General features: G+C 68.1%; 52 protein-coding genes (1 of these 52 running past the window's edge). 35 read left to right on the forward strand and 17 right to left on the reverse strand.

Features of this window, described 5'->3' with window-relative positions; all coding sequences use genetic code 11:
• Positions 1–213 precede the first annotated feature (213 nt).
• From M8859_RS32525 to M8859_RS32575, 11 genes are all read left to right on the forward strand, one after another.
• The gene (locus M8859_RS32525) at positions 214–1,530 is read left to right on the forward strand and encodes a dihydroorotase (protein WP_159919267.1); all 1,317 of its coding nucleotides are present in this window, start codon (positions 214–216) and stop codon (positions 1,528–1,530) included.
• 33 nt (positions 1,531–1,563) lie between these two features.
• On the forward strand, positions 1,564–2,085 hold the full coding sequence (locus tag M8859_RS32530; RefSeq protein WP_159919265.1) for a PH-like domain-containing protein: 522 nt from the start codon (positions 1,564–1,566) through the stop codon (positions 2,083–2,085).
• A gap of 152 nt (positions 2,086–2,237) precedes the next feature.
• The gene (carA, locus tag M8859_RS32535) at positions 2,238–3,329 is read left to right on the forward strand and encodes a glutamine-hydrolyzing carbamoyl-phosphate synthase small subunit (RefSeq protein ID WP_236565227.1); all 1,092 of its coding nucleotides are present in this window, start codon (positions 2,238–2,240) and stop codon (positions 3,327–3,329) included.
• The gene (gene carB / locus M8859_RS32540; RefSeq protein ID WP_195071736.1) at positions 3,329–6,637 is read left to right on the forward strand and encodes a carbamoyl-phosphate synthase large subunit; all 3,309 of its coding nucleotides are present in this window, start codon (positions 3,329–3,331) and stop codon (positions 6,635–6,637) included. Before carA ends, carB begins: the two co-directional genes overlap by 1 nt.
• A gap of 25 nt (positions 6,638–6,662) precedes the next feature.
• Positions 6,663–7,487: an orotidine-5'-phosphate decarboxylase gene (pyrF, locus tag M8859_RS32545; RefSeq protein ID WP_195071757.1), complete on the forward strand. Its 825-nt coding sequence runs from the start codon at positions 6,663–6,665 to the stop codon at positions 7,485–7,487.
• Positions 7,488–8,057: 570 nt separating this feature from the next.
• Entirely contained in the window at positions 8,058–8,378 is a 321-nt protein-coding gene (gene mihF / locus M8859_RS32550) for an integration host factor, actinobacterial type (protein WP_028476708.1), read from the forward strand.
• 8 nt (positions 8,379–8,386) lie between these two features.
• Positions 8,387–8,971: a guanylate kinase gene (gene gmk, locus M8859_RS32555; RefSeq protein ID WP_159919250.1), complete on the forward strand. Its 585-nt coding sequence runs from the start codon at positions 8,387–8,389 to the stop codon at positions 8,969–8,971.
• Between the two features lie 140 nt (positions 8,972–9,111).
• A complete protein-coding gene (gene rpoZ, locus M8859_RS32560) occupies positions 9,112–9,423 on the forward strand; it encodes a DNA-directed RNA polymerase subunit omega (protein ID WP_159920201.1) in 312 nt (103 codons plus the stop codon).
• 42 nt (positions 9,424–9,465) lie between these two features.
• A complete protein-coding gene (gene coaBC / locus M8859_RS32565; RefSeq protein ID WP_159919248.1) occupies positions 9,466–10,689 on the forward strand; it encodes a bifunctional phosphopantothenoylcysteine decarboxylase/phosphopantothenate--cysteine ligase CoaBC in 1,224 nt (407 codons plus the stop codon).
• Between the two features lie 231 nt (positions 10,690–10,920).
• A complete protein-coding gene (metK, locus tag M8859_RS32570; RefSeq protein ID WP_249645389.1) occupies positions 10,921–12,132 on the forward strand; it encodes a methionine adenosyltransferase in 1,212 nt (403 codons plus the stop codon).
• Between the two features lie 88 nt (positions 12,133–12,220).
• Entirely contained in the window at positions 12,221–14,617 is a 2,397-nt protein-coding gene (locus M8859_RS32575; protein ID WP_249645423.1) for a primosomal protein N', read from the forward strand.
• Between the two features lie 121 nt (positions 14,618–14,738).
• Here the strand turns inward: M8859_RS32575 and M8859_RS32580 are convergent, their stop codons facing one another.
• Positions 14,739–15,581, reverse strand: a complete 843-nt coding sequence (locus M8859_RS32580) for an SDR family oxidoreductase (protein ID WP_159919244.1) — start codon at positions 15,579–15,581, stop codon at positions 14,739–14,741.
• 72 nt (positions 15,582–15,653) lie between these two features.
• Between M8859_RS32580 and M8859_RS32585 the strand changes: the two genes are divergently transcribed.
• From M8859_RS32585 to mbp1, 6 genes are all read left to right on the forward strand, one after another.
• Entirely contained in the window at positions 15,654–16,232 is a 579-nt protein-coding gene (locus M8859_RS32585; RefSeq protein ID WP_159919242.1) for a TetR/AcrR family transcriptional regulator, read from the forward strand.
• A 104-nt stretch (positions 16,233–16,336) separates the two neighbouring features.
• A complete protein-coding gene (locus M8859_RS32590; RefSeq protein ID WP_159919240.1) occupies positions 16,337–16,990 on the forward strand; it encodes a PadR family transcriptional regulator in 654 nt (217 codons plus the stop codon).
• 60 nt (positions 16,991–17,050) lie between these two features.
• Positions 17,051–18,058 carry an esterase/lipase family protein gene (locus tag M8859_RS32595; RefSeq protein ID WP_372492965.1) on the forward strand — a complete coding sequence of 336 codons (1,008 nt, stop codon included), beginning with the start codon at positions 17,051–17,053 and terminating at the stop codon, positions 18,056–18,058.
• 156 nt (positions 18,059–18,214) lie between these two features.
• Positions 18,215–18,793 carry a TetR/AcrR family transcriptional regulator gene (locus tag M8859_RS32600; RefSeq protein WP_159919236.1) on the forward strand — a complete coding sequence of 193 codons (579 nt, stop codon included), beginning with the start codon at positions 18,215–18,217 and terminating at the stop codon, positions 18,791–18,793.
• On the forward strand, positions 18,790–20,007 hold the full coding sequence (locus M8859_RS32605; RefSeq protein WP_195071739.1) for an NADH:flavin oxidoreductase: 1,218 nt from the start codon (positions 18,790–18,792) through the stop codon (positions 20,005–20,007). Before M8859_RS32600 ends, M8859_RS32605 begins: the two co-directional genes overlap by 4 nt.
• Positions 20,008–20,245: 238 nt before the next feature.
• Positions 20,246–20,491 carry a microaggregate-binding protein 1 gene (gene mbp1 / locus M8859_RS32610; protein ID WP_159919232.1) on the forward strand — a complete coding sequence of 82 codons (246 nt, stop codon included), beginning with the start codon at positions 20,246–20,248 and terminating at the stop codon, positions 20,489–20,491.
• Positions 20,492–20,593: 102 nt separating this feature from the next.
• On the opposite strand, the gene M8859_RS32615 is transcribed toward mbp1, so the two are convergent.
• Together M8859_RS32615 and M8859_RS32620 are read right to left on the reverse strand one after the other, a co-directional pair.
• Positions 20,594–20,821 carry a hypothetical protein gene (locus M8859_RS32615; RefSeq protein WP_159919230.1) on the reverse strand — a complete coding sequence of 76 codons (228 nt, stop codon included), beginning with the start codon at positions 20,819–20,821 and terminating at the stop codon, positions 20,594–20,596.
• Between the two features lie 302 nt (positions 20,822–21,123).
• Positions 21,124–22,332 carry an acyl-CoA dehydrogenase family protein gene (locus M8859_RS32620; protein ID WP_159919228.1) on the reverse strand — a complete coding sequence of 403 codons (1,209 nt, stop codon included), beginning with the start codon at positions 22,330–22,332 and terminating at the stop codon, positions 21,124–21,126.
• Positions 22,333–22,491: 159 nt separating this feature from the next.
• On the opposite strand from M8859_RS32620, the gene M8859_RS32625 reads away from it, so the two are divergent.
• Together M8859_RS32625 and M8859_RS32630 are read left to right on the forward strand one after the other, a co-directional pair.
• Complete coding sequence (locus M8859_RS32625) at positions 22,492–23,358, forward strand: TetR-type transcription factor C-terminal domain-containing protein (protein ID WP_249645405.1); 867 nt, start codon at positions 22,492–22,494, stop codon at positions 23,356–23,358.
• Positions 23,359–23,492: 134 nt separating this feature from the next.
• On the forward strand, positions 23,493–24,440 hold the full coding sequence (locus M8859_RS32630; RefSeq protein WP_159919224.1) for an alpha/beta fold hydrolase: 948 nt from the start codon (positions 23,493–23,495) through the stop codon (positions 24,438–24,440).
• 32 nt (positions 24,441–24,472) lie between these two features.
• Here M8859_RS32630 and M8859_RS32635 read toward each other — a convergent pair whose 3' ends face one another.
• Complete coding sequence (locus M8859_RS32635) at positions 24,473–24,631, reverse strand: hypothetical protein (RefSeq protein WP_249645425.1); 159 nt, start codon at positions 24,629–24,631, stop codon at positions 24,473–24,475.
• 307 nt (positions 24,632–24,938) lie between these two features.
• Here M8859_RS32635 and M8859_RS32640 point away from each other — a divergent pair, with 307 nt between their 5' ends.
• A complete protein-coding gene (locus M8859_RS32640) occupies positions 24,939–25,814 on the forward strand; it encodes an alpha/beta fold hydrolase (RefSeq protein WP_159919222.1) in 876 nt (291 codons plus the stop codon).
• Positions 25,815–25,849: 35 nt separating this feature from the next.
• Here M8859_RS32640 and M8859_RS32645 read toward each other — a convergent pair whose 3' ends face one another.
• Entirely contained in the window at positions 25,850–26,080 is a 231-nt protein-coding gene (locus tag M8859_RS32645; RefSeq protein ID WP_159919220.1) for a hypothetical protein, read from the reverse strand.
• 959 nt (positions 26,081–27,039) lie between these two features.
• Here M8859_RS32645 and M8859_RS32650 point away from each other — a divergent pair.
• Complete coding sequence (locus tag M8859_RS32650; RefSeq protein ID WP_159919218.1) at positions 27,040–27,639, forward strand: SLATT domain-containing protein; 600 nt, start codon at positions 27,040–27,042, stop codon at positions 27,637–27,639.
• Positions 27,640–27,817: 178 nt separating this feature from the next.
• Here the strand turns inward: M8859_RS32650 and M8859_RS32655 are convergent, their stop codons facing one another.
• The 8 genes from M8859_RS32655 to M8859_RS32690 all read right to left on the reverse strand — a co-directional run bounded on the left by M8859_RS32655 (position 27,818) and on the right by M8859_RS32690 (position 35,844).
• Positions 27,818–29,560 carry a GMC family oxidoreductase gene (locus M8859_RS32655; RefSeq protein WP_249645406.1) on the reverse strand — a complete coding sequence of 581 codons (1,743 nt, stop codon included), beginning with the start codon at positions 29,558–29,560 and terminating at the stop codon, positions 27,818–27,820.
• 49 nt (positions 29,561–29,609) lie between these two features.
• Positions 29,610–31,067 carry a flavin-containing monooxygenase gene (locus M8859_RS32660; RefSeq protein WP_249645407.1) on the reverse strand — a complete coding sequence of 486 codons (1,458 nt, stop codon included), beginning with the start codon at positions 31,065–31,067 and terminating at the stop codon, positions 29,610–29,612.
• 454 nt (positions 31,068–31,521) lie between these two features.
• Positions 31,522–32,745 (reverse strand): oxygenase MpaB family protein, encoded by a 1,224-nt coding sequence (locus M8859_RS32665; protein ID WP_195071742.1) that lies wholly within the window; start codon positions 32,743–32,745, stop codon positions 31,522–31,524.
• Positions 32,696–33,358, reverse strand: coding sequence for a TetR/AcrR family transcriptional regulator (locus M8859_RS32670; RefSeq protein ID WP_249645408.1), 663 nt, complete (start codon positions 33,356–33,358; stop codon positions 32,696–32,698). Before M8859_RS32670 ends, M8859_RS32665 begins: the two co-directional genes overlap by 50 nt.
• A 387-nt stretch (positions 33,359–33,745) precedes the next feature.
• Positions 33,746–34,441, reverse strand: a complete 696-nt coding sequence (locus M8859_RS32675) for a cupin domain-containing protein (RefSeq protein WP_159919208.1) — start codon at positions 34,439–34,441, stop codon at positions 33,746–33,748.
• Between the two features lie 108 nt (positions 34,442–34,549).
• On the reverse strand, positions 34,550–34,708 hold the full coding sequence (locus M8859_RS32680) for a hypothetical protein (RefSeq protein WP_159919206.1): 159 nt from the start codon (positions 34,706–34,708) through the stop codon (positions 34,550–34,552).
• 38 nt (positions 34,709–34,746) lie between these two features.
• Positions 34,747–35,373, reverse strand: coding sequence for a hypothetical protein (locus M8859_RS32685; RefSeq protein WP_249645409.1), 627 nt, complete (start codon positions 35,371–35,373; stop codon positions 34,747–34,749).
• 150 nt (positions 35,374–35,523) lie between these two features.
• Positions 35,524–35,844 carry a cupin domain-containing protein gene (locus tag M8859_RS32690; protein ID WP_159919202.1) on the reverse strand — a complete coding sequence of 107 codons (321 nt, stop codon included), beginning with the start codon at positions 35,842–35,844 and terminating at the stop codon, positions 35,524–35,526.
• Between the two features lie 63 nt (positions 35,845–35,907).
• Between M8859_RS32690 and M8859_RS32695 the strand changes: the two genes are divergently transcribed.
• Positions 35,908–37,317, forward strand: coding sequence for an aminotransferase-like domain-containing protein (locus M8859_RS32695; protein ID WP_249645410.1), 1,410 nt, complete (start codon positions 35,908–35,910; stop codon positions 37,315–37,317).
• A 103-nt stretch (positions 37,318–37,420) separates the two neighbouring features.
• On the opposite strand, the gene M8859_RS32700 is transcribed toward M8859_RS32695, so the two are convergent.
• Positions 37,421–38,263: an SDR family NAD(P)-dependent oxidoreductase gene (locus tag M8859_RS32700; RefSeq protein ID WP_159919198.1), complete on the reverse strand. Its 843-nt coding sequence runs from the start codon at positions 38,261–38,263 to the stop codon at positions 37,421–37,423.
• A gap of 120 nt (positions 38,264–38,383) precedes the next feature.
• On the opposite strand from M8859_RS32700, the gene M8859_RS32705 reads away from it, so the two are divergent.
• Positions 38,384–39,028, forward strand: a complete 645-nt coding sequence (locus tag M8859_RS32705; RefSeq protein ID WP_159919196.1) for a TetR/AcrR family transcriptional regulator — start codon at positions 38,384–38,386, stop codon at positions 39,026–39,028.
• Between the two features lie 225 nt (positions 39,029–39,253).
• Here M8859_RS32705 and M8859_RS32710 read toward each other — a convergent pair whose 3' ends face one another.
• Positions 39,254–39,586 carry an ANTAR domain-containing protein gene (locus M8859_RS32710; RefSeq protein WP_249645411.1) on the reverse strand — a complete coding sequence of 111 codons (333 nt, stop codon included), beginning with the start codon at positions 39,584–39,586 and terminating at the stop codon, positions 39,254–39,256.
• A gap of 434 nt (positions 39,587–40,020) precedes the next feature.
• Between M8859_RS32710 and M8859_RS32715 the strand changes: the two genes are divergently transcribed.
• From M8859_RS32715 to M8859_RS32770, 12 genes are all read left to right on the forward strand, one after another.
• Entirely contained in the window at positions 40,021–40,389 is a 369-nt protein-coding gene (locus tag M8859_RS32715; protein WP_249645412.1) for a MerR family transcriptional regulator, read from the forward strand.
• 461 nt (positions 40,390–40,850) lie between these two features.
• On the forward strand, positions 40,851–45,386 hold the full coding sequence (locus M8859_RS32720) for a HAMP domain-containing hybrid sensor histidine kinase/response regulator (RefSeq protein WP_249645413.1): 4,536 nt from the start codon (positions 40,851–40,853) through the stop codon (positions 45,384–45,386).
• Entirely contained in the window at positions 45,386–47,770 is a 2,385-nt protein-coding gene (locus tag M8859_RS32725; protein WP_249645414.1) for a SpoIIE family protein phosphatase, read from the forward strand. Before M8859_RS32720 ends, M8859_RS32725 begins: the two co-directional genes overlap by 1 nt.
• A gap of 183 nt (positions 47,771–47,953) precedes the next feature.
• Entirely contained in the window at positions 47,954–48,628 is a 675-nt protein-coding gene (locus tag M8859_RS32730; RefSeq protein WP_159919190.1) for a PAS and ANTAR domain-containing protein, read from the forward strand.
• Positions 48,629–48,742: 114 nt separating this feature from the next.
• Positions 48,743–49,840: a YihY/virulence factor BrkB family protein gene (locus M8859_RS32735; protein WP_249645415.1), complete on the forward strand. Its 1,098-nt coding sequence runs from the start codon at positions 48,743–48,745 to the stop codon at positions 49,838–49,840.
• Positions 49,841–50,072: 232 nt separating this feature from the next.
• Positions 50,073–51,422 carry a glycosyltransferase gene (locus M8859_RS32740; RefSeq protein WP_249645416.1) on the forward strand — a complete coding sequence of 450 codons (1,350 nt, stop codon included), beginning with the start codon at positions 50,073–50,075 and terminating at the stop codon, positions 51,420–51,422.
• A 9-nt stretch (positions 51,423–51,431) separates the two neighbouring features.
• The gene (locus M8859_RS32745) at positions 51,432–51,785 is read left to right on the forward strand and encodes a lycopene cyclase domain-containing protein (RefSeq protein WP_249645417.1); all 354 of its coding nucleotides are present in this window, start codon (positions 51,432–51,434) and stop codon (positions 51,783–51,785) included.
• Entirely contained in the window at positions 51,782–52,114 is a 333-nt protein-coding gene (locus tag M8859_RS32750; RefSeq protein ID WP_159919182.1) for a lycopene cyclase domain-containing protein, read from the forward strand. The genes M8859_RS32745 and M8859_RS32750 overlap by 4 nt, the downstream gene beginning before the upstream one ends.
• Complete coding sequence (locus M8859_RS32755) at positions 52,111–53,706, forward strand: FAD-dependent oxidoreductase (protein WP_195071748.1); 1,596 nt, start codon at positions 52,111–52,113, stop codon at positions 53,704–53,706. Before M8859_RS32750 ends, M8859_RS32755 begins: the two co-directional genes overlap by 4 nt.
• Positions 53,703–54,713 (forward strand): Rieske (2Fe-2S) protein, encoded by a 1,011-nt coding sequence (locus M8859_RS32760; protein WP_201295120.1) that lies wholly within the window; start codon positions 53,703–53,705, stop codon positions 54,711–54,713. Before M8859_RS32755 ends, M8859_RS32760 begins: the two co-directional genes overlap by 4 nt.
• 284 nt (positions 54,714–54,997) lie before the next feature.
• Positions 54,998–55,750 carry a GAF and ANTAR domain-containing protein gene (locus M8859_RS32765; protein WP_159919180.1) on the forward strand — a complete coding sequence of 251 codons (753 nt, stop codon included), beginning with the start codon at positions 54,998–55,000 and terminating at the stop codon, positions 55,748–55,750.
• 61 nt (positions 55,751–55,811) lie between these two features.
• Entirely contained in the window at positions 55,812–56,597 is a 786-nt protein-coding gene (locus M8859_RS32770; protein WP_249645418.1) for a PP2C family protein-serine/threonine phosphatase, read from the forward strand.
• A 49-nt stretch (positions 56,598–56,646) separates the two neighbouring features.
• Here M8859_RS32770 and M8859_RS32775 read toward each other — a convergent pair whose 3' ends face one another.
• A complete protein-coding gene (locus M8859_RS32775; protein WP_249645419.1) occupies positions 56,647–57,096 on the reverse strand; it encodes a DUF1360 domain-containing protein in 450 nt (149 codons plus the stop codon).
• Between the two features lie 229 nt (positions 57,097–57,325).
• Positions 57,326–57,671 carry the 3' portion of a hypothetical protein gene (locus tag M8859_RS32780; RefSeq protein ID WP_159919174.1) on the reverse strand. 71 nt of this gene lie beyond the right edge of the window, so only the last 346 of its 417 coding nucleotides appear in the window; its start codon lies beyond the right edge, outside the window — the gene reads right to left on this strand; the stop codon is at positions 57,326–57,328.

The following is a 57,671-nucleotide window of genomic DNA, read 5'->3' on the forward strand; positions in this document are numbered from 1 at the left end:
GGGCCGGAGGAGGCAGCGGAGCGTGACCACGCAGGTCCCCGCTCGTGCCGGAGAGGGACCCGGCATGAGCGGTCAGGGCCGGAGGAGGCAGCGGAGCGTGACCACGCAGGTCCCCGCTCGTGCCGGAGAGGGACCCGGCATGAGCGGTCAGGGCCGGAGGAGGCAGCGGAGCGTGACCACGCAGGTCCCCGCTCGTGCCGGAAAGGACACAGCATGAGTGCGAACACGCCCGTTCTGATCAAGGGCGCGCTGCTGTACGGCGAAGGCGAGCCGGTCGACGTGCTCGTCGCCGACGGCGAGATCCGCCGGATCGGCGCCGATCTCGACGTGGTCGACGCCGAGATCATCGACGCGCAGGGGCAGATTCTGCTGCCCGGCTTCGTCGACCTGCACACCCATCTGCGTGAGCCGGGCCGGGAGGACACCGAGACCATCGAGTCCGGATCCGCCGCGGCCGCGCTCGGCGGCTACACCGCGGTGTTCGCGATGGCCAACACCAGCCCGGTCGCCGACTCGGTGGTCGTCACCGACCACGTATGGCGCCGCGGCCGGGAGGTCGGCCTGGTCGATGTGTACCCGGTCGGCGCGGTCACCGTCGGTCTGGAAGGCAAGCAACTCGCCGAGATGGGGACGATGGCGGCGGGCGTCGGCGCGGTGCGCATGTTCTCCGACGACGGTCACTGCGTCTACGACCCGCTGATCATGCGCCGCGCCCTGGAGTACGCCAACTCGCTCGGCGTCCTGATCGCCCAGCATGCCGAGGAGCCGCGACTGACCAAGGGCGCGATCGCGCACGAGGGGCCGACCGCTGCCCGGCTGGGCTTGGCCGGCTGGCCGCGCGCGGCGGAGGAGTCCATCGTGGCGCGTGACGCTCTGCTGGCGCGCGACGCGGGCGCCCGGGTGCACATCTGCCACGCTTCCACCGCGGGCACCGTGGAGCTGGTGAAATGGGCGAAGTCGCAGGGCATCGCCATCACCGCCGAGGTCACCCCGCACCACCTGCTGCTGGACGACTCCCGGCTGGAGACCTACGACGCGGTCAACAAGGTCAACCCGCCGCTGCGCGAGGCGTCCGATGCCGCGGCGCTGCGGCAAGCGCTGGCGGAGGGGATCATCGACTGCGTCGCCACCGACCACGCTCCGCACGCGGAGCAGGACAAGTGCTGCGAGTTCGCCGCGGCCCGGCCCGGCATGCTCGGCCTGGAGACAGCGCTGTCGATCATCGTGCGGACCATGGTCGAGCCCGGGCTGCTGGACTGGCGCGGCGTCGCCCGCGTCATGAGTGAGCGTCCGGCGGCGATCGTCGGCTTGGACGAGCACGGCAGGCCGCTCGAGGTCGGCGAGCCGGCGAATTTGACGCTGGTCGACCCGAAGGCGAGCTGGACGGTGCGCGGAACGGAACTGGCCAGCATCGCGAACAACACCCCGTTCGAGGCGATGACCTTCCCGGCGCGGGTGACGGCGACGTTGCTGCGCGGCCGGGTCACCGCCCGCGACGGCAAGGCGCTGGGCAACCGGGCGGAGGCGTAGATGAACGAGCGCGGTGTTCGAGGAGGTTCTTGAGTGGAGAGAACGCTGTGGGTCGTCGGGCTGCTGGTCCTGTTCGTGGCCTGCCTCTGGCTGATGTACCGGGGCTGGCGCAACCGCGCCGCGCGTCAGGCTGAGCGCATCGGCACGTTGCCTGCCGTGCCTGCCGAACTCGGCGCGCAGGTGCTGGAGCCGACCACCGGCCTCTACCTGGGCAGCACGATCGCGCCCAGCTGGCAGGACCGGATCACGGTCGGTGACCTGGGTTTCCGGGCCACCGCGGAACTCACGCGGTTCGAACGGGGGATTCTGCTCGAACGCGACGGCGCGACCGTGATCTGGATTCCACAGGAATCCATCACCGCGGTGCGCACCGAACGCGGACACGCGGGCAAAGTGATGACGGAAGATGGTGTGCTGGTCATTCGCTGGAAGCTGCCGACCGGAACCGAGATCGATACGGGTTTCCGCGGCGACGACAAGTCGGTCTACCCGGCTTGGCGCGGGCTTACCGCGGCGGATCAGAGCGGGACGATGACGGGAGATGACGAGGGATGACAGTCGACACGGGCGGGAGCAGGGCGGGGACGGACACGGGCGGGAGCAGGGCGGGGACGGACACGGGCGGGAGCAGGGCGGGGACGGACACGGGCGGGAGCAGGGCGGGGACGGACACGGGCGGGAGCAGGGCGGGGACGGACGCGGCACTCGTGCTGGAGGACGGCCGGGTTTTCCGCGGCCGCGCCTACGGCGCCGTGGGCCAGACGCTCGGTGAGGCGGTTTTCTGCACCGCGATGACCGGGTATCAGGAGACCCTCACCGACCCGTCCTACCACCGCCAGATCGTGGTCGCGGCCGCGCCGCAGATCGGCAACACCGGCTGGAACGACGAGGACGACGAGTCCGCGAAGATCTGGGTGGCCGGGTACGTGGTGCGCGATCCGGCGCGGCGCGCGTCGAACTGGCGCGCCACCACCACGCTGCCGGAGGAACTGGAGCGTCAGCGGGTCGTCGGCATCGCGGGCATCGACACCCGCGCGCTGGTGCGCCACCTGCGCTCCCGCGGTTCGATGAAGGCGGGCATCTTCTCCGGCGACGCCCTCGCGGCCACCGACGAGCTGGTGGCCAGGGTGAACGGCCAGCCGTCGATGCTGGGCGCCGACCTGGCGGGCGAGGTGAGCACCGACGCGCTGTACACGATCGAGCCGGACGGTGAGCACCGGTGCACCGTCGTCGCGGTCGACCTCGGGATCAAGACCAACACCCCGCGTATGTTCGCGCAGCGCGGCATGCGGGTGCACGTGGTGTCGTCCTCGACGACGCTGGATCGGATCCTCGAACTGAAACCCGACGGCGTCTTCCTGTCCAACGGCCCCGGTGACCCCGCCACCGCGACCGACGCGATCGAGCTGACCCGCGGCGTGCTGGGCGAAGGCCTGCCGCTGTTCGGTATCTGCTTCGGCAACCAGATCCTCGGCCGCGCGCTCGGCCGGGACACCTACAAGATGAAGTTCGGCCACCGCGGCATCAACATCCCGGTGGTGGAGCACGAGACCGGCCGGATCTCGATCACCGCGCAGAACCACGGGTTCGCGCTGGAAGGTGAGCGGGGCGAGCGGTTCGACACACCCTTCGGCACGGCCGAGGTGAGCCACGTCTGCGCCAACGACGGCACGGTGGAAGGCGTCCGGCTGGTCGACGGCCGCGCCTTCTCGGTGCAGTACCACCCGGAGGCCGCCGCAGGCCCCCACGACGCCGCATATCTGTTCGACCGTTTCGCCGGTCTCATGGAAGGAGCCTGATGCCTCGCCGCGAGGATCTCGAGCACATCCTGGTGATCGGTTCTGGCCCGATCGTCATCGGCCAGGCGTGCGAATTCGACTACTCCGGCACGCAGGCGTGCCGGGTGCTGCGGGCCGAGGGCCTGCGGGTGTCGCTGGTCAACTCGAACCCGGCGACGATCATGACCGACCCGGAGTTCGCCGACGCCACCTACGTCGAGCCGATCACGCCGGAGTTCGTGGAGAAGGTCATCGACAAGGAGCGCCCCGACGCGATCCTGGCCACTCTCGGTGGCCAGACCGCGCTGAACACCGCGGTCGCGCTGCACGAGCGCGGAGTGCTGGACAAGTACGGCGTGGAGCTGATCGGCGCCGACTTCGACGCCATCCAGCGCGGTGAGGACCGGCAGAAGTTCAAGGACATCGTGGCCAAGGTGGGCGGGGAGAGCGCCCGCTCGCGGGTCTGTTTCACCATGGACGAGGTCCGCGAGACGGTCGGCGAGCTCGGCTTCCCCGTGGTGGTGCGCCCGTCGTTCACCATGGGCGGCCTCGGTTCCGGCATGGCGTACAACGACGAGGACCTCGATCGCATCGCCGGCGGTGGTCTGGCCGCCTCGCCCACCGCGAACGTCCTCATCGAGGAGTCCATCCTCGGCTGGAAGGAATACGAGCTCGAGTTGATGCGCGACGGCCGGGACAACGTCGTGGTGGTCTGTTCGATCGAGAACGTCGACCCGATGGGCGTGCACACCGGCGACTCGATGACCGTCGCGCCTGCGATGACGCTCACCGACCGCGAGTACCAGAAGCTGCGCGATCTGGGCATCGCCATCCTGCGCGAGGTCGGCGTCGACACCGGCGGCTGCAACATCCAGTTCGCGGTGAACCCGCTCGACGGGCGCCTGATCGTCATCGAGATGAACCCGCGCGTCTCGCGCTCGTCCGCGCTGGCCTCCAAGGCGACCGGCTTCCCGATCGCGAAGATCGCCGCCAAGCTGGCCATCGGCTACACGCTCGACGAGATCGTCAACGACATCACCAAGGAAACCCCGGCCTGCTTCGAGCCGACCCTGGACTACGTGGTGGTCAAGGCGCCGCGGTTCGCGTTCGAGAAGTTCCCCGGCGCCGACGGCACGCTGACCACCACCATGAAGTCGGTGGGCGAGGCGATGTCGCTGGGCCGCAACTTCGCCGAGGCGCTGGGCAAGGTGCTGCGTTCGCTGGAGACCAAGGCCGCGGGTTTCTGGACCCAGGAAGACGGCGCGTGGACCGACGCCGAAGCGATCCTGGAGGACCTGCGCACTCCCACCGAAGGGCGCATCTACCAGGTCGAGCGGGCGCTGCGGCTGGGCGCGAGCATCGAGGACGTCGCCGCCGCCTCCGGCATCGACCCGTGGTTCGTCGCGGAGGTGGCCGGACTGGTCGAGCTGCGTCAGGAGATCCTCGACGCGCCCGTGCTGGACGAGCCGTTGCTGCGCCGGGCCAAGCACTACGGCCTGTCCGACCGTCAGCTGGCCGCGCTGCGGCCCGAGCTGGCGGGGGAGACCGGAGTGCGCGCACTGCGGCACCGGCTCGGTATCCGCCCGGTCTTCAAGACCGTCGACACCTGCGCCGCCGAGTTCGAGGCCAAGACCCCGTACCACTACTCGGCCTACGAACTCGATCCCGCCGCCGAGTCAGAGGTGGCGCCGCAGCGCGAGCGCGCGAAGGTGATCATCCTCGGCTCCGGGCCCAACCGGATCGGCCAGGGTATCGAGTTCGACTACTCGTGCGTGCACGCGGCGCAGACGCTGTCGCAGGCCGGGTTCGAGACGGTGATGGTCAACTGCAACCCCGAGACCGTCTCCACCGACTACGACACCGCTGACCGGCTCTACTTCGAGCCGCTGACCTTCGAGGACGTCCTCGAGGTCTACCACGCCGAATGCGAATCCGGCACCGTCGCGGGCGTCATCGTGCAGCTGGGCGGGCAGACCCCGCTCGGCCTCGCGCAGCGCCTCACCGAGGCGGGGGTGCCGGTGGTCGGTACCAGCGCGGCCGCCATCGACCTGGCCGAGGATCGCGGCGAGTTCGGCGACGTGCTGGTCGCGGCGGGGCTGCCCGCGCCGAAGTACGGCACCGCGACCACGTTCGCGCAGGCGCGCAAGATCGCCACCGAGATCGGCTACCCGGTGCTGGTGCGCCCGTCCTACGTGCTCGGCGGTCGCGGCATGGAGATCGTGTACGACGAGCAGTCCCTCGAGGGCTACATCTCCCGCGCGACCGAGCTCAGCCCGGAGCACCCGGTGCTGGTCGACCGGTTCCTGGAGGACGCGATCGAGATCGATGTCGACGCGCTGTGCGACGGCGAGGAGGTCTACCTCGGCGGCGTGATGGAGCACATCGAGGAAGCGGGCATCCACTCCGGCGACTCGGCCTGCGCGCTGCCTCCGATCACGCTGGGCCGCAGCGACATCGAGGCGGTGCGCCGCTCCACCGTCGCGCTGGCCAAGGGCATCGGCGTCCGTGGCCTGCTCAACGTGCAGTACGCGCTCAAGGACGACGTGCTCTACGTGCTGGAGGCCAATCCACGGGCGAGCCGGACGGTCCCGTTCGTGTCCAAGGCCACCGCGGTGCCGCTGGCGAAGGCCGCCGCGCGGATCATGCTCGGCGCCACCATCGCCGAACTCCGCAAGGAGGGGATGCTCCCGGGCGAGGGCGACGGCGGGCACGTCGCGCTGGACGCTCCGGTGGCGGTGAAGGAAGCCGTGCTGCCGTTCCACCGGTTCCGCCGCGCCGACGGCAGCGGCGTGGATTCGCTGCTGTCGCCGGAGATGAAGTCCACCGGCGAGGTGATGGGCATCGACGCCGATTTCGGCACCGCCTTCGCCAAGAGCCAGACCGCCGCCTACGGCTCGCTGCCCACCGAGGGCACCGTGTTCGTCTCGATCGCCAACCGGGACAAGCGCGCGATGGTCTTCCCGGTCAAGCGCCTGTACGACCTGGGCTTCCGCATCCTCGCCACCGAGGGCACGGCGGAGATGCTGCGCCGCAACGGGATTCCGTGCGAACAGGTGCGCAAGCACTCCGAGGTGCGCCCGGACGACGAGCCCACCATCGTGGAGCAGATCCGCGACGGCGAGGTGGACATGGTGTTCAACACGCCCTACGGCAACTCCGGTCCCCGCGTGGACGGCTACGAGATCCGCAGCGCGGCGGTCGGGGTGAACATCCCGTGCATCACCACCGTGCAGGGCGCCGCTGCGGCGGTGCAGGGCATCGAGGCCAGCATCAACGGCGGAATCGGTGTGCGGTCCCTGCAGGAACTGCACTCGGTGCTGCGTGGGTGAGCCGCGGCAGGACGGAACGGGCGAGATGAAGACCTTCGGCCGACGGTTGCGGCACGCGATGGGGCAGTTCGGGCCCGTGTGCGTCGGCATCGACCCCCATCCGGAACTGCTGCGGTCCTGGGACCTCACCGAGGATGCCGAGGGGCTCGAGCGGTTCGCCGAGATCTGCGTGGAGGCTTTCGACGGCCTGGTCGCGCTGGTCAAACCGCAGGTCGCGTTCTTCGAGGCCTACGGCTCCGGCGGTATCGCGGTCCTGGAGCGGACCATCGATGTGCTGCGCGCTTCGGGAACTCTGGTGCTCGCCGACGCCAAGCGCGGCGACGTCGGGTCCACCATGGACGCCTACGCCCGGACGTGGCTGGCCGACGGTCCACTCGGGTCGGACGCGGTGACGGTCTCGCCGTACCTCGGATTCGGTTCGCTGGCTCCGGCGCTGACGTTGGCCGAGGCCAACCACCGCGGCGTCTTCGTGCTCGCCGCGACGTCGAATCCGGAAGGGGCGCAGGTACAGCGGGCGGTCGGCACGGACGGCCGCGCGATCGCGCAGACGATGGTGGACGAGGCCGCGGCCCGCAATCCGGGCGGTGAGTTCGGTTCGGTGGGCGTGGTGGTGGGCGCCACGCTGAGCGAGGCGCCGGACCTCTCCGCGCTCAACGGGCCGATTCTCATGCCCGGGGTGGGCGCCCAGGGCGGTGGCCCGGAAACCATCCGCGACCTGGTACCCGAGGCGGTGCTCGGGGCCGTCCTCCCGAACGTCTCGCGCGAGGTGCTGCGGGAGGGCCCCACCGTCCCGGCACTGCGTGCCAGAGTGCACGAACTTCAGGACGCGTTCGCGTTCCTGCAGAAATGACCCGGAAGGCCGGCGCACCCCGCGCCGGCCTTCCGTCATTTCGGCCATCTGCGCGTGCAAGTGCACGCACACAGGTGCCGTTTACCGGGGCCTGGGCGCGTCACTGGGTCGATTTCGGGTCCTGAGCGGTGCGCGGGGTGGCGCATCGCACCTGGACGCCGTACAGGGCTCACAAATCGACACCGAATGCCGCGCGGGAGTGCCCGGCATACCTCGCTGTGACGCCCGACACGCGGAAAGAACTCGCGACACGCGGGAAATTTCCAGAAAGTTCCTGGTAGGGCGGGTGAGGGGTTGCTGGAACGATGCGCTGCGGTCCAGCAACCCTTTCGCAAACCACTCGGTCTGTCGAAAAAGCCCTGCTGGCGGCGTATTTCGCGACGTCCGCCGGGTGATCGGAGCGGTGGCGCGGACCGGCCGCTCGACGCACCACCCCGGTGCCTGCGATATCCGGAATCATGCGCTGACCTGGGGGGTGGGTTCGCAATCGGCGGACGTCGTGGGTACGGTCGCTGAGACTGCCGGGTTACCGGCAGGAGTTGATGCAATGAACGATGAGACGGAGGAACCGTGGCCCTTCCCCAGCTGACTGACGAGCAGCGCGCCGCTGCTTTGGAGAAGGCGGCTGCCGCTCGCCGCGCTCGGGCGGAGCTCAAGGAGCGCTTGAAGCGTGGCGGCACCAACCTGAAGCAGGTCCTCACCGACGCCGAGACCGACGAGATCCTCGGCAAGATGAAGGTGTCGGCGCTGCTGGAGGCCCTGCCGAAGGTGGGCAAGGTCAAGGCGGCGGAAATCATGAGCGAGCTGGAGATCGCCCCCACCCGGCGGCTGCGCGGACTCGGCGACCGGCAGCGCAAGGCGCTGCTGGCCCGGTTCGACTTCGACGCCTGACGACGAGGGTGATCGAACACACGCGGAAGGGTCGACTGGTAGTACTGGTCGGCCCCTCGGCCGTGGGCAAGTCCACCGTGGTCCGCTGTGTCCGCGAACGACTGCCCGACCTGGTCTTCAGCGTGTCGGCAACGACCCGGGCCCCGCGGCCCGGGGAGGTCGACGGCCTCGACTACCGCTTCGTCTCCCGCGCGGAGTTCGACGCGATGATCGAGGCGGGTGAGCTGCTCGAGTGGGCGGACATCCACGGTGGATTGCAGCGTTCGGGCACCCCCGCCGGGCCGGTGCGCGCCGCCTTGGCGGAAGGCCTTCCGGTGTTGGTCGAAGTGGATCTCGAGGGCGCGCGATCGGTGCGCCGGGCGATCCCGGAGGCGATCCTGGTGTTCCTGGCCCCGCCGAGCTGGGAGGAATTGGTGGCGCGGCTGACCTCACGCGGCACCGAATCCCCCGAGGTGATCGAGCGCCGCTTGGAAACAGCCAGGACGGAACTGGCGGCATGTGACGAGTTCGACATCGTTATCGTGAACGACGAGGTGACCAGCGCCTGTGAGCAGTTGGTATCGTTGTTCGTTAGCACAAATTCGAGTTCGTGACCCCCACCTGCGCATGAGCGATCCGGCCCGAGGAGGAGCCTGCCTGACCTCGTAGGGCCCGTCGCGCATGCGCCATCCACTACGGCATGAGCGAGCAAGCCCGGAGGCGGCAGCGCGCCGCACCGCGACGGGCTTCGTTCATGCGACACCCGACACCAGGAGTTCCCCTAGTGAGCAGTACGGACATCAAGGCCGCGCCCGCCTACGACACCCCGGTCGGCCTCACCAACCCGCCGATCGATGAGCTGCTCGAGCGCACGTCGTCCAAGTACGCCCTGGTGATCTACGCGGCCAAGCGGGCCCGTCAGATCAACGACTACTACAACCAGCTCGGCGACGGCATCCTCGAGTACGTCGGCCCGCTGGTCGAGCCGGGCCTGCAGGAGAAGCCGCTGTCGGTCGCCCTGCGCGAGATCCACTCCGACCTGCTCGAACACTCCGAAGGCGAGTGAGGCGACCGAGTTCGCTGTGACCACGACTAGGCCGGAGGCGTAGTGACCACAAGGATCGTCGTCGGCGTAGCCGGAGGAATCGCCGCCTACAAGGCGTGCTCTCTGGTCCGGCGGTTCACCGAGACCGGACACGACGTCCGGGTGATCCCCACCACGTCGGCGCTGGAGTTCGTCGGCAAGGCGACCTTCGAAGCACTGTCCGGGAACCCGGTGCACACCGGCGTGTTCTCCGACGTGCCCGAGGTTCCGCACGTTCGACTGGGCCAGGAGGCGGACCTGGTGGTCATCGCCCCGGCGACTGCCGACCTCATGGCGCGCGCCGCGTCCGGCCGCGCCGACGACCTGCTCACCGCCACGTTGCTGACGGCCCGATGTCCGATCCTGTTCGCGCCCGCGATGCACACCGAGATGTGGGAGCATCCGGCGACCGTCGCCAACGTCGCGACGCTGCGCGCCCGCGGTGCGATCGTGATGGAGCCCGCGGCGGGCCGGCTCACCGGCGCCGACACCGGCCCGGGACGACTGCCCGAGCCCGAGGAGATCTTCGGCCTCGCGTCGCTGCTCATGGAGCGCGCCGACGCGATTCCGCGCGATCTGGAGGGCCGCCGGGTCGTCATCACGGCGGGCGGCACCAGGGAACCGCTGGATCCGGTGCGTTTCCTCGGTAACCGCAGCTCCGGCAAGCAGGGCTACGCGCTCGCGCGGGTCGCGGCCCAGCGCGGCGCCCACGTCACGCTGATCGCGGGCAACACGATCGAGATGGCGGCGCCCGCCGCCGTCGATCTGGTGCACATCACCACGGCCGAACAGCTGAAAACCGCCGTCGACAAGCATGCCGTCGGCGCCGACGCGGTGATCATGGCCGCGGCGGTCGCCGATTTCCGGCCGACCAACGTCGCCGCCGCCAAGATCAAGAAGGGCGCGGGCGAGCCCGACGTCATCGCGCTGACCAAGACCGACGACATCCTCGCCGGACTGGTGCAGGCGCGACGCGACGGGCAGTTGCCCGGCACCGCGATCGTCGGCTTCGCCGCCGAGACCGGTGACGAGCACGGCGACGTCCTCACCCATGCGCGGGCGAAGCTCGCACGCAAGGGCTGCGACCTGCTCGTGGTCAACGCGGTGGGAGAGGGCAAGGCGTTCGAGGTCGACACCAACGACGGCTGGCTGCTCGGCGCGGACGGCACCGAGCAGGCACTCGATCACGGCTCGAAGGCGCTGTTGGCCAGCCGCGTGCTCGACGCGCTGAGTGTGTTGCTGCGCTGAGCCGACGGGTGCCTGCCAGGATTGCTGTCTGATCGGTCGTTCGTTCGCGACGCCGTCATCATTTCGGCACCGACGAGACACCGTGCGTTCGGCTGTCTGGGATGGCTGGGTAGTTGGCGCCCGTTCTGTCGGTGATTTGGAATAGTCTGAGATCTAAGGGTTGCGCGGTCGCGACATCGCGTTACTGTCGCAAGCCGATACGAGTAACCCGTTGAGGGAGAGGGAAGAACTGTGCGCACGTCCGGGAGCCGGCTTTTCACCAGTGAGTCCGTGACCGAAGGTCATCCGGACAAAATCTGTGATGCCATCAGCGATTCCATTCTCGATGCGTTGCTCGCGGAAGATCCGCGCAGCCGGGTCGCGGTGGAAACCCTCGTGACGACCGGCCAGGTCCATGTCGCGGGTGAGGTCACCACGTCGGCGTACGCCGATATTCCGCGCATTGTCCGGGAAAAGGTCCTGGAAATCGGATATGACTCTTCGGCAAAGGGATTCGACGGGAATTCCTGCGGTGTGAATATCGCGATCGGCGCGCAATCGCCGGATATCGCGCAGGGTGTGGACACCTCGCACGAGGCGCGCGTCGGGGGCTCCGACGACGAGATCGAGCGGCAGGGCGCAGGCGACCAAGGCCTGATGTTCGGGTACGCCACCAAGGACACCCCGGAGCTGATGCCGCTGCCGATCGCGCTGGCGCACCGGCTGTCGCGCCGCTTGACCGAGGTGCGCAAGTCCGGCGTGCTGCCCTACCTGCGTCCGGACGGCAAGACCCAGGTCACCATCGGGTACGACGGCGACCGCCCGGTTCGCCTCGACACGGTGGTCATCTCCACCCAGCACGCCGCCGACATCGATCTGGACAACCTGCTCGCGCCCGACATCCGCGAGAAGGTTCTCGACGCGGTGCTCGCCGACCTCGACGTGCCGTCGCTGGACACCTCGAACATCCGTCTGCTGGTCAACCCCACCGGCAAGTTCGTGCTCGGTGGCCCGATGGGCGACGCGGGCCTGACCGGCCGCAAGATCATCGTCGACACCTACGGCGGCATGGCACGCCACGGCGGCGGCGCCTTCTCCGGCAAGGACCCGTCGAAGGTGGACCGTTCGGCCGCCTACGCCATGCGCTGGGTCGCGAAGAACGTGGTCGCGGCGGATCTGGCCGAGCGCGTCGAGGTCCAGGTGGCCTACGCGATCGGCAAGGCGGCCCCCGTCGGCTTGTTCGTCGAGACCTTCGGCACCGAGAAGGTCGACCCGGCCCGCATCGCCACCGCGATCACCGAGGTCTTCGATCTGCGCCCCGGCGCGATCATCCGCGACCTGGACCTGCTGCGCCCGATTTACGCGCCGACCGCCGCGTACGGCCACTTCGGCCGCACCGACGTCGATCTGCCGTGGGAGCACACCGACCGCGCGGACAAGCTGCGCGCGGCCATCGGACTCTGACCCCGATCGGGTCGGAGTGAACGAACCCGCGGCGGATACCTCCGCTACCGAAGCGGACCGTACAGCCGCGGGTCCCGCACCTGTCGCGCTGCCGATCGCCCGGGTCCTCCCGCTGCTGTCGCCCGCGCATCTCGACCGCGACTTCGACTACCTGGTGTTCCCCGAGCTGGACGAAATCGCCCAGCCCGGGGTCCGGGTGCGTGTCCGTTTCGCGGGCCGCCTCGTCGACGGTTACCTGCTCGCGCGACTGGCGCACAGTGACCACGGCGGCAAGCTGGTCAAGCTCGAACGCGTCGTCTCCGGCGAACGCGTGCTGACCCCGGAGATCCTCCAGTTGGCCGGTGCGGTGGCCGCCCGCTACGCGGGCACTCGCGCGGATGTCCTGCGCTTGGCCATCCCGCCGCGTCACGCGCGCACCGAAACCGGTGGCGGCAAGAAGTCCGCTGCGGCGCAACCTGTTTCCACCGAAGCCCCGGTTTCCGCTGCCGATCCTGCCCTGGTCCACGGCGTTGACGAGCATGCCGTTGAAACCGAAATCGACGGTGGCTCAACCTCTGCGCAGTCGCCTGCCGTGAATTCCAGCCCTGCCGAGCCGATTTCGCAGTCGATGTCCATGAGACCTTCTGTCGGGCAGTCCGACTCGGTAGTACACGGTGCGAAAGCGGTGCGCGCGGATATCGGACCGGCCAGGGCAGCCGGACCCGGTGGTTCGAGCCCGGCGAACGGGGAGAGCGCCGTGCGGTCGCCCGTTGAAGGGGCAGATGGTGGTGAGCCTGATGCGGACCCTCACTCCGCCGCCGCGACCACGCACCCGGCCGCCCCCGCCGACTCGCCCGTTCCACAGGACCTTCCGGCCGTAGCGGTAGATCTCGCTTCCTGGGAGCGTTACGTCCACGGCGCGGCGTTCGTCGGTGCGCTAGCGGAGGGAAAAGGCGCGCGGGCGGCTTGGCAGGCGCTGCCCGGGGAGGACTGGCCTCGCCGTCTGGCCGAGCTGGCCGCAGTGGTGGCCCGGCAAGGGCGCAGCGCGATCCTCATGGTGCCCGACCAGCGGGATCTCGACCGGGTGCTGGCGGAATGTGTTGCGCTGGTGGGAGACTCCGCGGTCGGTCTGGCGGCGGGCCTCGGTCCAGCGGCCCGGTATCGGCGTTGGCTCGCGGTGTTGCGAGGTTCGGCGCGGGTGGTGGTCGGCACGCGCAGCGCCGTGTTCGCACCGGCGGCGCGCCTCGGGCTGATCGCGCTGTGGGACGACGGCGACGACACCTACGCCGAACAGCGCGCACCGTATCCGCACGCGCGTGAGGTGGCGATGTTGCGGGCGCACGAGACCGGTGCGGCGTTCGTCGCGGCGGGTTTCGCGCGCACCGCGGAGATCCAAGCCGTGGTCGAATCCGGCTGGGCGCACGATCTGGTCGCCGACCGTGCCGTCCTGCGCAAGGTCACTCCCCGCATCAGCGCCCCCGGCGACAGCGACATCGCACTGGAGCGCGATCCGGTGGCGCGGGCCGTCCGGGTTCCCGGTGTCGCCTTCGCGGCCGCACGGGCGGCTCTGAAAGAGGGGGCGCCGGTACTGGTCCAGGTGCCGCGTCGCGGATACATTCCCGCGCTCGCCTGCGGGAAATGCCGCACGCCTGCCCGATGCAGGCACTGCAACGGACCGCTGGCGCTGCCGGAGGCCGGCGGACCGCGGGGATCGGCGGCCGAATCCGGCGCGGCAGCACACAGCCCCGCTTGCCGCTGGTGCGGGATCACCGAGGCCGCGTTCCGCTGCGGCACCTGCGGGTCGCGCGCGCTGCGCGCCGTGGTGATCGGCGCGACGCGTACGGCGGAGGAACTCGGCCGTGCTTTTCCCGGTGTGCCGATTCGTGGTTCCGGCGGCGGCGCGGTACTCGACACCGTGGAACCGGGCGCGCAGGTGGTCGTCGCGACGGTCGGCGCCGAACCCGTGGTCCACGGTGGATACGGTGTGGCCCTCTTGCTCGACGGCTGGGCCTTGCTCGGCCGTGCCGACCTGCGAGCTGCCGAGGACGCACTGCGCCGCTGGATGGCCGCCGCGGCGCTGGTCCGCGCGCACGGCCAGGTCATCGTGATGGCCGAGCCTTCGATTCCCACCGTGCAGGCGCTGGTCCGGTGGGATCCGGTGGGCGCCGCGCGCGCCGAGGTCGCCGCCCGCGCGGAGGTCGGCTTCCCGCCGGCGGTTCGTCTGGCCGCCATCGATGGCACCGCCGACACCATCGCCGAACTGCTCTCGGCAGCGGACCTCCCCGACACCGTCGATCGCCTCGGACCGGTACCGCTGCCGGACGGCGCCCGCAAACCGTTCTCCTCCGGCGATTCCCCCGCCGCCGTCGAACGCTTGCTGCTGCGGGTCGAGCGCCGCTACGGAGGAGCGCTCGCGCGTGCGCTGCGCGCCGCCCAGGCGGTGCGCAGCACACACCGCACCGATGCCCCTCTCCGCGTCCAGATCGACCCGGTCGACATCGGCTGACGAGCCCCGGTGCGGCGAGTGCGTGGTTCGAGTCCGAGAAGACCGGCGAAGTGGTCCCTATCCGAGCCGGAGACGATGACGTCACCGACCGTCCGACTTGTGGCGCGGTGTTCTTCGGGCGTCAGGCGAAGACCGCTCGATTGCGCATGGCCCACTCGGCGTACTTCGTAGCGGGGCGTCCGAGCACGCGCGGTACATCGGGGCTGATCCGCTGTTCTGCGGGTGTCGGCTCGCCGAGGATCGTCAGCGTGTGCTCGACCACCGGCTCCGGCATGAAACCGAGCATCGCCGAATGCGCCTGCGCCCGAGTCAGTTCCACGAATCGGAGCCGCTCGTCCAGTGCCTCGCCGAGCGCCTGGGCCTGGGTTCGTGGAGTGGACAGTTCGGGTCCGGTGAGGGTGTAGACCTGCCCCGCGTGCCGGTCGTCGCGCAACGCTGCCGCTGCGACCGCGGCGATGTCGGCCGGATCGATCGAGGGGAGACCGACGTCACCGAACGGCGCGGCGACCAGACGTTGCGTGCGCACCGATTCCACCCATGCGTAGGTATTCGAGAAGAACCCGGCCGGTCGCAGGAAGGTCCAGTCCAACCCCGACTCCCTGATCGACTGCTCGTAGGCGATGAGCCGGGCGTAGCCGGCCGCCTCGGGCCGGGTCGCCACGCCCTGTGAGGACACGAAGACCACGCGCCGCACGCCGCCCGCCGCGGCGGTTTTCAGCACCCGCTCTGGTTCCGGACCCGCCACCAACTGCTCGCCGGTGATCAAGAGAAACAGGGTATCGGCTCCGGTGAAGGCGGAGGAGAGGCTCTCCGGCTCGCCGAGATCGGCTTGAACCGATCGGACTCCCGCGGGCGGTGGGTGGCCGGCATGCCGTGCGACGGCCGTGACCTCTTCCCCGGCGTCGGCCAGCAAGCGCACGAGGGGCGCGCCGATATTTCCGGTGGCTCCGGTGACCACGATCATGACAACTCCTAAGTTAGTTGGCTGACTTAATAAACGTAGCCGGTCGTACCCGCATTGTCTACAGTTAGTTGTATGACTGACTCAGGGACGGCAACCCGGATGGGCAAGCGGGAGCGGCTGGTCGAAGCTGCCGTGCGGGTGTTTTATCAGCAGGGCGTGGAGAAGACGACCATCGCCGACATCGCCCGCGCCGCCGAGGTGCCCGTCGGCAACGTCTACTACTACTTCAAGACGAAAGACCAGCTCATCGAGGCGGCCATCGGCTCGCACGCCCGCATTCTGGAGGCCGTGATCGCCGCGAGCGACCGGCATGAGAAGCCTTCGGAGCGGCTGAAGGCGCTGATCGCGGGTTGGGTCGCCGAGCGTGACCAGACCGTGCGTTACGGCTGCCCATTCGGCACCTTGTCCTCGGAATTGGACAAGCGGGGTGACGGGTTGGATACCGCGGCCGCGGATGTGATGCGCGTGCTGGTGGACTGGGCCGAACGACAGTTCGCGGAGATGGGGCGCGCCGACTCCCGTGAGCTCGCGGTCGCATATGTCGCGGCTTATCAAGGTATTTCCCTGCTCACCAACACTTTTCGGGACCCCGAGCTCATGGTCGACGAAGGGGCGCGGCTGGCGCGCTGGATCGACTCGCTGGTGATCTGAACCTTTTCTCGCGCCCGCGTCGGAGAACTCCCTTGCACTCGATGCATTGCCGATATATCGTCGATAGCGTGAAACGACGAACACGAGAGCCCTGGGAGGCTGACATGGAACACCGAGAACATCGAGAATTCGGCCGACGTGGCCGCGGGCCTTTGCCCGGCTATGAGGGCTTCGAACACGGCTCGCGCTTCCGCAGGGGCGGACGTCACGGCTTCGGTCCCGAGTTCGGTCCGGGGTTCGGCCCCGGCTTCGGCCCGGGTTTCGGCCCGCACTTCGGTCGCGGGCGGGGTCGCGGCGGCCGGGGCAGGCGCGGTGACGTACGCGCCGCCGTGTTGCTGCTCCTGGCCGAGCAGCCCATGCACGGATACGAACTCATCCAGCAGATCCGCGAGCGCAGCAACGACATCTGGCGGCCGAGTCCTGGCTCGATCTATCCTGCGCTGGCGCAACTGGAGGACGAGGGTCTGGTCCTCATCGAGAAGGTCGCCGGGCGCAAGACCGCTAAGCTCACCGAGACCGGTACCGAGTACGTCGCGGCGAACCGGGACGAGCTGGGCGATCCCTGGGCGGACGTGCGGGAGGACGTCGGAGCGCAGGCGATGGACCTGCGCGGGCTCGCCGCGCAGCTGATGGGCGCGGTGGCGCAGGTCGCCGCGGCGGGTACTCCGCAGCAGGCGGCGCGTGCGGCGGAGTTGCTCACCGAGACCCGCAAGTCTCTTTACCGCATCCTCGCCGAGGACGAGACCCCCGAGAAGTAGGGGAGGCGAAACACCCCGATACGGCGAGCATTTCGAGCCGATCGGAGAGATCATTGTGAGATGCGACAGCCGACTGCAGCGGGAGCTTGGAGTATTTCACACTTGCGTGGCGCCGTGCTGGCCTTGGTGGTCGCCGGCGCCGCCGCGCTGGGCCCGGGCGTGGCGGCGGCCGAGCCGCCCGGTTTGCGTCCGGCCGATGTGCCGACCCACCCCGCGCCGCCGCAGTCCGACCACCTGGCCGCCGCGTGGTATCAGAAGAGCCACCCGAACGCGGTACCGGCCGGTACCAACAACTTCGGCTGCGTCCCCAGTGCCGAGCATCCCCGTCCGGTGGTGCTCGCGCATGGTACCGACTCCTCGGCCTATTCCGACTGGGCGGGGATCGCGCCGCGGCTCACCGCGGCCGGATTCTGCGTCTTCGCCCTGAATTACGGCGGTAAACCCGGTGCGGAGAGCTACGGCACCGAGGATCTGGTGCTCAGTGCCTACCAGATCGGCGCGTTCGTCGATCAGGTGCTCGCGGCGACCGGCGCGGGCAAGGTCGACCTGGTCGGGTTCTCGCAAGGCGCCAACGTGACCCGCTACTACGTCAACAAGCTGGGTGGTGCGCCCAAGGTCGAGCAGTGGGTCGGCCTCGCCTCGCCCAGCTACGGCGGTGTGATGTACGGGCTGGTGCCGGTCGCCCAAGCGATCCCCGGCGCGTTGCAGGCGTTCGCACAGGTGACTTCGCTCGCCGCGGTGCAGCAGGCGGAGGGGTCGCCGACCATGCTGGCTCTCAACGCGGGCGGCGACACGGCGCCCGGCGTGGGGTACGTGACCATCGGCAGCCGCGTCGACGAGATGATCCAGCCGTTCGAGAACATCGCGCTGCGGGGGCCGGGTGCGCGGAACATCGCCCTGCAGGACTTGTGCCCGGTCAACCACACCGGGCACTTCCACATGGTGTACGACCCGTTCGTACAGGAGTTGCTGCTGACCGTGCTGGATCCGGGCAGTCCCGCGCCGGTGTGCCGGGCGGTCCCGATCGGCACCGGTATTCCCGAGGTGATCATCGCGGGCAACTCCTGAGCCGGAGGTCGCCCGAAGACCGCTCCGCGGAGGCGGTGAACAGCCCCGAGCGGAGCTACTACGACCGCAAGGCACGAGGCATACCTAGGGTCGCTTGCGTAAACGATAGTTCAATCACTGATTGAACCGTCGATGGAAACGTGTTTCACTGGTCGCATGCCGAAACAGGTCTCCGAATCCGTGAACACTCGCGAGCGTCTACTGACAGCCGCCGAACGGCTGCTGCTCGAGGGCCGCTACGACGAGGTGTCGGTGCGGGGGATCTGCGCGGAGGCCGGAGCGAATCCGGCGGCGGTGCACTACCACTTCGGATCGAAGGACGCGCTTGTCGCGGCGTTGCTGGAGGCGCGCCTGGGGCCCGTGTGGGAGGACCGGTTGTCAGCTGTCACCAGCGGACCGGGGTCGATCACCGACGTTGTCGACGCGGTGATCGAGCCCTTCGTCGAGTTGTCCGCCGATCCGGTGGGGCGCATGCACCTGAGGTTGCTGGCGCAATTCGTGCTCGGCAGGCAGGTGACCGAGTGGCGTCAGCCGTGGTTCCGCATGGATTCGTGGGTGAGCCTGTTGCCGGGGTTGAGCGAACGGGAGAGCAGGCGTCGGTGGATGTTGGCGTTCGACCTCCTCATCATGCGATTCGGCAGTGCGGAGCACCGAGAGATATCGCAGGAGGCGGTCGCCACCCTCCGGGAATTCGTGGTCGCCGGATTGACCGCGCCGACAGGAGAGAAACGATGAACGACGTATTCGCCCCGGCCCAGCTCGGGCCGATCACCCTGCGCAATCGGGTCATCAAGGCCGCGACATTCGAAGGTCGTACCCCGGACGCCGTCGTGACGGACGAATTGATCGAGTTCCACCGGGAGGTCGCAGCCGGTGGAGTCGGGATGACCACCGTCGCGTACTGCGCCGTCGCGCCCGGCGGCCGCACGGACCGGCACCAGATCTGGATGCGTCCGGATGCGGTACCCGGGCTGCGGAGGCTGACCGAAGCGGTGCACGGGGAGGGTGCGGCGGTGAGCGCGCAGATCGGTCACGCCGGTCCGGTGGCCAACGCCGCCTCCAACCGGGCTCCGGCGCTGGCGCCGAGCCGGATGCTCAGCCCGCTCTCGATGCGCATGATGCGAAGCCCCGACGAGAACGGGATCCGCGAGCTGGTGACCGCCCATGCCGACGCGGCGAAGCTGGCCGAACAGGCCGGTTTCGACGCGGTCGAGATCCATTTCGGGCACAACTATCTCGTGAGTGCGTTCCTGAGCCCGAAGCTCAACCGCCGTGCGGACCGGTACGGCGGGAGTTCGGCCAACCGTGCGCGGTTGGCGCGCGAGATCGCCGCCGCGGTACGGCGAGCCGTCGGCGGCAGGCTGGCGGTGACCGCGAAGCTGAATATGGAGGACGGCGTGCGGGGCGGGCTCACGGTGCCCGAATCGGTGCAGGTCGCCGCCTGGCTGGAGGCCGACGGCACCTTGGACGCGTTGGAACTGACGGCGGGTAGCTCACTGCTCAACCCGATGCTGCTGTTCCATGGCGACGCGCCGCGGCAGTCGTTCGCCGAAGTTCTTCCAGTGCCTGCGCGATGGGGATTCCGAGCCGTGGGCAAGGCTTTCCTGAAGGAGTACCCGTATCGGGAGGCCTACCTGCTCGAGCGGGCACGGCACTTCCGGCGGGAACTGTCGATGCCGCTGATTCTGCTCGGCGGCGTCACGAACCTGGACACCATGCGGCTCGCGAGGGCGGAAGGCTTCGAATTCGTCGCCATGGGGCGTGCTCTGCTTCGGGAACCGAATCTGTTGCATCGCATCCGGTCGGATGCTTCCACCCGGTCGGCCTGCGTCCACTGCAACGAATGCATGCCCACGATCTACACGCGTACACGCTGTGTATTCCGTCCCGACTTGCCGGGGGAGCCCGTCGACCTGACACTGTCGGGCGACGGTGGTGTGGAGACGTAAGCTCGCCGCACCCGCCCGGCTCGTCCTGTCGCCGGTCCAGTAGACGGCGATCAATGGCGGAAGCTCGGAGAATCCCGCCATCGCGGGTGAGGACGGCGTCGATCTCCGCTGAAGCACCCCGCCTGTGAGCGGGCCGGATACGCGCGCGAGGGCGATCTTTATCGCTGGAGACGGTTCGAGGCCGGTCTCCCGGGTATGCGCGTTGTGTCAGCTTGTTCCGATATTCCAGGAGGTTGTTGTGGCTGAACATGGAAGCGGTGCTCGTGAAGGCGTCGAAGGCGTCGTCGAAGATGTCAAGGGCAAGGTGAAGGAAGCAGCCGGTACCGTCGCCGGCCACGAGGACTTGAAGGACGAGGGCCGCGCGCAGCAGGACAAGGCGGAATCGCAGCGCGAGGCGGCCGGGAAGGAAGCCGCCGCCGAGAAGGCGAGGGCCGAGGCGGACGTCGACGAGGCGCGCCAGTCCGCGCATCAGCACGGACGCTGATTCCCCTGGGTTCATCTCCCCGTCAGTATCCGCCGCCGTCAGCCGCGCTGACGGCGGCGGATCTGCGCGGGGGTCGATGAGGCACCGGCTGATCCGACGCCGCTATGCGAATGGCTCGACACCGGCCACGAAATCGAGGTTCGTGGCTTGTTCGGCTACCTCCGGCCCCGAAGTGATGACCACTCGATTGGCGCCGCCGTCCTGAACGACTTCGGCGCGGGTTTCCCTCAGCCAGTCGAAGAACTTCTCTCGGTTCGCCGTCAGCGTGACCTCGTCGCCGGGACGCCCTGGATCCAGAAGAATGATGTATCGGCGGTCTTGCGCCGGCATCCGGCTCTCCTTTCGATCATCCTCGACGCAGTCCGATCACTGTGTCCGCCGCACGACTCGGGGAGTCGCTCTCGCCCTCGCATAGCCTCGACCGCGCGGGCGGACATGAAGTCCGGATGTTACGCGGAGACTCGTCACCATGGCGGCACACGCGGCCGAAGTCGGTGCGCCCTCTTCGTCGTGTCGGTCGGCGGCATTCGTCAACGGAACGTTCGCCGAACTGGTCCGCGCCTGAAGCCGCCCCCGGCTGCGGTCGTTCCTATCCGGTGTGTCGCGCGCCCGGCGGTGAACGCGAAGCCGGATCACGCCCGGTCGGTTCCCGCCCGGCGCGCGGCACTGACCGCTCGCTTGGCGATCGCCCATCGGTGCACCTCGGAGGGGCCGTCGTAGATACGGAAGGGCCGAACTTCGCGGGAGAGGCGCGCCAGGGGCAGGTCGTCGGAGACGCCCAGCCCGCCGCACAGCTGAATGCTGCGATCGACGATGCGGAAGATCGCCTCGGCGGCGAAAGTCTTCGCGATGGAGGTGGCGTTGCCGGCGTGCTCCCCGTTGTCGAGTTCCCAGCAGGCGCGCACCAGTAGCGCGCGGGTGGCGGCGATGTCGATCTCGTTGTCGGCGATCATCTTCTGCGCCATGCCGAGATCGCCGATGCGCGCACCGAAGCCTTCCCGCTGAGCGACTCGCTCGACGGCGATGTCGTGGCCGCGCCGCGCCGCGCCGAGCCATCGCATCACGTGCGTCATGCGGGCGGGACCCAGCCGCACCTGGGCGTATTGGAAGCCGCGGTCGACGGCGCCGAGTACCGCTTCGTCGGGGACGAACATGTCTTCGAAGAAGACCTCGCAGTGGCCGCCGATCATGGCCCGGTCCAGCGTGGTGATGTGCCTCCCCACGCGCAGGCCGGGAGTATCGGCGGGGGCCAGGAACATGGTCGCGCCGCCACGTTGCCCCGGTTCGCCGGAGGTGCGTGCCATCACGATGAAGAAGCCGGCGCCGTCGGCGCCGGTGATGAAGTGCTTATGGCCGCTGATGCGCCAGCCACCGGCCGCGCGCACGGCGCGAGTGGCCAGCGCCGCCGGGTCGGAGCCGGCGCCCGGCGCGGGTTCTGTCATCGCGAAGGCCGAGCGCACTTCACCGCGGGCCAGCGGTTCCAGATAGCGCGACTTCTGCTCCGGGTCGGCGATGTGAGCGAGCATGTGGACGTTGCCCTCGTCGGGCGCCGCGATGTTGAGCGCTGCCGGGCCGAACAGGGAGTAGCCCGCCTCCTCGAAGACCGGCGCGCGATCCGACATCGACAGCCCGTGACCGCCGTACTCGATGGGCGCGTGCGGTGCGAAGACTCCGGCATCGCGCGCCCGCTCGTTCAGCGTGGCGCGCAATGCGTCCCCACCCGCGGCGGTGATGTCGCCGTGGTGTTCGTCCTCGATCGGCAGCACCGTCTTGCGCACGAATGCACGGGTGCGGTCGGTCAGCGCCCGAACCTCGTCGGAATAGGTCAGATCGATCGGCATCGCATTCCTCCTCGACATCCGGAGCCAGGGCGGAGAACCGAGCGATCGGTCCGCCTGAACACTGTCCCACTGGTCAGCTGCGGTGTCAAAATACCAGGACAGAGCCTATATCTCCGATTGGGAAGCGATTCTCCACAGCGTTCAGTTATTCTGAACAACATGCCGAACGAGGCCGAGTACGCGACACCGCACGAGGCGATTCGCCGCGCGCGCCGCGCCGCGGGTCTGTCGCTGCGCGAAGTGGCGCGGCGTCTCGAGGTGAGCCCGGCGACGCTCAGCGCGGTGGAAACGGGAAAGACCGGAATCTCCCTCGCTCGGCTCACCCGCCTGTCCGACGTGCTCGGTGTGCCGGTCACCCACTTGCTCGGCGCCACGTCTTCCGCAGCCCGTCCGGTCACCGACCGGCCCGGGCCTGGGCCGGGTGCGCCGGGCGGTTGGCGTGTGTTCGCCCCGTTGGATGTCGACCCGGTGCTGGCGGCCGCCCTCGCCTCGTTCGTCGAAATCGGCTATCACGGCACGACCGTGCGCGCCGTCGCCCGGCGGGCGGGAACCAGCGTCCCCGGCCTCTACCACCACTATCGCGACAAGCACGACCTGCTGGTCCGAATCCTCGATCTGACCATGGACGAACTGCACTGGCGAGTTCGCGCCGCCCGCGCCGAGGGCCGCGACAGCGTCCACCGGGTGCGCCTGATCGTCGAAGCCTTGGCCCTGTTCCATACCCACCGCCGCGACCTCGGTTTCATCGGCGCCAGCGAGATGCGCAGCCTCTCGCCGGGCGAACGCGCGCGCATCGCCCGCTCGCGCAGGGACATCCAAGCCATCCTGGACGACGCGATCGCCGAGGCCCACGCCGAGCGCCGGATCCGCACAACCGATACCCGGGCCGCGGGGCGCGCCATAACCACCATGTGCACCGCCATCCCGCAGTGGTTCCGCGAGTCCGGCCCGGCTACGCCGGAGGAGGTGGCCGCACGATACGGCGATTTCGCTCTGGGCATGCTCGGAGCCGATCCGGCGAGTTAGCCGCGGCAGCTCCTCCACCTTGGGTGGGGATCGGCTCCACCTCGGGGGGCGGACCTCAGCACTCGGGGGCCTGATGCCAGCGGCGAATCCGGCGCAGAGTTGGACAAGTCACCATCAGCGAACCGGAGCCGCCCATGTCGATCCTCAGCACAATCCCCACCTCGGCGGAACGACGTGCCACGGTTTCGACCGAAGACGGCGTGGCGCTCGCGGTCCGCGAATACGGACCGCGAGACGCCGATCTCACCGTCGTCCTGCTGCACGGACATTGCCTGCGCACCGAGTCCTGGACCTACGTCCGCGACGCGCTGCTGCGCCGCTACGCCGGCGCGCGGGTAGTCTGCTACGACCACCGCGGCCACGGAGAGTCCGCCGCGGCGTCCCGGCGGACCTACAACCTCGAGCAACTCGGCCGCGACCTGCGCGACGTTCTCGACGCGGTGGCGCCCACCGGACCGGTCGTCCTCGTCGGACACTCGATGGGCGGCATGACCGCGCTGACCTACGCCAGCCGCAATCCGCACGAGATCGGCACCCGTATCGTCGGCGTCGCACTCTTGGCGACCGCCGCGAGCGGCCTTGCCGACGCCGGTTTCGGCCGCCTCCTGCGCAACCCGGTGGTCTCGCTGTTCCAGGCGGCCGTGCGTCGTGCCCCAGGCGTGATGCACCACGCGAAGCTCATGGCCTGCAAGCTTTTCGCGCCGGTCATCCGCACCGCCGAATTCGGTGATCGCAAGGTGAGTCCTCGGGTGCTCGCCCTGGCCAACGCGATGCGCAACGAGACGCCGATCGTGACGATGGCGAGCTTCTTGAGCGACTTCATGGTCTATGACCGGACCGACGCCCTTCCGGTTCTGTCGCAGATCCCCACCTTGGTGCTGTGCGGCTCCGCCGATCTCATGACACCGCCGTCGCATTCCGTCGCCATGGCCGCCGCCGTCGAATACTCGGATTTCGTGATGGTCGATGGCGCGGGCCATTCCGTGATTCTGGAGCAGCCCGGCCAGGTGGCGGCAGCCATCGCACGGCTGATGGCGCGGGCCGACACGGTGAGCGACGATCTGCTCACCTTCGCCGCGTAGCTCGTCATGCTCCGTCGCGGTGCTTTCACGCTTCACACGCAGCGTTGGCGGAGTTTGCCGTTGACCAGCTTGCCGGTGGGGGTCCCCGGCAGGTCGTCTGCGAAGTCGAAGCTCCGGGGCACTTTGTAGCGCTCGACGCGGTCGCGCAGATACGCGCAGCTGCCCGGCGAGTTCCGAGCCGGGCTCGGCATCCGGCGCCGGCATCCGAAATCGCCGGCACGCCACTCGACTCCGGGTTCACGCTGCTGCGACTGGAATCGACGGTCATCGACTCGGGCGACGTGTTCCAGCCGCCCACGGTCACCGAGGCCGGATCCGGTCTGCCTGCCGTGCGCGGCCGCTATGACGCCAGGGTCTCTCGGCCTGATGGCGTTCGGGGCCCTGTCGTTCTTCGAAGCGAAACACCGGCGAACCTATGGAGGGGTCCCGGTATAGAGCCTTCGCAGTTTCGGGACAGCGCCGAGTTCAGAGCGTCTCGATCGGGGTAGACGCCAGTACATGAACGCAGCGATTCGCCATCACACAGTCGACATCGACGGAATCGAGATCTTCTACCGGGAGGCCGGTCCCGAGGACGCACCGGTGGTGCTGTTGCCGCACGGATATCCCTCCTCGTCGTTCCAATATCGCCATTTGATGGCCGCACTCGCCGACCGCTGGCGTCTGGTCGCTCCCGATTTTCCCGGCTTCGGGTACAGCGCCACACCGGACCGCTCTCGTTTCGCCTATACCTTCGAGGCTTACGCCGAGTTGCTCGATCGGTTCGTCACCACGCTGGGCTTGTCCCGCTACGCGCTGTACCTGTTCGACTACGGCTCGGCGGTGGGCTTCCAGTTGGCTATTCGCAACCCGGACCGGGTCACCGGCTTGGTGATCCAGAACGGCGACGCGTATGAGCAGACGCTGGGTCCGAAGTACCGGACATTGCAGGAGTACTGGGCCGACCCGACGCAGACCCGCCGGGCCGCGCTGGCCGAAGCGGTCACCGAAGGCGGTCTGCGTGAGGAAGTGCTCGGCGAGGTCCCCGCACACGTCGCGGATCGGATCAGCCCCGATCTCTGGCGGTTGTCGTGGGCGTTGATGGAACCGCGGCGGCGGGAGATCATGGTCGATCTCTTCGCGGAGGTCGGCCGGAGTGTGGCGATGTTCCCGAAGTACCAGGCGTACCTGCGCGAGCATCGCCCGCCGACCATGATCGTCTGGGGTCCATGGGACGGCTATATGCCGGAACCCGCCGCCCGCGCCTACCTGGAGGATCTACCGGACGCCGAACTGCATGTCCTCCAAGACGCGGGGCACTGGGCCCTGGAGACGCACCTGTCGGAGGTCGTCGGGCTGCTGCGGGACTTCCTGGAGCGGGTAGCGGTCGGGTGAACCGTTCCGGGGTCTGTCGCTGCCCGGCCTCGTGTCTACTCGTGCGGTTCGACGTCGAGGACGTATTCGAGGTCTTTTATTTCATCGGCCCGTTCCGGGGAACAGGAGATCACCACTCGATCGGCTCCGCAGAGTTGAACGACCTCGGTGTCGGCTGTTATCTCCAGCCACTCGAAGAACTGCGTGCGGATTCCCGTCGTGGTGGCGCTCTCGCTCAGGATCCAGGGATCCAGACGGACGAGATAGGTGCGGCGGCGTGCCGGCATGAAACTCTCCTTCGATCGTCCTGGGCTGGAGCAGTGCCTTCGGGGCCGTCGGTCGAGAAGTTCCCCGGCCCTTGTCGTCGAGTGGTCGTAGCGCGGGTCGGGGATCGCTGCTATGGGGGAGTTACCCCACCCGGTCGAGAGCACGCGCGTGCGAGGTTCGCCTGTGGTCGACCAGCGCTCCGGATCGTCCGTCCGCCGACGCACGGTTCGGTCGCCGGCCACTTGTTCGTATAGATAGCTCGCCGAAAGCAAAATCGGGCGGTGGTATGCACGAATGCAGGCATCGAAAGCTCGGATTACCGGTTTCCGGATGCTTGTGATTGAGCGATCCCTTGGTTATCGCGACATCAAGGCGTCACGGTTTTTCATCGGGAATCCTGTACGTGGCCGCAACAGTGCGTCGAGATTCACCCGAAAGGGGTGAATCAACGCGGGAAGCGAACTGTTGGAGAGGTTTTGGGAGCCATTTCCGGCTGCGGGTCCGCCGCGACTCGGCCGGTCGGGGTTGCCGGAAAGCGGCGCCACGGTAGCCCGCAGTGCGCGGCGTGGCCCACCGCTTCATCCATTCCGACGAGCGCCGTCTCACTGCCGGGTCGTGCTGCGCGTCCGGGCGCGGACGCTGAAGCTCTGCGGCGCGGGCTCGGCCGGCCGGAGGCCGGGGCGGATCGGTGGGCGGGTCGGGTGGTGCGGTACCTGGTCGACAGGCCTGACCTCGGCTCGATCGGAGCCGGATCGGCAGCTGTGCCGCAACCCGCGGAGACACCGACGGCATCACTCCCGTGCGCACGGCGGGCAAGCGGTGGTGTGGAAATCGCCACAGGTCCGAATCCCATTGTGGCACCGCGTCGCACGTGTCGCAGGCGCGATCGGGCGCGGGGGACGTCGGCGGCGGCGCTCGCTCCACCGGCGGTACAGTCGATCGGGTGATCATCGAGGCGAGTGGGCGATACAGTACGGCCGTGACAGAGCACCGATCGCCCTTCGGCGGGGATCGCTCGCAGGACCTCGGGGTGCCGCCTTCGCTGGACCTCCGCTCCGCCGACTGGTCGAGTTCCGATGAGACCCTTGCCCGGCTGTTCCAACGTGTCGAGTCGTATGCCATAGACGCACGCGATTGGTATTCGAGGGACAGACTGACGAAGCGGCGGACGAGCCTAGCCCTCACCGCGGCGATGCTCGGGCTGGGCTTACTCGGCATTCTGGTGCCACTGCTGACGACCGCCGGGGTCTCGGCCGTCGACCCGAGTTGGGGATACGCTTTGCTCACCCTCGCCGCCGGTTGTGCGGCGATCGACCGATTCTTCGGCATTTCGACAGCGTGGATGCGTGACATGCGAAGCGCGCAGTCGATCAACGCGATGTTGTGCGATTTCCAGCTCGAGTGGGCATCTGTTTCCAGGGCGCCCGCCAATTCCAACGGGGAGATAGACCGGCGGATGGTCCTGCTCCGAGATTTCTCGCACAGGGTCAACGAGGTGATCGCACGCGAGACCGATATCTGGACAGCGCAATTCCAGGTTTCGGCGGAATCGCGGATGAGCAGAGCCGACCACAGATAGAGCCGGTAGCCTCCGCCGTCCGATCGCGGGAGAGCTCTGAGGCACGCCCGGGTCACATAGCTGCACTGGCTGCCGTCGTCGCGACTCGGCGCGTGGGCGGCTCGTGACCGGGATGGCCGTGCGCGAGCAGCCACCGCGGCAAGTCGCGGCGACGGAAGCCGGTCGACCGGCTGGTCGGTCAGCCGCGTGTCTCGGCGGCCGGCTCGGGTCGATCGGCCGGCCCCTTGATCTCGACGATGGGCAGCCGCAGAGCGGCAGGCGCACCGGTCGGGACCACCGGGTTGCGCGGCGGCACCGGGGCGATGCGGCGGTAGGGCGCGCCCTGTTCGGGACGCGGATCCGGCTCACCCTTGTTCGGCCAGAGGGCAACGGCTCGCTCGGCTTGCGCGGTGATCGTCAGCGAAGGGTTCACACCCAGGTTGGCCGAGATGGTCGAGCCGTCGATGACGTGCAGCCCCGGATATCCGTGCATCCGGTGGTACGGATCGACGACCCCGGCCTCCGGGGAGTCGCCGATGACGCAGCCGCCGATGAAATGCCCGGTCATCGGGATGTCGAACAGAGCGCTCCAGCCCGCGGTCGGGATGCCGTCGATCTTGTCGGCGACCCGGTGGGCCACCTCGTGCCCGGCGGGCAGCCAGGTCGGATTCGGTTCGCCCGCGCCCTGTCTGGTGGTCATCTTGCGACCGAACAGACCACGTTTGGTGTAGGTGGTGATGGAGTTGTCGACGGACTGCATCACCAGTAGCCCGATCATCTGCTCCGACCAGCGGTGCGGGTTGTGCACGTGGAGGGCGTCGCGGCCGAGTTCGCGCATCGTCCGCGCCCACAGGCGCAGCTTCGGGGTACGCCCGTCGGGGTCGACCATGGCGGTGCCGATCAGGCCGATGGCGTTGCTGCCCTTGCCATAGCGCACCGGCTCGATGTGGGTGTCGTCATCCGGGTGAATCGATGAGGTGATCGCGACGCCTTTGGTGAAATCGGAGTCCTTGCGGCGGCTGCGTATGGACAGCAGCTCCTCGGAGTTGGTGCGCGAGAGCTCCCCCAGACGCGGAGAAATGTTCGGCAGCGACCCGCGGTCACGGAGTCGGTGCAGCAGCTTCTGGGTCCCCAGCGCGGCGGCGGCGAACACGACGTGCTCGGCGGTGAACGTCCGGCGGGCTTTGCGGATCAACCGGCCGGTGCGGGCGGTGGAGACCGCGTAACCGCCACCGGGCAGCGGTCGCACATCGGTCACGGTGGTGAGTGCGTGGACCGTCGCGCCGGCCTGCTCGGCGAGGTAGAGGTAATTCTTGACGAGGGTGTTCTTGGCATTGTGACGGCAGCCGGTCATGCATTCGCCGCAGTGCGTGCAGGTGCTGCGGGCGGGGCCGACCCCGCCGAAGAACGGGTCGGGTACATCCTGGCCGGGCCGCGCGCCGTTGCCGCCGAACAGGACGCCGACGGGGGTGCTGCGGTAGGTCGATCCGACGCCCATCTCCTCGGCCACCTGGGCCAGTACCCGGTCCGAGGGTGTGGTCGCGGGGTTGGTCGTCACGCCCAGCATCCGCTTGGCCTGGTCGTAGTGCGGGGCGAGCTCGTCCTTCCAGTCGGTGATGTGAGCCCACTGGCGATCCCGGTAGAACTTGTCCGGCGGCTCGTAGAGGGTGTTGGCGTACACCAGCGAGCCGCCGCCGACGCCCGCGCCCGCCATGATGAAGGTGTCTTTCAGCAGTGTCAGCCGCTGGATGCCGAAGCAACCCAGTGCGGGGGCCCACAGGTACTTGCGGGCGTCCCAGGAGGTCTTGGCGAAGTCGTCGTCGGCGAAGCGCCTTCCCGCCTCGAGCACGCCGACCCGGTAGCCCTTCTCGGTCAGTCGCAGTGCGGTCACGCTGCCGCCGAAGCCGGAACCGACGACCACCACGTCGTAGTCGAACGTCATCTGATCTCCACCAGTTGTCGAAGTTGTTGTCGTGAGGAGGTTCGCCGGGTCAAGCGACGGGCCTGAGTTCGAAGTCTGCGACGTCGAGCTTGCGGGTGCGCAACCGGTAGCTGGTGACGGTGCCGGGCCAGTTGTTGGTGATCCGTCCGGCGGCGTTGCGGTACCAGCTCGAGCAGAAGTTCCACGGGGTGCGGTCGAGGCGCTGCTGCAATGCGCGATCGAACCGGGCCTCGACCTCGGGACGCACCTCGAGTACGTGGCCCGGGCGTTCGGCCAGGCGCTCGACGGCTTGGCGGATATAGCGCGCCTGGGATTCGATCATGTAGACGATCGAGCCGACGCTGAGGTTGGTGTTCGGGCCGTACATCAAGAAGAGGTTCGGGTAGCCCGGAATCGTGATGCCCTGGTATGCCCGGGCGCCCTGCGACCACTCGTCGGCCAGCTTGCGCCCGGCCCGGCCGCAAATGCGCATCGGCCACAGGAACTCGGTTCCCTTGAAGCCCGTGCCGTAGATGATCGCGTCCACTTCGTGCAGCACGCCGTCGGCGGTGCGCACGCCGGCCGGGGTGATCTCGGTGATCGCGGTGGTTTCCACGGTCACGTCGGGACGGGTGAGCGCGGGTAGGTAGTCGTTGGAGAACAGCGCCCGCTTGCACCCGGCCGGATAGTCCGGGGTCAGCTCTGCCCGCAGTCGCGGGTCCGCCACCTGACGCTTCAGATGCCGCAGACCGATCCGGGTCACCAGCTTGCGGATGACCGGCACGTCGACGATGCCCAGGGAAAGGAATTCGCACAACAGCCAGAACGCGAAGCGCTCGGTGAGCCGGGTGACCGGCAGCAGCCGGAAGGCGCGGTGATGCCAGGGTTTGTACTCGACGTCGGGCTTGGGCATGATCCACGCGGCCGAGCGCTGGAACAGCGTCAGGTGCGCAACCGAGGGCGCGATCGCGGGCACGAACTGCACCGCGCTCGCGCCGGTGCCGATCACCGCTACCCGCTTGCCGGTCAGGTCGGCCTCGTGATCCCACTCGGCGGAATGGAAGGCCGTCCCGGCGAAGGTGTCCACGCCGGGGATGTCCGGCAGCGCGGGCCGGGAGAGCTGTCCGACCGCGGAGACCAGCACATCGCAGGTCAGCTGGGCGCCGTCGGCGGTGCGAACGGTCCACCGTCCGGTGGCCTCGTCGAACTCGGCGTCGGTGACCTCGCTGCGGAAGCGGATCTTGGACATCAGATCGTGATCGCGGGCGATGCCACGCAGATAAGCCAGGATGTCCGGCTGCTGGGAGAACCGCTTGGGCCAATCGGTGCGCGGCGCGTAGGAGTAAGAGTACAGCGGCGAAGGGATGTCGCAGCCCGCACCGGGGTAGGTGTTCTCCCGCCAGACGCCGCCGACCTCCTCGGCCCGCTCCAGGATCGTGACATCGTGCAGGCCGGCGCGCTGGAGTTCCATCGCCATGCCGAGCCCCCCGAATCCGGTGCCGATGATGACGATCGAAGGTGTGCTCATGGACCCAACGCTATGACCTGGGCAAAGTCCGATGCCAAACACCTGAGGTCAGAAAATCGACACTTTCGGCCATATCTGCGGGTGGAGCGGCCTTCACCCCGGGGTTCGGCGCGCGGAGGTAGGGTGCCGGGCACTCGCGCAGGTCCCCCTGTGACGGTGGCGCACTCCGCTACCGTCGCTGAAAGCGACTCTCCTGTCCGGCGACTCGCGCGGCGCGGTCGCCGGATCAGTGTCCCATCAGGCAGTTACAAGGTCATGCCGGATGATCACATCATCATCGGCATGCCGGGGAACATTTGGTTCCACCAGGAACGAGCCATCGCCATGATTTGATCCAAGGTCATCATTTTCTTTCGTCCTCTGCGGTATACGGCCCCGACCCATGAGTCGCCCTACCCGGTCGTCGGCACTTCTAACAACGAGAACGGCTGAAATTCTGTCCGTTCTGTCTGGGTCATGCGATTCGTCCCAGTGGTGGTGCGGATCGGCCGATGGTGGCGCTGCTTTCGCCGATGAGGCGTCGGAGGAACGCTTCTTGTTGTCGGCGGCCGTGGACAGCGGCGCGGTCCAGGCCTCCGGGAGTCAGGTGCCGGTAGGCACTGCGGGCGAGATTGACGGGGATGCGCAGGGCGGGATACCAGGGGAAGACGTAGGCGGGCAGTCCGAGGATCCGCATCGCTTTGGGTCCGAGGAATGCGCTGGTGACCGACAGGTGCTTGGCGCGGGCGAGCCGGCCGCGCAGAGCGGGCAGGTTGGGGTAGGACCAGTGCAGCGGATCGTCGGCCATGGGCAGGGCGAGCTGACGACTGGTCTCGTCGGGGTTGGTGATGGCGGTAAGGCAGTGGTCCAGAATGGCGACCCCGTCGCGGAAGCCGGTGGGAAGCCATTGTTCTTCGACGCCGATGAGCCAGCCGACGTAGCGGGTGAGGTGGGCGGCGGCGGCCAAATCGCGGGGCGAGGGGATGACGCCGAGCGCCATGCCGCCGACGACGGGTGCGAGCAGGGCCCCGACGAGAGTGGCGGCCATATCGGTCTGGTTGATCGGCAGGCCCCATTCCTCGGTGCGCCAGTCGGGCATGGCGGCGACGTGCCTGCGGACCAGGGAGTGGATGAGCCGGACATGCAGGGTGGAGCGGTAGCCGACACCGTAGCGATCCATGCCGTTCTCGGTGGACACGTCCATCGCCCATTGCAGGGTTTCGGCGAACCGGCGAGCCGGTCCCTTCTCCAAAGCGCCGGTGCGCAGGAGGGTCTTGTTGAACCCGGATGCCAGGTAGCCGCCGATGAAGGAGACGTCGCGAGCGAAGTACAGCCCGTCGTTGCCTCCGGAACGGAACACGCGCTCGCCATCGCGCAGCAGATGTGGGTCGACCCATGCCGGGGTGTCCTCGACGACGGTGAAGAACGCGCGCAGCGAGTCCGGAGCGTCGGGAACGCTGTCGATGCCCGACCGCAGCGCCTGTTCGAATAGCGGCCGCGTGGCGGCCATGCCTTCGGCGTACATCCACTCCACGAGGCGGTCCATCGGCTCGTCGCCGACCAGCAGTGATTCGCCGAGCGACTGCCAGCGCTGGGGGGAGGGCTTCCCGATGCGCAGCAGCGCGGCGATCGGAGCGAGGCCGGGTGCTTTACGGGGCCGGTCGGGGTGGCGAGCCGGAATTGTCGCGGACGCGGTCATGGTTTGGCTCCTCGTCGAGGCGGGTGATGCCGTGTTTCATCAGCGGCACGATGGTGGTGCGAATGAAGGCGCGGGCGCGCTCGTCGTCGGTGAAGTCGACACTGCCGCCACCGGGTGTGAGCATCAGCGAGTGGGCGAGGCGGGCTACGAGTTCGGCGACCGGGCGCGGGTCGTAGTCGTCGACGAGCCCCGAGGACTGGGCGTTGGTCAGCATGCCGACGATGTAATCGATACCGATGGACACCAGGCGTTCACCCTGCACAGTGGAGAACCGCAACGCTTCGTCGGGCGCCACCTGCAGCAGTTGGGTGACCAGCCGGTGGATGCGGGTCTGCAGCAGGACGTACCGCATCGTCTCCTCGATCTGGGCGTCCACACCGGCGGCGGTGGCGGCGATCGCGGTGACTTCGGCGAGCATGAGGCGGGTCTCGCGGGCGAGTACCGCTTCGATCAGGTTGTCCTTGCCCGCGAACCGGCGGTGGATTGTGATGCGGCTGAGACGGGCCACGCGGGCGATGTCCTCCATGCTGGCCCGGCGGATCCCCACCTGCAGGATGCGCTCCAGCGCGGCATCCAGGATCCTCTCGTCCACCTCGTCGGGCCGCTCCATCATGATATAAAAGTATAAAGCTTGTATCATTGTGTCAATGAATCATTCGAAGCCACGTACTGCGACCAGTCGACACCGCTGGTCGCTGAACCGACCTCTGAAACCGCTGCTGTCCGACCGCGACGCACTGCCCGCGGCGTGAACGAGCCGCTCCGAGCGGTAACCATTTCGGCGAATTGGGTACCTCCACCGATCTCCGCCATGACTACGGTCGCGGAGGCGAACGACCCACCCGCACAGGTAATTCACACGGACGGTGACTCAGACGGCGGCGATGCCGGTTCACCGCCTGCGGATGCCGTTCTTCTGATCGTGCGCGGGCGAACGATGTGCTCAGCTCCAGGCAGGGCGGTGTAGGAGTCGTCCGCTTCTCGACAGCGCGTCTGCGGGTCAGCCGATTCCCAGGTCCTCTCGGGCCTGGTCGAGGAAGGACGTCAGGAAGTCCGTGATCCCGGCGATCATCCGGTCGACCTCGGCGAGCAGCGGCGGGCCGCTCTGACGCAGGCCCTCATCGGTCTCCGCGGCCCCGCCGCGCGCGAGGAATGGACTGAGGTGATCCTTCGTGAAGGGCACGTAGTACTCGTAGGTGAAGCTTTCCAGCGCGGGCACGAACGCAAGGTTCCCGACCAGGAGGACAGTGGTCAACGTTCGCCAGATCAGCTGTCCCTTGTCCAGGAGTTCGAGTACTTGCGCACGGACTTCCGCACGGTCGGGCGGGTTCTGGGTCAATTCACCCTTCAGGCCGCCGAGTTCCTCGACGTACGCCATGAGCGTGGCAGCGAGCTCGGTGTAGACCGTCTGCCGGTTGTCACGCACCACTTGGGCGGCCTCGGCGTGTTCTCTTCTCTCCAGCTGGCTTTTGCTGACATAGATCGCCGATCCCGCCGAGACCCCGCTGGACAGTATCGCCACGCACAACGCGGTGATCAGGGCGTAGCGGCTACTGCGGGTCACGGCCCGCACGTCTCGTTCCAGGTTCGCCGCCGACGCGGCCGCCCGTGCCGTGGCTTCACCCGGCGGCGTGGCCGAATCTTCCGTCTCGGGGTCCGAGATGCTCTCGGGCTGGGGTTTCCTCTCGGTATCCATCGGCTGCACCGATCCTGTTCCGACCTGGGTTCACGCTGGCTGGTGCTCGAACCCAGCGTCTCCGGGTGACCGGCGCCGCGACAGAGTAGTGGGCTACTCGATTCGGAGCTATGTGTCCGGGTCTTCGTCCTGGTCGGCGTGCGGTCCAGGGCCTGCCAGGTTGCGAGGGGCATTGCCGGACCGCTCGGCGGACCGGCCGCCGAGGATGCTCTCTTCTCGGGCATCCTCGGCAGTGTCATCGGCGGAGATGTTGTCGGGTCGGGTCATAGGTGGCTCCCTCGGGTGAACTGCTGAGTATCGACCGATCAGCTCGCGGCGCGGTCGCGGAAATCGAGTACGAGACCCGCGTCCCATGCTCGCTCGATGATGTGGGCGATATCGATATCTCGTACGTCGCTGAACTCGGGGCCCGCGAACAGGTCATCGATGTAGCGCAGGATGTACTCGGCCACCATGGAGTCGACCCGCCCGACGCCTCCGACGACGCGGGAAGTGAGGTCGCGGGCGCGCATCCTCACGGTGAGGTCCTCGGCGCGGACATCGTCGGTGCGTATGAACAGTCCGCACGGTTCGCGGGGGATCAACGCGAGCCGGATCAGTACCCGTACCGCGCCGATGTATCGCAGCGTCCGTCCCGGCAGGCGGACGCGCAGGCGCAGCAGGATCGGTACCGCGATCGCCATATCCCAGGCGCCCGAATCGCATCGCGTGGCGTGCACGGGTCCGGTTTCGCCGATGGCGGTGGCGTGGACGAGTCCGTTCAACGCCACCGGTATCGGGCCGATCTCGATCCGCTCACCCACGATCTGCGTGACAACGTCGGCGATTCGCTCCGGTGTCGCGGCGGCACGCAACACTCGATCGGCGAAGTCCGTGCGCGACAACACCTCCGCCGGCACGCTGCCGGCTACCGTCTCGCGATGTTCGGCCATGTCGCTACCTCCGTCGTCAGCGGTCACCCGGAGTCGGGCGGATGCACACCGCACGTAGGTGACAACTACCCCGCCATCGCGATCTCAATCGAGAAAGCCGCCGCTGACGAGCCGCGGCCGACCGGCTTGCATCGGCCGAACCTGCCGTGTTCAGTTGCCGTACTGTTTCGTCTCAGGTCGCTCGATCATGAGCCCGTGAGCCGGTTGCTCTGCCACCGGCCGATGCTCGACTCCGCGCGGAACGACGAAGATATCGCCGGGACCGAGCGTCACCGGTTCGCGGTCCTGCAATTCGATGCGGAAGGTACCGCTCCAGCACAGGAACAGCTCGTCCTCGTCGTGGTGATGCCAGGGGAACGCACCGTGGAAGCGGGCGATGCGTACCACGGCGTCGTTCGCCGTGGCCAGGTCCCGCGGCTGCCACGGTCCGGTCAGGTCGTCGATGACATCGGTGATCGAAATCTTGCTCACGGCTTCATCCTGGCGACGGTTGGGGCTGGACCCTAGAGCCAATCGGGGCAGAATGGTTTGCTTATGGAGCCAATCGAACTCGCCGACCGTCTCGGTCGCTGGTCCGCCGACCGAGGGCCGTTGTATCTGTTGTTGGCCGGGCGATTGCGGACGTTGATCGATGACGGCGAGCTGCGGTCGGGCACGCGATTGCCGCCCGACCGCAGGCTGGCGAAAGCACTTGCGGTGGGCCGCAGTACGGTCGTGACGGCCTACGACCTGCTCAGCGCGGAGGGGCGAGTGGTGCGCAGGCAGGGGAGCGGCACCCGGGTCGCGGGGCCCGCGGAGATCCCGGCCCGGGAGACCACCCATTCTCCGGCCTTCTTGCAGCTGCTCGAACCGGACGGCGATGTCATCGCGCTCGCCTGCGCGGCCCCTACGACACCGCCGCCCGAGGTGATACTCGCGTATCAGCAGATCCTCCCCGAACTCGCTGCGGCCGACGGCGACATCGGGTATCGGCCGACCGGGCATCCGCTGTTGCGCAGGGCAGTCGCCGAGCGATACCGAGAACGTGGCGTGCCGACCGATCCGGAGCAGATTCTCGTCACCGGTGGGGGACAGCACGCACTGTCATTGCTCGCCCGCGCCCTGCTGCGGCCCGGCGACCGCGTACTGGTGGAGGCGCCCACCTATCCCGGTGCGCTGGAGGCGTTCCGGGAGGTGGCGGCGATAACGCGGACAGCTCCGCCGGGCCTCGGTGCGGTGACCCCTGCGGCGCTCGCCTACGTCGTAGCGACCTACCAGAACCCCACGGGCGCGGTTCTTCCCGCGCTGGCCCGGCGGACGCTGGTCGAGTCGGCGAGAACGGCCGGGGTGCCGCTGATCGACGACGAGGTGCTGACCGACCTCGGATTCCCGGGCACCGATCCGCCGCCCCCGCCGTTGGCAGCCTACGACGAGTCCGTGATATCCATCGGTTCGCTCAGCAAGATCGTCTGGGGCGGACTGCGCGTCGGCTGGGTGCGGGCACCGAGTCCTGTGATCGCCCGGTTGGCCCGGGTGCGCGCCGTGCACGATCTCGGCGGCAACATCCCGGCTCAATTGGCCGCCGCCTGGCTGCTTCGCGACCTGCACACGCTGCGCGAGCGAATCGCGCAGCAGCGCAAGGACAGTCATGATGTCCTGGTGACCGAGCTGACCGAGCGACTACCGGGATGGGAGGTTCCCACGGTGTCCGGCGGTCAGACACTCTGGATCCGCCTGCCCTACGGGGACGGCACCTCGTTCGCCCAGCGCGCCTTGCGGCACGGTGTCGCGATCCTGCCCGGCGCCGGTCTCGACGCCTCCGGCGGCAGCATCGACTACGTCCGGATCAGCTTCGTCGCCGATCCCGGCTCCTTGCGCGAGGCCGCGCGACGCTTGGCCGAGGCATGGCGGAGCTATGAACCACCTGACCGGCCCGCTCCGGCGCCGCCGCCACTGGCTGTCTAGGCCGCTGCTCATGTCGCGGTTCATTCGTGCTGCCGCTCGCCTTTCGACACGCGGACCGCGCTCGGCCCAGCCGACACCGGAGATCGGACAGCCCTCGCTGTGCTCATGTACCGCTGATGGTTGCCGCGTTCAGCAGGGTCGCGGTCAGTCGGGACAGGCGGTCGGCGGCTTCGGGATCGAATGGTTCGCCGTGGACGTCGATGGGATCGTCCTGCATGAATGCGCTCAGCGGCGCGGTCGGCGGGTGATCGAGGTGGCGGAGGATCCGGGTGAGAGCAGCTTCCACCGGTTGCCCGCGCTTTCGCATGTCAGCGACCAATTCAGCGCTGGCGGCATCGTATTGCCCGGTGAATCCGGTCGCCGTCAGCCCAGGGTGGAGCAGTATGTAGCGGATTCGGCTGTCGGGGTAGCGGCGAGTGAAACCGACCGCCAGGAGATCGCTCAACTTCCCGCACTGCCTCATGACCGCGTCGGGATCGTAGGCGCCGGCGAACTGCAAATCGTCCCAACGGATTCCGTCGAGGTCGCCGCCGGGGCCTGCCAGGTCGAGAATCACTGGTGAGGCGGCCGTCGCCATCTGTGTCACGAGCCCGTGTCCGAACAGGTACCTGCTCGAGTAGAACAAGGCGAAATTCGCTTCGAAGCCTTCGGAAGTGACGAACCGGGTGGCGCGGTAATACCGCGCGCCGAGCACGAGTCTGTCGACTACCGGGTAGGTCGCCGTGATCTGCTCGATCACCCGCCGGTTCTCCGCTATCAGGCTCAAGTCCGCTCGAATGAATTCGATCCGCGCCTCAGCGCCGAGTTCGGCCGCGGCGTTCAGGACCGCTTGTCCCTTGGACGCGTCGGTGCCGATGACGACTACCCGGTCGCCACGACGCAGGTAGGTCGACGCGAGCGCTTTCCCCATGCCATCGGTCCCGCCGGTGATCACAACCGTCTTCACGAATCTTCCTCCTGATCGAACTGATGAGATCAGTCAACTAGACTGAACAGTCTATGTCAATCAGTATGATCTAGTAGACCGGCGAGTTCACATAGCTGCCCGTGCGATTACGATGGGCTGATGATCGTGTCGCAACCCCCTTCGTCCCGGCAGCTGCCGCCGCGGGGGCGTATCGACAAACGGCAGGCCATCATGGCCGCGGCGTTCACCGTTTTCGCCCGTGTGGGATACGCGCAGGCCCGGATGGATGACATCGCTGCCGAGGCCAAGGTTGCGAAGGCCACCGTCTACCACCACTTCCACGACAAGGAGTCCTTGTTTCGTCAAGCGGTGCAGTCGCTTTCGGAGACCGCGCTGGCCGCCAACCTGGCCGCTGTCGAGCGGCTGGCATCGCCCGGTGATGATCTGGGCATCGGATTGACGGAGGTCGGGCTACAGCTGGTCCAGTGCTATTGCGCCGCGGAATCGCGTGCGTTGCGGCGCCTGGTCTGCGCGGAAGCCGCGCAATTCCCAGATCTGGTCGAACTCGTCACCGAGGTTTCCCGCCGGGCTACCGCGGCCCTTGCCGATCGGCTCGCACGCCTGTCACTGGCGGGCCGCCTCGACATCGATGATCCGGACATCGCCGCTGCCCAGTTCACAGCGCTGCTCGCCGGTCCCGCCGACGGTATGCTCCGGCTCGGCGCGAGCCCGGTCGCTGATGCGGAACTGCACGCCCTCACCCGCTCCGCGGTGACAACCTTCCTCAAAGCATTCGGCCGATGAACTTCGACCCTGTGGAATCCTCCGCCGAACGGCCTCAGCGCCTGTAAATGTCGGCGCAGGCGGCGCCCGCGCGCACAAGCGGAGGCTGACGTCGGCTGGGGGCTACCGCACGTAGCGGCGGACGACTATCGCGGCTCGAATACACCGCACCGCCGACACGCCAGATCTAGGCACCGCCGTGCCCTCGGAGCGTCCGCGACTCCACCGTGGGCGACCCGGTGTGGTTCACCGAGCATCGCGGGTGGGTCCCAGCGGTGTGGTCGAGCTGGAGTCGCGCGGGGGCAGCGGTCCGAGCATGATCCGGTCCAATTCGGCGCGCAGTTGCCCTACCGTGCGCTGACCACCCGAGCCCGGGAGTTCGGTGACGATCCGCTGGGCCAAGTCGCGCACGCGCACGTTGGTGTTCTGCGAGCAGGACCGCATCAACGTGAACGCTCGCTCGTCGCCGATTCCGTACAACAGCATCACGATGCCTTTGGCCTGCTCGATCACCGCGCGGGTGGCCTCGAACGCGAACCGTTCGACATCGTCTGGCGGCGTGGGCTCTGCGGTAGTCACACCCCACGCCTACCCGGCATCCGCCGTGATGTAAACACCATGCGCCGGACGAAAAAAATCTGCACTGATGGTTGTAGACATTTTTCGAGACGCGGTATACAGTCGCTGTCGTTGGAGATGAAGAGTCCAGTGGCCGGGCAGGTGAACTGCCCGGAATGCAACATCCACCATCCCCTCCGGCGGAGAAGAGAATCCGGTGCAGTCGGCCGGACCGCCGGAGGGGATGACGAAATACCGCAGACAGGTCCGTCAACCCGGGAGGTGGTCGCTGAAACCGTTACCTACTCGCTGCGTGCCCGGGAAGTATCGGGCGCGGTGGCAAACGCCGACCCTGTCGGTCGGCGGATGGATTTGAAATCAAACCCCCTTCGAAAGATCTCGGGCCCCGGCGCACAGTGCGCCGGGGCCTGACGGCGTTGACCCCGAGAGGTGTTGTGGACCAACCGAACACGAACCCGACCAGCGGCTCCAGTGCCGCGGACCGGCTCGCTGACGACGACTACCCCGCTTACAGCATGGGCCGGGCAGCGGAAATCCTCGGCGTCACCCCGGCCTTCCTGCGCGGCCTCGACGCCGCCGAGCTACTGACGCCACAGCGCTCCGAGGGCGGGCACCGCCGTTACTCCCGCCACCAATTGCGCCTCGCCGCCCGAGTCCGCCAGCTCGTCGACGACGGCAACACCCTCGAAGCGGCCGCCCGCATCGTCATCCTCGAAGATCAACTCGCCGAGGCTCGACGCCGCAACACCGAACTCCAGCACACCCTCGACCAGCGCGCCGACACCGCCACCCACCCCGAATGAGCTGGGATAGCGGTTACCGCGCACCTTCCCACTGAGCACAACAGACGGTGGGATCACCGGGGCCGCCGTATGCATCTTCGTCGATGCGGCGGGGCAGAGGCTTCAGGGCAGAGCCGTACCCGACGAAGACGCTGTCGCGACGATCGTGGCGGCCCTCAACCGCTCACTGGGCACCTGCATCGGCATCTCTCGGGCGCATTCCTGACGAGAACGGCGTGGCCGGGAACATCGACCCTCGATGCCGACAGGTCTTTGTCGGGGCCGTGGTCGGCCGAGGCCTGCCCTGGATAGAAGTCGGTCAGGCGAAAACCGGATGCCGAGCGGTGCGCCTCGTCAATGATACTTTCAACAGATGTAGTCGCCGGTGTCTCCGTGTTCAGCAGCCAGCACAGCACCGATGGTCAGCGACCCGTCGTACGCGGTGTCGCGTCCGAATCGGGTGGGGCAGAACGAGGATGAGCATGACGGATACGGCGGCAGCTGCCCGCATCGGAACCGAGCAGACAGTGACGGCCGCGGGCCAGGTCGAGTTGCGCCAACTGCTGGCCGGGTTGACGGCGGTGCGCGACGGTGATTTCGGCACCCGGCTACCGACGGACGCCGACGGGCTGCTCGGTGAGATCGCGACGGTGTTCAACGGCATGGTGGACCAGCTGTCGCTGTTCACCTCCGAGGTCACCCGCGTCGCGCGCGAGGTCGGTACGGACGGGCGGCTGGGTGGTCAAGCCGAGGTGCCCGGCGTGTCCGGCACCTGGAAGGACCTCACCGACTCGGTGAACGCGATGGCGGGCAACCTGACCAGCCAGGTGCGCGACATCGCCCAGGTCGCGACGGCCGTGGCGCGCGGCGACCTCTCCCAGAAGATCGACGTGGACGCGCGCGGTGAGATCCTGGAGTTGAAGGACACCGTCAACACGATGGTGGACCAACTGTCCGCGTTCGCGGACGAGGTCACCCGCGTGGCGCGCGAAGTGGGTTCGGAGGGCCGGCTGGGCGGTCAGGCGGAGGTGCCCGGCGTCGGCGGCGTGTGGCGCGATCTCACCGCCTCGGTGAACTTCATGGCGGGCAACCTGACCGACCAGGTCCGCAACATCGCCCAGGTGACGACCGCGGTGGCCCGGGGCGATTTGAGCCAGAAGATCACGGTGAGCGCCCGCGGCGAGATCCTGGAGTTGAAAAACACCATCAACACGATGGTCGACCAGCTGTCGTCCTTCGCCGACGAGGTCACCCGGGTGTCGCGCGAGGTGGGCACGGAGGGCATCCTCGGTGGTCAGGCGGATGTCAAGGGCGTCTCCGGTACCTGGCGCGACCTCACCGACTCGGTCAATTTCATGGCGGGCAATCTGACAGCGCAGGTGCGTTCGATCGCTCAGGTCGCCACCGCGGTGGCCCAGGGTGATCTGTCCCAGAAGATCAGGGTGGACGCGCGGGGCGAGATCCTGGAGTTGAAGAACACCATCAACACGATGGTCGATCAGCTCTCGGCGTTCGCCGACGAGGTCACCCGCGTCGCCCGCGAAGTGGGCACCGAGGGCCGGCTGGGCGGTCAGGCGGACGTCAAGGGCGTCTCCGGCACCTGGAAGGACCTCACCGAGTCGGTCAACGTGATGGCCGACAACCTCACCGCGCAGGTGCGTTCGATCGCGCAGGTCACGACCGCGGTCGCCCGCGGCGACCTGAGCCAGAAGATCCGGGTGGACGCGCGCGGTGAGATCTTGGAGCTCAAGGAGACCATCAACACGATGGTCGATCAGCTCTCGGCCTTCGCCGACGAGGTCACCCGCGTCGCCCGAGAGGTCGGCACCGAGGGCAACCTCGGCGGCCAGGCGACGGTGCGGGGTGTGTCGGGCACCTGGAAGGACCTGACCGACAACGTCAATGTCATGGCCTCCAATCTGACCGGCCAGGTGCGCTCGATCGCTCAGGTCGCCACGGCGGTGGCGCGCGGCGATCTGAGCCAGAAGATCACCGTGGAGGCGAAGGGCGAGGTCGCGGCGCTCGCCGGTGTGATCAACACGATGGTCGACACGCTGTCCGCGTTCGCCGACGAGGTCACCCGTGTCGCCCGGGAGGTCGGCACCGAGGGCATGCTCGGCGGTCAGGCGCGGGTACCGAACGTGGCGGGCACCTGGAAGGACCTGACCGACAACGTCAACTCGATGGCGAACAACCTGACCAACCAGGTCCGCAACATCGCCCAGGTCACCACCGCGGTGGCGCAGGGCGATCTGACCCGCAAGATCGACGTGGACGCTCGCGGCGAGATCCTCGAGTTGAAGACCACGATCAACACGATGGTCGACCAGCTTTCCGCGTTCGCGGCCGAGGTGACCCGCGTCGCCCGCGAGGTGGGGTCGGAGGGCCGGCTGGGCGGGCAGGCCGAGGTCGAGGGAGTCTCGGGCACGTGGAAGCGGCTGACCGAGAACGTCAACGGGCTGGCGGGCAACCTGACCCGCCAGGTCCGCGCCATCGCCGCGGTCACCAGCGCCGTGGCCGAGGGCGACCTGACCCGCTCCATCACCGTGGAGGCCTCCGGCGAGGTCGCGGAGCTGAAGGACAACATCAACGCGATGGTGGAGTCGCTGCGTGAGACCACCATGGCCAACCAGGATCAGGACTGGTTGAAGACCAACCTGGCCCGCATCTCCGGTCTCATGCAGGGACAGCGCGACCTGCATGTGGTGGCCGGGTTGATCATGGACGAGCTGGCGCCGCTGGTCTCCGCGCAGTTCGGTGCGTTCTACCTTGCCGACGACAGCGACGAGCAGCCGGAGCTGCGGCTGATCAGCTCCTACGGCAGTCCGGAGGAACCGGGCAGCCCGACGCGGTTCGCCTTCGGCCAGTCCCTGGTAGGCCAGGCAGCCCGCAGCCGCCGCACGATCGCCGTGGAGAACGTGCCCGGCGACTACGTGACCATCTCCTCCGGACTGGGACAGATCGCGCCGCTCAACCTGCTGATGCTGCCGATCGTGGTGGAGGATCAGGTCCTCGGTGTGATCGAGCTGGCTACGCTGCACCGCTTCACCCGCATCCACCGGGACTTCCTCGACCAGCTGATGGAGACGGTGGGCGTCAACGTCAACACCATCATCGCCAACGCCCGCACCGACGAGCTGCTGGTCGAGTCCCAGCGCCTGACCACCGAACTGCAAGCCCGTTCCGAGGAGTTGCAGGTGCAGCAGGAAGAGCTGCAGCGATCCAACGCCGAGCTCGAGGACAAGGCGGCTCTGCTGGCCATGCAGAACCGCGACATCGAAGCCAAGAACCTCCAGATCGAGCAGGCCAGGCAGGAACTGGAGACCCGCGCCCAGCAGCTCGCGCTCGCCTCGAAGTACAAGTCGGAGTTCCTGGCCAATATGAGCCACGAACTGCGCACCCCGCTGAACAGTCTGCTGATCCTCGCGCAATTGCTGGCCCAGAACCCGAGCCGCAACCTCACGCCCAAGCAGGTCGAGTACGCGGGCATCATCCACTCGGCGGGCTCGGACCTGTTGCAGCTGATCAACGACATCCTCGATCTGTCCAAGGTGGAGGCGGGCAAGATGGACCTCACGCCCGAGCGCGTGTCGTTGCGTCAGCTGCTGGACTACGTCGAGGCCACCTTCCGGCCGATGACCACCCAGAAGAGTCTGCGCTTCCGCGTCACGACTTCGCCCGGCCTGCCGTTGGACCTGCTCACCGACGACTCCCGGCTGCGTCAGGTGCTGCGCAATCTGCTGTCCAACGCGGTGAAGTTCACCGAGACCGGGTCGGTGCAGCTGCGGATCGAGCCCGCGGAGGCGAGCGAGCTGCCCGCCGCCGTGCGCCAGCACGGCCCCGCCGTCGCGTTCCGGGTGATCGACACCGGTATCGGCATCGCCGAACACCAACTGGAGTCGATCTTCGGCGCGTTCCAGCAGGCCGACGGCACGACCAGCCGCAAGTACGGCGGCACCGGCCTCGGCCTGTCGATCAGCCGGGAGATCGCCTACCTGCTCGGCGGCGCCATCAGCGCCGAAAGCACGCTCGGCCAGGGCAGCACGTTCACGCTGTATCTCCCGGTCGCCCGGCCGGACTTCCAGGACGCGCCGCCCCGTGAGCGGGAGGACGACGCACAGCAGCCCGACAGCCGCCCGGCGCAGATTCCGGCTCCCGCCACGCCCCAGCAGCACCGCCGATTGCTGGTCGTGGAGGAACGCCCGCAAGGCCTGCTGTCGCTGGTCGCGCAGAGCGCCGTCGCCGAACTGGCGGACAGCAACGACCCACGCGGTCCGGTCCAGGTCGTCACGACGGTCGGGGTGGAAGAGGCGGCGGCGGCGCTGGCTGCCGAAGCGTTCCACTGCGTGGTGCTCGAGATGGACATGCCCGACGGCGCCGCGCTGCGATTCCTGGAGACGATGGACGGAGACGCCGCGTTGAGCGGCGTGCCGGTCCTCGTCCACAACCGCAGGCTCGACGCCGAGCAGGAACGCGTGCTGCAACGTCGCGCCACACGCCAGCCGTTGGAGTTGCTGTCCAGCCTGGACGATCTGCGGGAACGGATCGTTCTGCACGTCACCGCCGAGGCGCCCGGCGACATGGTGCCCCTGGTACGTCGCGAGGACGCACCGGCCGCCGCGCCGCACCATGCCGACGGCAAGCTCGCAGGCCGCACGGTGCTCATCATCGATGACGACGCCCGTAACCTTTTCGCGCTCAGCAGCATCCTCGAACTGCATGGCATGAGCGTGCTGCACGCGGAGGACGGGCGCGAGGGCATCGACAAGCTGCTCGCTCACCCGGAGACGGACCTGCTCCTGATGGACGTGATGATGCCCGAGATGGACGGTTACACCGCGACGGCGAAGATCCGCGAGATGCCGCAGTACGAGAACCTGCCGATCATCGCCGTGACGGCCAAGGCGATGCTGGGCGACCGCGAGAAGAGTCTCGCCGCAGGCGCCAACGACTACGTCACCAAGCCGGTCGACGCGGACGCGTTGATCGCGTGCATCCAGCACTGGCTGGGTGTCTGATGACCGACCTGGAAAGCCCCGGCACAGAGACCGAGACGACACCGAACTCGCCCCCGGGCGCGGGAGCCACGGTCCACCGCCTCGCGGCCACCGTGGAGCGGTTGCGCCAACAGATCCAGCAGGCTCAGGCGACCGCCGACGGACGCGCGCTGATCGAGATGGCCAAGGGCGTACTGGTCGAACGGCTGCGCTGCGGGCCCGCGCAGGCGGTGCGGCAGCTCGAGGCCCTCGCCGAGCAAGCGGGCATCACTCCCCTGGAGTTGGCCGCCGACCTGGTCAACCAGGCGGCGCAGGACAAGGTCAGCGCGGTGGTGGGGGAATTCCTGCTGCGTACCGCCACGCCGGAGGAGCCATCGGCGGCTGTGCGGTTGCGCACCGCCGAGAGCGGGCTGCTCGCCGCCGGCGACACGCAACGCGTCGCGGAGTCGGTGCTGGAGCACGCCGTGACGCCGCTCGGCGCCACGGCAGTGGCGATCTGGTCCGCGGGAGCAGACGCGTCGCTGACCCTGGCGGGTTTCGCCGGCATCGGCCCGCACGAAGCCGAGCGATGGCGGTATGTGCCGCCCGGCGTGGCCACCCCGGCCCGGCAGGCACTGGTGGAGCGCAACGCGGTGTGGATCGAAGACCTGGGCCGGTCCGGCCTGCCGTCGATCGGTGACCGCGACGGTGGCCGCGCGGCGATCCCGGCGGCGGCTGGGGGCAAGCTGCTCGGCGTGCTCGAAGTGTGCTGGCCGCAGCCGCTCGAGCCGCAGCCGCCGCAGGTGCACCGGCAGTTGGAGGCGCTGGCCGAGTTGTGCGCGCACACCCTGGAGTCGGACCTGGCCCCTGTGCGCGCACCGGTCCAGCCCGACGTCGCGGAGCTCGTACGGCTCGCGGACGGCCTTTTCGACCCGGCGCTCGTGCTGCTGCCCCACCACGACGACGGCGGCGCGCTCGTCGACTTCTACATCCACCACGTCAACAGTTGCTTCGTCGACCCGGCAGGCCGTCCCCGCGGCCTGATCAACGGCGCGCTGCTGCTCGAGGCGTACCCGCTGGCCGCGGGTGAGGGGCAGCTGTTCGGGCGGATCGAGCACGTCTTCGCCACCGGCGAGACCTATCGCTCCGACCGAGTGATGCTGACCGAGCTGGTCGACCAGGTGCCGCTGACCGTCTCGACCGCGCTCAGCATCAGCCGCCATGGCGATACCGTGCTCGTGGTATGGCGGGTGGAGGACGAGACGGCGCGGCTGGCGACGCTGTTGCAGCACGCGCAGCGCCTGGGCCGGGTCGGCGGGTTCGAGGAGAACGCGGCCACCGGCGAGATCACCTGGAGCAGCCAGCTTTTCGCCCTCTACGGGCTGGCGCCGACCGCGACCCCGATTCCACTCGCGCAGTTGCCCGGGCACGTCCACGCCGACGACGCCGATGCGGTGGGGCGGTTCCTGCGGACTCTGCTGCGCTACCGCCGTTCGGCCTCCACCGCGTTCCGCCTGATCCGGCCGGACGGCGTGACCCGGCACATCCGGATCGTCGCCGAACCGGTCCTGGAGGCGGGGCACCTTGCCGCCATCCGCGGCGCCTATCAGGACATCTCCGCCCAGCACTGGACCGAGGTCGCGCTGTCGGCGACGCGCGACCGGCTCGCGCACACCGAGCAGCACGCCGCCGAACAGAGCCTGCTGGCGCGGCAGCTCCAGCAGGCGATCATGCCGGACGCGCAGCCGTCCATCGAGGCGTTCGGGCTGCGCATCGCGGTGCGATACCGACCCGCCGAGCAGGACCACACCGTCGGCGGCGACTGGTACGACGCGGTCGTGCTGCCTTCCAAGCAGATCATGGTGTCCGTCGGCGACATCACCGGCCACGGCATCAAGGCGGCCACCGGCATGGTCGTGCTACGCAACGCCCTGCGCGGTCTCGCCGCCACGGGCGCAGGACCGGGTCAGATGCTGACCTGGCTGAACCAGGTGGCCCACCACCTGACCGACAACATCTTCGCCACCGCCATCTGCGGGCTCTACGACCCGCACACCCGGGTGCTGCGCTGGGCACGGGCGGGCCATCTACCCCCGGTGCTGATACGCGACGGCCGAGCGTCCAGCCTGCCCATGCTGGAGGGGATGCTCCTCGGCGCTGTGGCGGAAACGACGTTCGAGGAAGCCGAACTCCAACTGGAACCCGACGACACACTCCTGCTCTACACCGACGGGCTGATCGAGCGCCGGGATCGGCTGCTCGACGAGTGTGTGGAACGGCTGCTCGCCACGTCGGCACAGCTCACCGGTAGCTTGGACGACCGTCTCGACGAGTTGCTGGACGGTAGCGATGCCGACACCGACGACGACACCTGCGTGGTGGGCATCCAAGTGGGACCTGGCCAGGACTCGTCGAGCAACCGCTAGCAGCCCTACGCCTCCGGCTCCGCCGCGACGTACGGCGCTGCACCCGGGAGGGCCTTCATGCAGGCGTCGCTGTCGGCGCGAGCCCGCCCGGTTCGGCGGGACGCCGGCCTGCTCGCGGAGCCAGGTCCGTGGGCGCGGTGATTGTGCTCCTCGATGGCGGCGGCAGGGAGCATGATGGAACAGATGAGTGATGCCAGTGGGCCGGACGCCGCGGCCGGGCCGGACAGCGCCGGGCCGGAAGCGGAGGGCCGTGACCGGGTCGGCAGTTTCCGGTTCTGGTTCGACGATCAGCGTTGGGAATGGTCCGACGAGGTCGCCGAGTTGTACGGCTACGTCCCTGGTCAGGTGCATCCGACCACCGAACTGGTGCTGTCGCACAAGCACCCCGCCGACCGCGCCGCGGTGGCCGACGCTTTGGCCATCGCGGTGCGCGATCACGGTGCGTTCTGCAGCCGCCACCGCATCATCGACACCGCGGGCCGCCTCCGCCACGTGCTGGTGGTCGCCGACCATATATTCGACGCCACCGGTGCGGTCGTGGGCACCTCCGGTTATTTCATCGATCTGACCGCCACCGTCGACCAGCAGCGACGCGAAGCCATCGATGAAACGCTGCCGGAAGTGGTCGAGGCCCGCGCGGCGATCGAACAGGCCAAGGGAATGCTGATGCTCGCCTACGGGCTGACCGCCGAGCAAGCTTTCCAGGTCTTGCGGTGGCGGTCGCAGGAAACCAACACCAAACTGCGGGTGCTGGCGACCAAACTGGTCACCGTGGCGGCGGCGGGCGGTGGTGGCCCTGTCCAGCTACGTACCCAGCTGGACCATCTCCTGCTGACCATCCACGAGTATCCCGACTGACCTCGGCAGCGCCCCCGGCGTTTGAGCACCGTCTCTCCGGGCACAACTCGTTCAACGCGGAGCACTGGCATTCCGCGTGTGATCGAGAGACGCGTTCGAGCGAGGCGAAACGAGATGGCGACAGATCGCGGCGGACCGAACCGGTACGAGAGCAGCGCCGAAGATCCGGCGAGTACGCAGGACCACGTCCAGGCGCGAGGTCGGGCGACCGATACCGGAGCCCGGCCGGATCTCGACTCGAACGAGCCGAGCAGCCTGGCCGAACTGTCGAAACCGTCGTTGCTCGCGGTCGTCACACGCGCGGCCTCCGAATTCCAGCGCGACAACCTGACCGACCTGGCCGCCGCACTCACCTACTACGCGGTGTTGGCTATCGTGCCGGGCCTTATCGTCCTGGTGTCGCTGCTCGGGCTGCTGGGGCCCAACGCCGCCGACGAGCTCGTGAGGCAGGCGCAGCAGATCGCGCCGGGCTCGAGCGCCGACTTCGTGCACACACTCATCACCCAGGCTCAGGCCAACAAGCAAGGCGCGGGCCTCGGGGCGATACTCGGTCTCGCCGTTGCGTTGTGGTCGGCGTCGGGCTATGTCGCCGCGTTCATGCGCGCATCGAACGTGGTGTACGGCATCGGGGAGGGGCGCCCGATCTGGAAGACCACGCCGATCCGGCTCGGCGTCACCATCGTCGCGGTGATCCTCCTGGTGATCAGCACGGCCATAGTCGTGGCGAGCGGTCCGGTCGCCCAGCAGATCGGCGACTTCCTGGGTGTCGGGAACACCGCGGTGACGATCTGGAACATCGTGAAGTGGCCGGTGTTGTTCGTCCTGCTGTCGGTGCTGCTGGCCATCCTGTTCTGGGCCAGCCCGAACGCCCGACAGGGCGGGGTGAAATGGATCAGCCCTGGCGGCGTTGTCGCAGTCCTCATCTGGCTGATCGTCTCGGTGTTGTTCGCCGTCTATATCGCCAACTTCTCCTCCTACGACAAGACGTACGGGTCGCTGGCGGGTGTCGTGATCTTTCTCGTGTGGTTGTGGCTGAGCAACATCGCGCTGTTGCTGGGCGCCGAGATCAACGCCGAGCTCGATCACGGCAAAGCCATCGCTAAGGGCTTGCCGGAGGACGTTGAGCCTTTCGCCGAGCCGCGTGATACCCGCAAGCTCGGCGCGGCGGAAAAGGAAGCAGCACAGGCCGCGAGGTCCGCTCGGCGCGAGTGAAACGCGGGGTGTATCTTCGGCGCGTTCCAGTCCGATGAACTGCCGATATTTGAGACAATCAGGGTGGACGCGTACTCGGTGCGCACAGGATCTTTTCATGCGCGTCAGGCCTCCAATTGTTCCGCCGTGAGCATTCACGGTGCGGGAGTCGGCGATATCGAACAAACGACTTCGTACGGCGAGCACGTTCGATTCATTGCGATGCGTCAAGAGATCAGCGAGGACTCTCGGCATGGCTCGATACCTGTTGGCAGCGAGTCCCATACCCGGGCATGTGGCGCCCATGCAAGCCGTCGCGGCCGACCTGCGGCGGCGTGGTTATCAGGTGCGCTTGGTCGCCGGAAAGGCGTTCGGCGCATCCACCCGAGCGCAGGACGTCGAATTCGCGGTGTTGCCGCGAGACGCGGAGATGGCGCGGGCCGCGCCGCCACGGGGCCGATCGTCGGATCTGGTCCGGCGGTGGCGAACCGGCCGAGCGGAACTGCGGTCGGCTTTCCTCGCCCCGATCTCGGCGCAGTACCGCGCGCTGGTCACTGAACTGGATGGAATGGAATACGACGCCGTTCTCGTCGATGTGATGTTCACCGGGGCCATTCCGCTGTTGCTGTCGCGGCGGAAACGGCCGCCGGTGATCGTCTGCGGCGTCGTTCCGTTGATGCTGTCCAGCGCGGACTGTGCGCCGTTCGGGATCGGCTGGCAGCCGCGTGCGGGTCGTGATTACACGGCTATGAACCGGTTCGTGCAGCAGGTCTTGTTTCGTGGTGACCAGGCCGGGCTGAACTCGATTCTGCGTGCGCTCGACATCGGGCCCGCACCGGTATTCCTGCTGGACTGGCCCCTGCTCGCCGATAGAATCCTGCAGTTCACTGTGCCCGGATTCGAATATCCGCGCAGCGATCTACCGCCCTCGGTTGTCTTCACCGGGCCGATTTCGAACCCTGCCTCCGAAAATGTCGACTTGCCGAGTTGGTGGCCCGACCTGGAGGGCGCGAAAAAGATCGTTCATGTCACACAGGGCACATGGGACAACCGGTGTTTCGAGCAATTGCTCCGCCCGGCCTTATCCGCGCTGAGCCACCGCTGCGAGGTAGTGGTCGTCGCGTGCACCGGTGGCTCGCGCGCACCCGTCGGGCCGCTGCCCGCGAACGCGTATGTCGCCGAGTTCATTCCCTATGCACAGCTCTTGTCCCGCGTCGACGTGATGATCACCAATGGTGGCTACGGTGGCGTGAACCGAGCACTGAGCTACGGCGTGCCATTGATCGTCGCGGGCGATACCGCCGACAAACCGGAGACCGCGGCCCGTGTGGCATACACCGGAGCAGGCATCGATCTCGGCACAGCATGGCCGCGGCCCGCAGCGATCGCGACGGCGGTCGACAAGATCTTCGAATCCGGCACCTTCCGGCAGGCGGCAAGCCGGTTGGCATCGGAAATGGCGAAGCGGTCCCCCTTCGACGTGATCGCTGCCGTACTGACGGAGGTTTCCTCGGGCCCGCGGCGCCACGCACCCGCATCCGCCGCCACACCGGCCGATTCCGCATCACCGCAGCATTCCGCCGATCCGCGCGAACACATGTGAGGTGCTGGTATGGACCATTGGCGCTATCTCCTCGTTCTCGTCGTCTGCCTGGTGCTGACCGCTCCGCTGGAGTTCCTCGGTCCTGGTGTCTACCGCAGGCCGCGACTCCTGCTCGGCGCCCTGCTGCCCACCGTCATGTTGTTCGTGGCCTGGGACCTCGTGGCGGTTGCCGCCGGCGTGTGGGATTTCAATCCCCGCTATCTGCTCGGTGTGTTCCTGCCCGGTGCGATTCCGCTGGAGGAGTTGCTGTTCTTCCTTGTCGTCCCGCTGTGTGGGCTGCTGACCTATGTCGCGGTCGAAACACTGCTCGGCACCGTCCGCCGCCGCGGCAGCAGAAGCGCGACAAATGGGCTGCGACGATGAGCGTCGTGGGTCCGGGGTACACGCTGCCCGCCGTGGTGGCGGTCGTCGGGGTGTGTCTGGTCGAGTGCGCGCTGCTGCGGACCGGGCTGTTCCGGCGACCCGGCTACTGGCTGACGATGCTGATCGTCCTGGGGTTCCAGATTCCCGTCGACGGCTGGTTGACCAGGCTCGACGCACCGATCGTGCGGTACAACCCGGAACACATTCTCGGACTTCGATTCCCATGGGATATCCCGGTGGAGGACTTCCTGTTCGGTTTCGTTCTGGTGACGTCGGTGCTACTGGGCTGGGAGCGGGCACGGCAGCGGCAGGGGGGTGTCCGGCAATGAGGCTCGGTGCGCCGGTTTCTCGGCGCGGCGGGGATCCCCGGCGAGTGCGCTATCCCGCGGCCGCGGGGCACATGGACGTCGGCCGTGGCGGCCGGCGCCCGCGCGCCGTTGTGGTCGGTGCCGGGATCGCGGGCTTGGCGGCCGCGACGGGGCTGGCCGAACGGGGATTTCACGTCGAGGTCATCGAACGCGAGCGGTACCTGGGTGGACGTGTGGGCGCCTGGACCGAACAGCTTCCCGACCGCAGCACGGTCGGGATGAACCGTGGCTTCCACGCTTTCTTCGCGCAGTACTACAATCTCCGGAAACTGCTGGCCCGCACCGATCCGCAGTTACGCAGGCTGCGCCGGCTCGACGACTACCCGCTCATCGATGCCGAGGGCCGCCGCGACACCTTTCGTCATCTGCCCAGCGCCCCGCCTTGGAATGCGCTCGCCTTCGCGCTGCGCAGCCCGACGTTTCGACTGCGCGATCTCATTCGTATGGACCCACGCGCTGCCGCGCCGCTGGCCGCGGTCTCGGTTCCGGACATCTACCACCGAATCGATCACTTGGATGCGGAAACGTTCCTGCGTCGCGTCAAGTTTCCCGACGCAGCCCGCCACCTCGCGTTCGAGGTCTTCTCGCGTAGTTTCTTCGTCGCTCCCCAGCACATGTCCGCCGCCGAGCTGGCGACGATGTTCCACATCTACTTCCTGGGTTCCAGCGAAGGCCTGCTGTTCGATGTGGCAGAAGACAATTTCGACGTCAGCTTGTGGACACCGCTCGCGGACTACCTCACCGCGCCGCGACTGCCCCAGCGGCCGGGCACGGTCCGCTTCCACCTGGGTGTATGTGTCGACCGAATCGAGACCGACGACGCGACCGGGTTCCGAGTGGTCGACGACACCGATGCCGAGACGGCCGCCGACGCGGTGGTCCTGGCCGTCGATGTCACCGGGCTGCGCCGGATCGTCGCCGCGTCTCCCACGCTGGGCAATGCCCCGTGGCGTTCGCAGGTAGCCCGTATGGCCGTCGCGCCATCCTTCGCCGTGCTTCGTCTGTGGCTGAACCAGCCGGTGCGCGCCGACCGTCCGAGCTTCCTCGGCACCGGAAATCTGGATCCGCTCGACAACATCAGCGTGGTGAACACCTACGAGAAGCAAGCGGCGGACTGGGCACGCGGAAACGGTGGAAGTGTCGTCGAATTGCACGCCTACGCCGTCGCGGACGAGATACCGCGCGACGGGGCACGTCAGGAGGTGCGCGACCGGTTGCTGACACGGCTGTACGAGATCTATCCCGAGACCGCCGAGGCCCGCGTCGTGGGGGAGAGCATGCTGTGGCGGCAGGACTGCCCACGGTTCGCGCCCGGCGACTTCGCTCGGCGGCCCGGTGTGCCGACTCCGCACCCGCGGTTGGTCCTGGCAGGCGACGGCATACGCGTCGACCTGCCGGTAGCGCTGATGGAACGGGCCGCGACCACCGGTTGGGTCGCGGCGAACACGCTGGTGCGTCAGTGGGGCGGTACCGGCCACTCTTTGCAGACGGTCCCCAGCCATGGCCGATCGGCGATTCTGCGCACCCTCGCCACTCGCGGGGGGACACCGTGAGCAAACGCGCCGTGTTCGGCAGGTGGCCGAAAAATGTTCCACTACAGCGCTTCTCGCCTGAGGAATGGTCCCGCCAGCGGCCGACTCACTCGGACGCGGACCCCGGTCTGATCGCGGCCGCACTGCGATGGTCACAACAGCGGCCCTCAGGTAACTGGTACACCTTCGCCGCCAGTCGCGAGATCGGGCGCGACCGTCCGTTCGGCACGAGCATCGGCGGGGTAGAACTCGTCGCCTGGCGAGACGAGCGGAACAGTCTGCATGTCGGTCCGGGAGCGTGCCCGCACCTGGGAGCTCCGCTTGCCGAGGCGCAGGTCGACGACGCCGCACTGATCTGCCGTTGGCACGGTCTACGGGTAGAAGCGACCGGGCGCGCTCGATGGCGTGCGTACCCCAGTTACGACGATGGCGTGCTGGTCTGGGTGCGGCTGGACACGATCGGAGAGCAGCCACCGACCGACGCACCGATCATCGGCTCCCGCCCTGCCGATACCACCGTGCACGCGGTGACGAGCGTGACCGGCGTATGCGAGCCTCGCGACATCATCGCCAACCGGCTCGACCCCTGGCACGGCTCCTGGTTGCATCCGTACTCGTTCACCCGCCTGGAAGTGGCGCAGGCCCCGCCACGGCACGACATCACCGAGGAGAATCATCGGTTCCTGCTCACCGTGACCTTCCGCGTGACCCGCCGGCTCGGCGTGCCGGTCGAAGCCGAGTTCACGTGTCCGGATCCGCGCACCATCGTCATGCGCATCGTCTCCGGTGAGGGAACGGGAAGCGTGATCGAAACCCACGCGACACCACTGGGTCCCGGCTCCGACGGCCGTCCGCGCACCGCGGTGATCGAGGCAGTGATCGCGAACTCGCAGCGGCCGGGATTCCGGCACGCGCGTCGGGCACTGCCGGTGTTGCGCCCGCTGATGACTCGCGCCGCGACCCGGCTGTGGCGTGACGACCTGGCGTACGCCGAGCGCCGGTATCGACTGCGTACCCACCAGCTGTAGAGAGCGGTCGAACCGCAGGTGCGCGGCGAGCCGCCGCCGAGCGTGATGTCAGGGCTTCCCGCGTGCCGGTGTCTGTTCAGCGACGCCATGTCGCAGCGGAGTGGCGTCCTCGGGAGAGTGCGATGGGTCGACGGATTGCAGGGCGTGAGCCGATCGGCTGCGCGATCCGGTGGGCGGAGCCGAGGTCGCGGAACGCGACCTCGATGGTGGGCTTGAACGGGGGCAGCGTGGGTACCGCCGGAACGGGCGGAAGCGGGCGTGCAGCCGGAGGAGAGGTGAGCGCTATGTCCCCAGAGGCGCGGCCTGCGGAGGTTCTCGCGGAAGACCGCATGGTGCTGGAGCAGCTCGGGGCGGTGTTCGCGCGTATGTCGGGCTTGTTCTTGTCGGCGGAGACGGTGAATACGGCGCTGACCTTGATCAGCTCGCTGGCCGCTGAGGTCGTGCCCGGCACGCTGGGAGCCGGGATCACCCGGTCGGACCCTACGGGCGACCGGGTGACCGCGGCGGCTACCGACGAAGTTGTCGAGCGCGCCGATGAGTTGCAGTACCAGCTGGGTTTGGGCCCGTGCTTGACCGCTTGGTCCGACCGCGTCGTGGTGCGTGTCGACGACCTCGGCGCCGACGATCGCTGGTCGGCCTGGTCGAAGAAGGTGGTCGAGCTGGGGCTGGGTTCGTCGCTGAGCGCACCGCTGGTAGCGGGGAAGCGATCGTTCGGTGTGCTGAAGGTCTACGCCGGGCACCCCGGCGCCTACGGGCGGCGTGAGGAGCACCTGTTGAGCATGTTCGCCACGCAGGCGGCCATGCTGCTCGCCAACTCGCGGGCCGCCGAGAACGCCGAGCGCCTCAGCGCGCAGATCGCCGACACCTTACGTGCGCGTGAGGCGATCACCTTGGCCAAGGGCATCGTGATGGCTCGCGACGGGGTCGATGAGCGGACCGCCTTCCTCGCATTGGTCAGCGCCGCTCAGCAACAGCACCTCACCGTGCGACGGATCGCCGAACAGCTCGCCCGGTCCACGGTGCGGCTACGCCGGTGACCTCCATGTGCTGTCCGGAGAGACGTGGTGACGATGCCGCCGGCGCCCCAGGCTGGGCGCGATGAGTGACGACTTCGCCGCCGACCGCGGCCGGGAGCAGCAGCGCAGCCTGTTCCTCGCGTTGAAGGGCGCTGAGCTCTCGCTCGAGCAGCTGTGGCTGCGTTACTTCGGCCTGGGTGGCGTGGCGGGCTACCTCGACATCGACGCCTACGCGCATTCGACCGGCGAGCTGCCACCGTTCGAGCGCGACATCCTTGCCCAAGCGGCCAACGAACGACTCGATGAATTGACCTGGTCGAAGCACGCCACCTTCAGCCGACCGATCCGCGACGGCGAAGCGCCCAACGCGGCATTGTCCGCCCTGTTACAGCTGTTGAAGGGCACCGACCTCGCCCCACCGGACCAGTTCGGCAGCACGGTGTTCGCCACCGCCGTCCTGACCGAACTCGACTTGCGAAGCGGCCGCCTCCGCTATATCAACGCCGGCCACCCCGACCCACTGCTGATGCGCGAGGGGAAGGTCGTCAAACCCCTGCATGCCGGCCACTGCTGTCCGCTCGGGTTGGGTCTGGGAGACCTGCGCGTCGGCGAAGAGGTCCTGCAACCGGCGGACTGGCTGGTCCTCTACACCGATGGCATCACCGAAGCCCGCGACCACACCGGCGAATTCTTCGGTGAGGCGCGGCTGTTCGACTTCCTCCGCCGCGAAGCCGCCGCCGGTTACCCACCTCCGGAGACCGCTCGCCGGCTCATCAAAGCAGTGTTGAGCCATCAGAACGGAGAACTCCAGGACGACGCCACCGTCCTGCTCGCCCGCTGGACTCAACCCCGGCAACTCACTCCATGATCACACCGCACACTTTCGGTCACGAAGGTCGCGGCGAGCCACCGCTTCATCATCGGCCCGCCGAAAATTCTCCCTGGGCGATCTGCTGAGCAGTGGCGTACGCCAGGTGCAGGAAATCGGCGCCGGCCAAAGCCGCCGCGGCGTCTGCCAGCACTCGCGTCGCCCGCGGCGCGAAGACGTGGCCGATGGTCAAGCCGGTGATCGCCCACACGTCGAAGCAGAACGGGCAGCTCAGCAACTCACCGATGCTGTGCTTGATCCCCTCGGTCCCTTTCGGCTCCTCGGCCACTTCTCCGGGCCCGCCGTCGTGCGGGACCGGCTGCGTGAACAGGGCACGCACCGGCGCCGTGATCGCGGCCTTGGTCCCCAGACGCGACAGCTTGTGGGCGGCGAACGCGGTCACCACCAGATCGCCGACGCTCATCGCGCGCGGGAGTTTGCGGCCCGTCGCGCTCCCCAGCAGCACGACCGCCAACACCACGGTCGCGTAAGCCACCATCGTGACGACATATCCTCCCAACGGACGACGGTTGGCGGTCATAACCGAGATACCGCCGTCACGTCGTGCACGATTGGAAACGCGTGTCCCACCACTGCCTCCTCCTACACCGAACCGATTCCCTCCCGGCCTACCCTCACCGTGACCCAGCAAACTGCGGTCCGCTCCTCGGCCGAATCACAAGATCGTCGCTGATCGTGACCCGGCTCCGGGTGGGCGGTTCAGCGAGTCAGCCGCAGGTCTTCGCCAGGTGGTCCGTCGCGGCCCGGACTGCGGGGCTCTCCAACGTTGTGGACGATTCCTCCATCAGTTTGGCGGCCTCCTCCAGGCGCGACGGGTTCTTCATCAGCTTGCTGCCCTCGACGAACTTTTCGTAGCCCTCGGCATAGGCGGTCCATCCCGCTTTGGCCTCCGCGGGGGCGGCTGCCTCGATCGCGCGAACTGCGGCGAGCGTCTGCTCGGTGGAGGTGTTCGTGGCTGTGACCGTTGGGCTGAAGTTCTTCCCCGCCGCACAGTAGGCGCTCGTGTCGCCCGAGGAACTGTTCGACCGCCCCGGACTCGACGTCTGCTGGTCG

The organism is Nocardia sputi (assembly GCF_023501985.1).

What these genes read in the sequence shown, in the direction of transcription:
- M8859_RS32525 (WP_159919267.1), top strand. Translation starts at nt 214, where the DNA reads ATGAGTGCGAACACGCCCGTTCTGATCAAGGGCGCGCTGCTGTACGGC.
- carB (WP_195071736.1), top strand. Translation starts at nt 3,329, where the DNA reads ATGCCTCGCCGCGAGGATCTCGAGCACATCCTGGTGATCGGTTCTGGC.
- pyrF (WP_195071757.1), top strand. Translation starts at nt 6,663, where the DNA reads ATGAAGACCTTCGGCCGACGGTTGCGGCACGCGATGGGGCAGTTCGGG.
- rpoZ (WP_159920201.1), top strand. Translation starts at nt 9,112, where the DNA reads ATGCGACACCCGACACCAGGAGTTCCCCTAGTGAGCAGTACGGACATC.
- M8859_RS32580 (WP_159919244.1), bottom strand. Translation starts at nt 15,581, where the DNA reads ATGATCGTGGTCACCGGAGCCACCGGAAATATCGGCGCGCCCCTCGTG.
- M8859_RS32585 (WP_159919242.1), top strand. Translation starts at nt 15,654, where the DNA reads ATGACTGACTCAGGGACGGCAACCCGGATGGGCAAGCGGGAGCGGCTG.
- M8859_RS32590 (WP_159919240.1), top strand. Translation starts at nt 16,337, where the DNA reads ATGGAACACCGAGAACATCGAGAATTCGGCCGACGTGGCCGCGGGCCT.
- M8859_RS32595 (WP_372492965.1), top strand. Translation starts at nt 17,051, where the DNA reads ATGCGACAGCCGACTGCAGCGGGAGCTTGGAGTATTTCACACTTGCGT.
- M8859_RS32600 (WP_159919236.1), top strand. Translation starts at nt 18,215, where the DNA reads ATGCCGAAACAGGTCTCCGAATCCGTGAACACTCGCGAGCGTCTACTG.
- M8859_RS32605 (WP_195071739.1), top strand. Translation starts at nt 18,790, where the DNA reads ATGAACGACGTATTCGCCCCGGCCCAGCTCGGGCCGATCACCCTGCGC.
- M8859_RS32615 (WP_159919230.1), bottom strand. Translation starts at nt 20,821, where the DNA reads ATGCCGGCGCAAGACCGCCGATACATCATTCTTCTGGATCCAGGGCGT.
- M8859_RS32620 (WP_159919228.1), bottom strand. Translation starts at nt 22,332, where the DNA reads ATGCCGATCGATCTGACCTATTCCGACGAGGTTCGGGCGCTGACCGAC.
- M8859_RS32625 (WP_249645405.1), top strand. Translation starts at nt 22,492, where the DNA reads ATGCCGAACGAGGCCGAGTACGCGACACCGCACGAGGCGATTCGCCGC.
- M8859_RS32630 (WP_159919224.1), top strand. Translation starts at nt 23,493, where the DNA reads ATGTCGATCCTCAGCACAATCCCCACCTCGGCGGAACGACGTGCCACG.
- M8859_RS32635 (WP_249645425.1), bottom strand. Translation starts at nt 24,631, where the DNA reads ATGCCGAGCCCGGCTCGGAACTCGCCGGGCAGCTGCGCGTATCTGCGC.
- M8859_RS32640 (WP_159919222.1), top strand. Translation starts at nt 24,939, where the DNA reads ATGAACGCAGCGATTCGCCATCACACAGTCGACATCGACGGAATCGAG.
- M8859_RS32645 (WP_159919220.1), bottom strand. Translation starts at nt 26,080, where the DNA reads ATGCCGGCACGCCGCCGCACCTATCTCGTCCGTCTGGATCCCTGGATC.
- M8859_RS32655 (WP_249645406.1), bottom strand. Translation starts at nt 29,560, where the DNA reads ATGACGTTCGACTACGACGTGGTGGTCGTCGGTTCCGGCTTCGGCGGC.
- M8859_RS32660 (WP_249645407.1), bottom strand. Translation starts at nt 31,067, where the DNA reads ATGAGCACACCTTCGATCGTCATCATCGGCACCGGATTCGGGGGGCTC.
- M8859_RS32665 (WP_195071742.1), bottom strand. Translation starts at nt 32,745, where the DNA reads ATGACCGCGTCCGCGACAATTCCGGCTCGCCACCCCGACCGGCCCCGT.
- M8859_RS32670 (WP_249645408.1), bottom strand. Translation starts at nt 33,358, where the DNA reads ATGATGGAGCGGCCCGACGAGGTGGACGAGAGGATCCTGGATGCCGCG.
- M8859_RS32675 (WP_159919208.1), bottom strand. Translation starts at nt 34,441, where the DNA reads ATGGATACCGAGAGGAAACCCCAGCCCGAGAGCATCTCGGACCCCGAG.
- M8859_RS32680 (WP_159919206.1), bottom strand. Translation starts at nt 34,708, where the DNA reads ATGACCCGACCCGACAACATCTCCGCCGATGACACTGCCGAGGATGCC.
- M8859_RS32685 (WP_249645409.1), bottom strand. Translation starts at nt 35,373, where the DNA reads ATGGCCGAACATCGCGAGACGGTAGCCGGCAGCGTGCCGGCGGAGGTG.
- M8859_RS32695 (WP_249645410.1), top strand. Translation starts at nt 35,908, where the DNA reads ATGGAGCCAATCGAACTCGCCGACCGTCTCGGTCGCTGGTCCGCCGAC.
- M8859_RS32705 (WP_159919196.1), top strand. Translation starts at nt 38,384, where the DNA reads ATGATCGTGTCGCAACCCCCTTCGTCCCGGCAGCTGCCGCCGCGGGGG.
- M8859_RS32720 (WP_249645413.1), top strand. Translation starts at nt 40,851, where the DNA reads ATGACGGATACGGCGGCAGCTGCCCGCATCGGAACCGAGCAGACAGTG.
- M8859_RS32725 (WP_249645414.1), top strand. Translation starts at nt 45,386, where the DNA reads ATGACCGACCTGGAAAGCCCCGGCACAGAGACCGAGACGACACCGAAC.
- M8859_RS32730 (WP_159919190.1), top strand. Translation starts at nt 47,954, where the DNA reads ATGAGTGATGCCAGTGGGCCGGACGCCGCGGCCGGGCCGGACAGCGCC.
- M8859_RS32735 (WP_249645415.1), top strand. Translation starts at nt 48,743, where the DNA reads ATGGCGACAGATCGCGGCGGACCGAACCGGTACGAGAGCAGCGCCGAA.
- M8859_RS32740 (WP_249645416.1), top strand. Translation starts at nt 50,073, where the DNA reads ATGGCTCGATACCTGTTGGCAGCGAGTCCCATACCCGGGCATGTGGCG.
- M8859_RS32745 (WP_249645417.1), top strand. Translation starts at nt 51,432, where the DNA reads ATGGACCATTGGCGCTATCTCCTCGTTCTCGTCGTCTGCCTGGTGCTG.
- M8859_RS32750 (WP_159919182.1), top strand. Translation starts at nt 51,782, where the DNA reads ATGAGCGTCGTGGGTCCGGGGTACACGCTGCCCGCCGTGGTGGCGGTC.
- M8859_RS32755 (WP_195071748.1), top strand. Translation starts at nt 52,111, where the DNA reads ATGAGGCTCGGTGCGCCGGTTTCTCGGCGCGGCGGGGATCCCCGGCGA.
- M8859_RS32765 (WP_159919180.1), top strand. Translation starts at nt 54,998, where the DNA reads ATGTCCCCAGAGGCGCGGCCTGCGGAGGTTCTCGCGGAAGACCGCATG.
- M8859_RS32770 (WP_249645418.1), top strand. Translation starts at nt 55,812, where the DNA reads ATGAGTGACGACTTCGCCGCCGACCGCGGCCGGGAGCAGCAGCGCAGC.
- M8859_RS32775 (WP_249645419.1), bottom strand. Translation starts at nt 57,096, where the DNA reads ATGGTGGCTTACGCGACCGTGGTGTTGGCGGTCGTGCTGCTGGGGAGC.